The sequence below is a fragment of the Actinomadura craniellae genome (genome assembly GCF_003289645.1).
Taxonomy (GTDB): Bacteria; Actinomycetota; Actinomycetes; order Streptosporangiales; family Streptosporangiaceae; genus Actinomadura_D; species Actinomadura_D craniellae.
The window spans coordinates 171,441-222,141 of the sequence record NZ_QLYX01000014.1 but is presented as its reverse complement, the minus strand read 5'-3'; the positions used below and the strand labels follow the sequence as shown (position 1 = coordinate 222,141).

General features: G+C 69.5%; 49 protein-coding genes and 1 tRNA gene (1 of these 50 running past the window's edge). 27 read left to right on the top strand and 23 right to left on the bottom strand.

Annotated features, from left to right (window positions below):
* Positions 1 to 715: 715 nt before the first annotated feature.
* Positions 716 to 862: a hypothetical protein gene (locus tag DPM19_RS35440; RefSeq protein WP_158566904.1), complete on the top strand. Its 147-nt coding sequence runs from the start codon at positions 716 to 718 to the stop codon at positions 860 to 862.
* Between the two features lie 286 nt (positions 863 to 1,148).
* Here the strand turns inward: DPM19_RS35440 and DPM19_RS26720 are convergent, their stop codons facing one another.
* Positions 1,149 to 1,781, bottom strand: coding sequence for a DUF6338 family protein (locus tag DPM19_RS26720; protein WP_111870787.1), 633 nt, complete (start codon positions 1,779 to 1,781; stop codon positions 1,149 to 1,151).
* 481 nt (positions 1,782 to 2,262) lie between these two features.
* Here DPM19_RS26720 and DPM19_RS26715 point away from each other — a divergent pair, with 481 nt between their 5' ends.
* On the top strand, positions 2,263 to 4,797 hold the full coding sequence (locus DPM19_RS26715; protein WP_158566903.1) for a CHAT domain-containing protein: 2,535 nt from the start codon (positions 2,263 to 2,265) through the stop codon (positions 4,795 to 4,797).
* Between the two features lie 79 nt (positions 4,798 to 4,876).
* Here the strand turns inward: DPM19_RS26715 and DPM19_RS36840 are convergent, their stop codons facing one another.
* Complete coding sequence (locus tag DPM19_RS36840) at positions 4,877 to 6,241, bottom strand: tyrosine-type recombinase/integrase (RefSeq protein ID WP_111870786.1); 1,365 nt, start codon at positions 6,239 to 6,241, stop codon at positions 4,877 to 4,879.
* A 110-nt stretch (positions 6,242 to 6,351) separates the two neighbouring features.
* On the opposite strand from DPM19_RS36840, the gene DPM19_RS26705 reads away from it, so the two are divergent.
* Together DPM19_RS26705 and DPM19_RS26700 are read left to right on the top strand one after the other, a co-directional pair.
* Positions 6,352 to 6,447 (top strand) — tRNA-Leu (locus DPM19_RS26705).
* A gap of 205 nt (positions 6,448 to 6,652) precedes the next feature.
* Positions 6,653 to 7,282: a DUF6000 family protein gene (locus tag DPM19_RS26700; protein WP_146779004.1), complete on the top strand. Its 630-nt coding sequence runs from the start codon at positions 6,653 to 6,655 to the stop codon at positions 7,280 to 7,282.
* Positions 7,283 to 7,380: 98 nt separating this feature from the next.
* Here DPM19_RS26700 and DPM19_RS26695 read toward each other — a convergent pair whose 3' ends face one another.
* Together DPM19_RS26695 and DPM19_RS34955 are read right to left on the bottom strand one after the other, a co-directional pair.
* Positions 7,381 to 7,632, bottom strand: a complete 252-nt coding sequence (locus DPM19_RS26695) for a helix-turn-helix domain-containing protein (RefSeq protein WP_111870784.1) — start codon at positions 7,630 to 7,632, stop codon at positions 7,381 to 7,383.
* A gap of 265 nt (positions 7,633 to 7,897) precedes the next feature.
* A complete protein-coding gene (locus tag DPM19_RS34955; protein ID WP_146779003.1) occupies positions 7,898 to 8,152 on the bottom strand; it encodes a hypothetical protein in 255 nt (84 codons plus the stop codon).
* 209 nt (positions 8,153 to 8,361) lie between these two features.
* Here DPM19_RS34955 and DPM19_RS26690 point away from each other — a divergent pair, with 209 nt between their 5' ends.
* Entirely contained in the window at positions 8,362 to 9,624 is a 1,263-nt protein-coding gene (locus DPM19_RS26690; RefSeq protein ID WP_146779002.1) for a Twin-arginine translocation pathway signal, read from the top strand.
* A 20-nt stretch (positions 9,625 to 9,644) separates the two neighbouring features.
* The gene (locus tag DPM19_RS26685; protein WP_233510768.1) at positions 9,645 to 9,956 is read left to right on the top strand and encodes a 4a-hydroxytetrahydrobiopterin dehydratase; all 312 of its coding nucleotides are present in this window, start codon (positions 9,645 to 9,647) and stop codon (positions 9,954 to 9,956) included.
* Between the two features lie 229 nt (positions 9,957 to 10,185).
* Here DPM19_RS26685 and DPM19_RS26680 read toward each other — a convergent pair whose 3' ends face one another.
* The 7 genes from DPM19_RS26680 to DPM19_RS26645 form a co-directional block, all read right to left on the bottom strand.
* The gene (locus DPM19_RS26680; protein ID WP_111870782.1) at positions 10,186 to 10,809 is read right to left on the bottom strand and encodes an ABC transporter ATP-binding protein; all 624 of its coding nucleotides are present in this window, start codon (positions 10,807 to 10,809) and stop codon (positions 10,186 to 10,188) included.
* The gene (locus DPM19_RS26675; RefSeq protein ID WP_111870814.1) at positions 10,794 to 11,600 is read right to left on the bottom strand and encodes an ATP-binding cassette domain-containing protein; all 807 of its coding nucleotides are present in this window, start codon (positions 11,598 to 11,600) and stop codon (positions 10,794 to 10,796) included. The genes DPM19_RS26680 and DPM19_RS26675 overlap by 16 nt, the downstream gene beginning before the upstream one ends.
* An 8-nt stretch (positions 11,601 to 11,608) precedes the next feature.
* Positions 11,609 to 12,442: an ABC transporter permease gene (locus DPM19_RS26670; protein WP_111870781.1), complete on the bottom strand. Its 834-nt coding sequence runs from the start codon at positions 12,440 to 12,442 to the stop codon at positions 11,609 to 11,611.
* On the bottom strand, positions 12,439 to 13,443 hold the full coding sequence (locus DPM19_RS26665; RefSeq protein WP_111870780.1) for an ABC transporter permease: 1,005 nt from the start codon (positions 13,441 to 13,443) through the stop codon (positions 12,439 to 12,441). Before DPM19_RS26665 ends, DPM19_RS26670 begins: the two co-directional genes overlap by 4 nt.
* On the bottom strand, positions 13,431 to 15,074 hold the full coding sequence (locus DPM19_RS26660) for an ABC transporter substrate-binding protein (protein WP_146779001.1): 1,644 nt from the start codon (positions 15,072 to 15,074) through the stop codon (positions 13,431 to 13,433). The genes DPM19_RS26665 and DPM19_RS26660 overlap by 13 nt, the downstream gene beginning before the upstream one ends.
* Before the next feature lie 302 nt (positions 15,075 to 15,376).
* The gene (locus DPM19_RS26655) at positions 15,377 to 15,967 is read right to left on the bottom strand and encodes a hypothetical protein (RefSeq protein ID WP_146779000.1); all 591 of its coding nucleotides are present in this window, start codon (positions 15,965 to 15,967) and stop codon (positions 15,377 to 15,379) included.
* Positions 15,968 to 16,752: 785 nt separating this feature from the next.
* Positions 16,753 to 17,403, bottom strand: a complete 651-nt coding sequence (locus DPM19_RS26645; protein ID WP_111870777.1) for a TetR/AcrR family transcriptional regulator C-terminal domain-containing protein — start codon at positions 17,401 to 17,403, stop codon at positions 16,753 to 16,755.
* Positions 17,404 to 17,556: 153 nt separating this feature from the next.
* Here DPM19_RS26645 and DPM19_RS26640 point away from each other — a divergent pair, with 153 nt between their 5' ends.
* Positions 17,557 to 17,931, top strand: coding sequence for a nitroreductase family deazaflavin-dependent oxidoreductase (locus tag DPM19_RS26640; RefSeq protein WP_111870776.1), 375 nt, complete (start codon positions 17,557 to 17,559; stop codon positions 17,929 to 17,931).
* Positions 17,932 to 18,083: 152 nt separating this feature from the next.
* Positions 18,084 to 18,884: a GNAT family N-acetyltransferase gene (locus tag DPM19_RS26635; protein ID WP_233510767.1), complete on the top strand. Its 801-nt coding sequence runs from the start codon at positions 18,084 to 18,086 to the stop codon at positions 18,882 to 18,884.
* Here DPM19_RS26635 and DPM19_RS26630 read toward each other — a convergent pair.
* Positions 18,866 to 20,134: a cation:proton antiporter gene (locus DPM19_RS26630; protein WP_111870775.1), complete on the bottom strand. Its 1,269-nt coding sequence runs from the start codon at positions 20,132 to 20,134 to the stop codon at positions 18,866 to 18,868. The two genes, DPM19_RS26635 and DPM19_RS26630, sit on opposite strands and share 19 nt — an antisense overlap.
* A 193-nt stretch (positions 20,135 to 20,327) precedes the next feature.
* Here DPM19_RS26630 and DPM19_RS26625 point away from each other — a divergent pair, with 193 nt between their 5' ends.
* A complete protein-coding gene (locus DPM19_RS26625) occupies positions 20,328 to 20,690 on the top strand; it encodes an ArsR/SmtB family transcription factor (RefSeq protein WP_111870774.1) in 363 nt (120 codons plus the stop codon).
* A 4-nt stretch (positions 20,691 to 20,694) separates the two neighbouring features.
* Complete coding sequence (locus DPM19_RS26620) at positions 20,695 to 21,381, top strand: cation diffusion facilitator family transporter (RefSeq protein ID WP_111870773.1); 687 nt, start codon at positions 20,695 to 20,697, stop codon at positions 21,379 to 21,381.
* A 39-nt stretch (positions 21,382 to 21,420) separates the two neighbouring features.
* Here DPM19_RS26620 and DPM19_RS26615 read toward each other — a convergent pair whose 3' ends face one another.
* The 3 genes from DPM19_RS26615 to DPM19_RS26605 all read right to left on the bottom strand — a co-directional run bounded on the left by DPM19_RS26615 (position 21,421) and on the right by DPM19_RS26605 (position 24,171).
* Positions 21,421 to 22,143, bottom strand: coding sequence for a TetR family transcriptional regulator (locus DPM19_RS26615; protein WP_111870811.1), 723 nt, complete (start codon positions 22,141 to 22,143; stop codon positions 21,421 to 21,423).
* A gap of 77 nt (positions 22,144 to 22,220) precedes the next feature.
* Positions 22,221 to 23,051: an SDR family NAD(P)-dependent oxidoreductase gene (locus DPM19_RS26610; protein ID WP_111870772.1), complete on the bottom strand. Its 831-nt coding sequence runs from the start codon at positions 23,049 to 23,051 to the stop codon at positions 22,221 to 22,223.
* A gap of 94 nt (positions 23,052 to 23,145) precedes the next feature.
* Complete coding sequence (locus DPM19_RS26605; protein ID WP_111870771.1) at positions 23,146 to 24,171, bottom strand: aldo/keto reductase; 1,026 nt, start codon at positions 24,169 to 24,171, stop codon at positions 23,146 to 23,148.
* Between the two features lie 202 nt (positions 24,172 to 24,373).
* Here DPM19_RS26605 and DPM19_RS35435 point away from each other — a divergent pair, with 202 nt between their 5' ends.
* A complete protein-coding gene (locus tag DPM19_RS35435) occupies positions 24,374 to 24,529 on the top strand; it encodes a hypothetical protein (RefSeq protein ID WP_158566902.1) in 156 nt (51 codons plus the stop codon).
* A 24-nt stretch (positions 24,530 to 24,553) separates the two neighbouring features.
* Here the strand turns inward: DPM19_RS35435 and DPM19_RS26600 are convergent, their stop codons facing one another.
* Complete coding sequence (locus tag DPM19_RS26600) at positions 24,554 to 26,521, bottom strand: bifunctional copper resistance protein CopD/cytochrome c oxidase assembly protein (protein WP_111870770.1); 1,968 nt, start codon at positions 26,519 to 26,521, stop codon at positions 24,554 to 24,556.
* A gap of 270 nt (positions 26,522 to 26,791) precedes the next feature.
* Between DPM19_RS26600 and DPM19_RS26595 the strand changes: the two genes are divergently transcribed.
* Together DPM19_RS26595 and DPM19_RS26590 are read left to right on the top strand one after the other, a co-directional pair.
* Positions 26,792 to 27,208 carry a hypothetical protein gene (locus DPM19_RS26595; RefSeq protein WP_146778999.1) on the top strand — a complete coding sequence of 139 codons (417 nt, stop codon included), beginning with the start codon at positions 26,792 to 26,794 and terminating at the stop codon, positions 27,206 to 27,208.
* Between the two features lie 177 nt (positions 27,209 to 27,385).
* Positions 27,386 to 27,754, top strand: coding sequence for a PAS domain-containing protein (locus tag DPM19_RS26590; protein WP_158566901.1), 369 nt, complete (start codon positions 27,386 to 27,388; stop codon positions 27,752 to 27,754).
* Between the two features lie 9 nt (positions 27,755 to 27,763).
* Here DPM19_RS26590 and DPM19_RS26585 read toward each other — a convergent pair whose 3' ends face one another.
* Positions 27,764 to 31,204, bottom strand: a complete 3,441-nt coding sequence (locus DPM19_RS26585; protein WP_146778998.1) for a hypothetical protein — start codon at positions 31,202 to 31,204, stop codon at positions 27,764 to 27,766.
* Here DPM19_RS26585 and DPM19_RS34950 point away from each other — a divergent pair.
* On the top strand, positions 31,181 to 31,564 hold the full coding sequence (locus DPM19_RS34950) for a hypothetical protein (protein ID WP_146778997.1): 384 nt from the start codon (positions 31,181 to 31,183) through the stop codon (positions 31,562 to 31,564). The genes DPM19_RS26585 and DPM19_RS34950 overlap by 24 nt on opposite strands.
* Positions 31,565 to 31,731: 167 nt before the next feature.
* Here the strand turns inward: DPM19_RS34950 and DPM19_RS26580 are convergent, their stop codons facing one another.
* From DPM19_RS26580 to DPM19_RS26565, 4 genes are all read right to left on the bottom strand, one after another.
* Positions 31,732 to 32,253: a DUF6630 family protein gene (locus tag DPM19_RS26580; RefSeq protein WP_111870766.1), complete on the bottom strand. Its 522-nt coding sequence runs from the start codon at positions 32,251 to 32,253 to the stop codon at positions 31,732 to 31,734.
* 100 nt (positions 32,254 to 32,353) lie between these two features.
* A complete protein-coding gene (locus DPM19_RS26575; protein ID WP_199485297.1) occupies positions 32,354 to 33,502 on the bottom strand; it encodes a hypothetical protein in 1,149 nt (382 codons plus the stop codon).
* A gap of 24 nt (positions 33,503 to 33,526) precedes the next feature.
* On the bottom strand, positions 33,527 to 34,420 hold the full coding sequence (locus DPM19_RS26570; protein ID WP_111870765.1) for a universal stress protein: 894 nt from the start codon (positions 34,418 to 34,420) through the stop codon (positions 33,527 to 33,529).
* An 18-nt stretch (positions 34,421 to 34,438) separates the two neighbouring features.
* Positions 34,439 to 35,140 (bottom strand): hypothetical protein, encoded by a 702-nt coding sequence (locus DPM19_RS26565; RefSeq protein ID WP_111870764.1) that lies wholly within the window; start codon positions 35,138 to 35,140, stop codon positions 34,439 to 34,441.
* 213 nt (positions 35,141 to 35,353) lie between these two features.
* Between DPM19_RS26565 and DPM19_RS26560 the strand changes: the two genes are divergently transcribed.
* The 11 genes from DPM19_RS26560 to DPM19_RS26510 all read left to right on the top strand — a co-directional run bounded on the left by DPM19_RS26560 (position 35,354) and on the right by DPM19_RS26510 (position 45,828).
* The gene (locus DPM19_RS26560; RefSeq protein ID WP_233510766.1) at positions 35,354 to 36,778 is read left to right on the top strand and encodes an MFS transporter; all 1,425 of its coding nucleotides are present in this window, start codon (positions 35,354 to 35,356) and stop codon (positions 36,776 to 36,778) included.
* Positions 36,779 to 36,818: 40 nt separating this feature from the next.
* Positions 36,819 to 37,982: a thiolase family protein gene (locus DPM19_RS26555; protein ID WP_111870763.1), complete on the top strand. Its 1,164-nt coding sequence runs from the start codon at positions 36,819 to 36,821 to the stop codon at positions 37,980 to 37,982.
* A gap of 113 nt (positions 37,983 to 38,095) precedes the next feature.
* On the top strand, positions 38,096 to 38,545 hold the full coding sequence (locus tag DPM19_RS26550; protein ID WP_111870762.1) for a winged helix-turn-helix transcriptional regulator: 450 nt from the start codon (positions 38,096 to 38,098) through the stop codon (positions 38,543 to 38,545).
* Positions 38,546 to 38,841: 296 nt separating this feature from the next.
* Positions 38,842 to 39,600 (top strand): thioesterase family protein, encoded by a 759-nt coding sequence (locus DPM19_RS26545; protein ID WP_199485296.1) that lies wholly within the window; start codon positions 38,842 to 38,844, stop codon positions 39,598 to 39,600.
* 66 nt (positions 39,601 to 39,666) lie between these two features.
* Positions 39,667 to 41,460 carry a fatty acyl-AMP ligase gene (locus tag DPM19_RS26540; protein ID WP_325050287.1) on the top strand — a complete coding sequence of 598 codons (1,794 nt, stop codon included), beginning with the start codon at positions 39,667 to 39,669 and terminating at the stop codon, positions 41,458 to 41,460.
* 12 nt (positions 41,461 to 41,472) lie between these two features.
* A complete protein-coding gene (locus tag DPM19_RS26535; RefSeq protein ID WP_199485294.1) occupies positions 41,473 to 42,369 on the top strand; it encodes an acyl-CoA desaturase in 897 nt (298 codons plus the stop codon).
* A gap of 15 nt (positions 42,370 to 42,384) precedes the next feature.
* Positions 42,385 to 43,353: an acyl-CoA desaturase gene (locus DPM19_RS26530; protein WP_199485293.1), complete on the top strand. Its 969-nt coding sequence runs from the start codon at positions 42,385 to 42,387 to the stop codon at positions 43,351 to 43,353.
* 20 nt (positions 43,354 to 43,373) lie between these two features.
* Entirely contained in the window at positions 43,374 to 43,667 is a 294-nt protein-coding gene (locus DPM19_RS26525; RefSeq protein WP_111870761.1) for an acyl carrier protein, read from the top strand.
* A 15-nt stretch (positions 43,668 to 43,682) separates the two neighbouring features.
* On the top strand, positions 43,683 to 44,786 hold the full coding sequence (locus DPM19_RS26520; protein WP_111870760.1) for a fatty acid desaturase: 1,104 nt from the start codon (positions 43,683 to 43,685) through the stop codon (positions 44,784 to 44,786).
* Positions 44,783 to 45,643, top strand: a complete 861-nt coding sequence (locus DPM19_RS26515; protein ID WP_111870759.1) for an alpha/beta fold hydrolase — start codon at positions 44,783 to 44,785, stop codon at positions 45,641 to 45,643. The genes DPM19_RS26520 and DPM19_RS26515 overlap by 4 nt, the downstream gene beginning before the upstream one ends.
* A complete protein-coding gene (locus tag DPM19_RS26510; RefSeq protein ID WP_111870758.1) occupies positions 45,640 to 45,828 on the top strand; it encodes a rubredoxin in 189 nt (62 codons plus the stop codon). Before DPM19_RS26515 ends, DPM19_RS26510 begins: the two co-directional genes overlap by 4 nt.
* 47 nt (positions 45,829 to 45,875) lie before the next feature.
* Here the strand turns inward: DPM19_RS26510 and DPM19_RS26505 are convergent, their stop codons facing one another.
* Both DPM19_RS26505 and DPM19_RS26500 read right to left on the bottom strand, forming a co-directional pair.
* The gene (locus DPM19_RS26505) at positions 45,876 to 46,772 is read right to left on the bottom strand and encodes an alpha/beta fold hydrolase (RefSeq protein ID WP_111870757.1); all 897 of its coding nucleotides are present in this window, start codon (positions 46,770 to 46,772) and stop codon (positions 45,876 to 45,878) included.
* Between the two features lie 15 nt (positions 46,773 to 46,787).
* Entirely contained in the window at positions 46,788 to 48,020 is a 1,233-nt protein-coding gene (locus DPM19_RS26500) for a cytochrome P450 (RefSeq protein ID WP_111870756.1), read from the bottom strand.
* A gap of 331 nt (positions 48,021 to 48,351) precedes the next feature.
* Here DPM19_RS26500 and DPM19_RS26495 point away from each other — a divergent pair, with 331 nt between their 5' ends.
* Together DPM19_RS26495 and DPM19_RS26490 are read left to right on the top strand one after the other, a co-directional pair.
* Positions 48,352 to 50,520 carry a DEAD/DEAH box helicase gene (locus DPM19_RS26495; RefSeq protein ID WP_233510765.1) on the top strand — a complete coding sequence of 723 codons (2,169 nt, stop codon included), beginning with the start codon at positions 48,352 to 48,354 and terminating at the stop codon, positions 50,518 to 50,520.
* A gap of 88 nt (positions 50,521 to 50,608) precedes the next feature.
* Positions 50,609 to 50,701 carry the 5' portion of a Ppx/GppA phosphatase family protein gene (locus DPM19_RS26490; protein ID WP_111870755.1) on the top strand. It continues 921 nt past the right edge of the window, so the window shows 93 of its 1,014 coding nt (coding positions 1–93); it begins with the start codon at positions 50,609 to 50,611; its stop codon lies off the right edge, out of view.

Here is a 50,701-nt window from a genome sequence, read left to right as displayed (position 1 = left end):
TATAATCCCTACAGGCGTCATTCCAGTATCGGGATGCACAGCCCCGTCACGTTCGAAGGGCTCAACCTGCCCTCAGACACCGCCGAGTGACCTCACCGCAGGTGTCCGTGCAACGGGGGGAACCTCACCCTCCGTACTCGACCTCATGACTGCTGCTCGAGCTCTCGGTCTCGGTCGGACCAAGGCCTACCGACTCGCGCAGCTCAACCAGTTCCCCTGCCGCGTCATCAAGATCGACGGTACTTACAAAGTTCCTACTGCCGACCTCCTCCGCCTACTTGGGGTAACTCCTGACCCGCACTCATAGCCTTCAGCGGCGAGTTGACGCAGGTGAACACGGTGACCTCGCCCGCAACGAGGCGAGGTCACCGGTAGTGCAAGAAGGTCAAACCGCCATCAGAGGACATGTCCCTGTGGGTGCGAGATGGCCCTGGTCGGCTGAGCATGATCGTGTTGGTGCCGAACACCTTGCCCTGAGGCTCTCTGAGAGACCAGGCGGCGTTGGCGAGCACGCTGACCCACCGTAATTGCTTCTGGCTCTAGGGGATCTGACTCGTTTGCGCAAACTTGACATGTGCGGTAGGATCGCAGCGAGCGAGGAAGGAGCGATCACCTAGAGAAGTAATCAATAACTCACACCCCCGGCACTTCGTGCAGACAGCAGACGCCTGAAAGGGCGTCTTTTTTTGTGTTCTGGTAAGGAGAACAAGTCCCGATGCCCTCCACCGCCGTTCAGGAAGTTGGCAAGACGATCCGCTTCGCTATGAAGGACTGGGGGATGACCGCTCGCCTGTGCGTAATCATCCTCCTCGCCACGGTTCTTTTCATTGCGATCTCCCGGTTGCCGCTGATCGCTTGGTAACTTGACCTGAACTTCACCATTGCAATACTTCGCCGTTCCCCGAAGGTTATTCGGGGAACGGCGAAGTATTAATACCTATAGGAGGCCTCTGAAAATAATCGCAAGAGTGATCCAGTCCGCGGTTGCGGTCGCGGATTAATGCTCCTCTGAATCTTGGTCAGGCTCAGCTATGGGGGGCGCCGTCGGAGGGGCTTGAGTTGGCTCTGGGACTTGCCCTGTAGGGCGATACCCCTTCTTCTCGTCAGGGTCGAACAACGGACGGGACTTGCTCATTAACGCTGCCTCCTTATTCCTGATCTATTCGGATGAAGTCTAGAATTTCAACTTCATCAATGCGGATGTATATCCCGTCGGTTTGCTCAAGGCGGTTTGTGAACCGGCCGAATTTCGTCATGGCCCACGCTGTCTGCAAGTACAAGTCAGGAGGCTCAGGGTAGCTTGATGCATAGGATCTCTCGCCATACCAGCCGCCAACCCATTCGCCGCTTTTGAGTCGAGCCCGTACGAAGCAATGGGCGCGGTTGTTGAAAGTTTCGTCCCAGGCCGTCGGCGTGGCTTGATACGCCGATGAACTACCTCGTCTTCCCCACCATGCGAGTGTCCACGCAGCTCCTGCTGGAATCGCGACAAGAAGCAGGAGCGCAGTCAATGCGGCAGGTCGAGGGTTGTTGGCTGCTCCGCTCAGCCAACCTTGCTGACGATCGTAGATCAGCTTTACCAGCCAGTTGCCGGCAAGGAGAACATAGAACGTGTCGAGCACTATGCCTGCCACCAACGCTCGGAGGATCCGCTCACCGAGATCTTTGTGGTGAGGGGAGATGCCTTGGGAACGTTCGCGCACGAACTGGTAGGTCACACCAGGCAGTACAAGCAGCATCACGATGACGGCCTGCATGACTGTCGTCGGTGCCTGAGGCATCGCTGAGTCCTCCCTGGTGCATCGTCTTTGGGTCACAACATCCTTGGTGCCGAGCTAGTAATCTACTAGCTGCCGTCTCTTGAGGGGCGCGTGTCTACAGCCTTGCCAGACTAGTCATCATCCGAAAGGCGGACGATTCAAGATGTCCGATCACTTGCGGGAAGCTCGCGATAACTGGATAGATCACTTTGCCAAGCAAGTTTGTTTGGACTGGGCTCCCGGTACTCTTAAGTTCGGAGGTCGACTGCTCGCACCGTGGGTGATGAATGATGAACTCACACTTGCGACGGCGTTGAGTCGGATTGCAGTCGAGGACGTCAAGGCGCACTCTCCTCACGAGGTTGTTGAGCAGTTCCGGGCTGCTAACCTCCTCTCTCCATCCGCCTCATCAGATTCTGTTCTGCATGAACTCGTTTTGCCAGTCGTCCGGAGCGTGCGGAGACTCGGTGCTCCTTGGGATCGTTGGTGGGACGTAGGTGGCTTGCATGTTCTGCTGGTCGAGCTATGGGCTGGTCGCCGACTTGAGAAATACTCCATCGATACAGTACAAGAAGAGCTTGTGGTGTTTTGGCAAGTTCCGAAGGAGCAAATAGCTGCTATCCTCAAGAATACGGCTGACCCATTTGTCTATCTTCCGCCTGACCTTTTTCAAAAATCCAGGACTGGAATTGCGACACAGCTTCTGCGGGGACTTGTGAAGCTAGGGCGGATTCGCCTAGGGACTTATGAAGATATAACTTCCACTCGTCCAGGACTTGTTGACCGGCCAGAACTCGCTGAGATCGTGCAGCGAATTCATCGCCGTATCGATCTAGAAACATCGCTGCGGCAGTTTTTTCACGATATCCCGACTAGTGATGAAGCTGCTATACAGCTCGACCTTAATGCATGGGATGCACAGATTCGTGCTCTTCCGGAGGGCTTGAGTTCATATGAGATACAGCTTATGAAGGAGTTGCATCCGGATGAGATCTACCGAGATAGGTGCCTTAGAGCTGGGCGAGATGTCTTCCTTTCTTGGCTTCTGGAAGATGATTCTCTGCCTTCAGCAATAGGTGCCAGAAATCAAAATGCCACGGTGCCCAGATGGATCCATGACGAGATCATCACCAGTGGAGCACGCTCGTTCCATGTGAATGTGGGACCGCATCCGGTATGGCTTGCCACTGCAGAAACTGCAGTTCATCAAGCGGCTCTACAGGGGCTAATGATGCCCGGGGTGGAATATGGAATAAAGATTGATGTCAGAAGAGATGAGGTGATTATTAAGTTAGTGCTGCCGCTTCTTCTTGGAGATTCCGGACCAGCCCTAGAGCTCCCCTACTCCTATTCGCTGTGCACTGTGGATCCAGCATGGCAACTTCTGCATTTGGCGGCAGTGGGATATGTCAGGATAACCACTCTCCGTCTCACTACCGATGGCGAACCTCTCATGATCGGTACCATAGTTGTCATTCTTCCGTCAAAGGTCTGCGTCGAGCTCGAAAAGCAGGCTATTGTGGCACTCCGGCGCATGGTCGGAGAAGACACGAAACAAATTATGTGGCGTCGAGTAACCGACGGACATGATAGAGAAGCCGAGGCCGCCTTCCACGGCAATGAGACCGCTAAAAGTGAAGACCTTCATGATGAGCTCGTACCTACATCTTCACATGGGGCACCAGCGGTAGAGGCGTTCCGGTCGGCATCGCTCCGACTTGCCCGGGCCCGGGCCCGACACTCCACAGCCGTGCTCAACGGTAATTTGGACTCAACACTAAGTCACGCTGTTGAACAGGCCGTCGAAGAGCGACAAAGAGCGCTCGAAATCGCGCGCGCAGACTTTGATATACAACATCGCAGGGACGAGAGAGATCGGGCGATTGTCGAAGCCCTTCCTGATGGCCAAGCCGCGTTTGTGCATCTCTTTATCAAGAACGGTTGGCTTTCATCGGTCGTCCTCTGGCGTGATGAAGGTAATGCGCGCTTCGAATTGCTCCCTTATAGTGATATTGAGGTAGATCGATTCACTGCGATGACTGCGGTATGGTCACAGCAATCGCAGAGTCATATAGGTCAGGACTGGTACCGTTATCTGACCACGCTCCTAGCTGCTTCGACCAACTTGGTCGAATCATTTATGGAAGTTTTACTACAGCAAGGGATTCGGCGGTTGTTTTTAAGTCCAACGCCACCCCTGGACCTACTGCCTATCCACGCTGTGCCTATTAAAATTGATAGTACTATGGTCTTGCGTGACTCCTTCGACGGTGTCAGCTATATGCCGACGGCCCGCATGCTGACGGCGATTAAACGTTCCGATCGGCGCAGAGCAAAATGCCCTGCGCTTGTCGTCGCCCACACAGGCAATGGCATCCCAGGGCTGGATGCCATCCGCAGCCCACTCGTCGAAGCCGAGATAGTCGCAGCACTCCATACTGGAGCCCGTATCCTCAAGGAGGAGTCAGCGACGCCTGATGCGGTGTTGGACGCCATGACCGATGCGCGCATCGTCCACATCACTTCCCATAGCCTCATGCATCCGAATCGTTGGGCATCCGGACTCGCGCTACACGGATATTCCGCTGGGGAAGCGACGCTCACGACAAGCAAGATCTTGGCAGAAGCTGACCTCTCTAACGTTGACCTAGTAGTTCTCAACGCCTGCAGGACCGGCACGCATGATTCCACTGCCCGTACTGTGCAGACCCTCCGTGGGATCGAGTCGGCCTTCCTTGCCCGCGGCACCAGGGCGGTTATCTCTACATTGTGGGATATCACTGCCCTCAACGCTATGGCGTTCTCTGCACTGTTGCACGCCTACCTGAATGACGGTGCAACCGCTAGTACTGCTTACCGAGAATCGATTGCTTACCTTCGTCACCACCGGTGGCGTTCAAGCGCCCATTCAGAATCTGATCGTATAGCTGAGGCGCTGCTTGACGAAGTCCTCATAACGTGGCGAGATCATCTCGACCGCCAAGCCACGACAGACCCTCTCTTCTGGGCGGCGTTCAAGTTCACCGGAACTATGTGACCGGTGCCTGATATATCAGTCCGCAACGATCTCGTTTCCTAGGTAAGCTCAGACGAATCAGCTTTCTGGAACGTAGTCATTAGCCGGTGGCTTGTTGGTTGTCAGGCTTAGAGCGGTTGCGGATTTTGCTAAAGGCGTCGAGAGTGGAGTCGTTGTCGTCGGGGAGGGTGTGGAGGTATTTCTCGGTGGTGGAGATGCTGGCGTGACCGAGGCGGTCTCTGACTACCTGGAGGTCAGCGCCGCCAGCCAGTAGCCAGGAGGCGTGGGCGTGGCGGAGGTCGTGAGGGCGGACATAGACGCGTAGCTTGGCAGTCTTGATGGCGGGTTTCCAAACGTGGTCACGGAACCAGGCACGGGGGATATGGCCGTCGGAGTTGACGACCCGGCGACTGCGCGGGGAGTCTTTGCCGGTTGCTCGGCGCTGGGCGCGGTAGTGAGCGTAAGCGTTTTTGCAGTGCTGGCAGCGGCATTTTCCGGCGGAGTAGCCGCTGAGTGTGCCGTGGCGGTAGGTGCGGCCAGCCTCGTTTCGGGCGGTTAGACCTAGGGTGTCGGGGTCGGCGAGGACGCGCAGTCGTGGTGGCTGGGAGAGTTCCTGCGAACGGAGGAAGAACAGCAGTTCACCATCGTGGAGCTGTTCGGCTCGGGTGTAGGTGGCGAGCTTGTCGGTGATCTGCCGGCTGAGCTTAAGAACGCGGTGCTCGCGGTCCTTGGGATAGTCCTTGACCAGGAACCGGCCGCCCTCGGGGTGGTACTTGGAGGCGAGTTCGATCACTACACGGCTGACGGTCAGCGTTCGGGTGGTCAGGTCGAGGTCCTGGATACGGAGCTCGGTGAGCTCACCCCAGCGCAGGCCAGTCTCGACCTTGGTCTCGACGAGCAACTGCATGCGGGCGTTGGGCAGCGCCTCGTAGAGAACGTCGAACTGCTCGGGCGTGATGATGGTGCGCTTCTTCTTAGGGACGGGCGGCGTCCTCACTCCTTTGCAGGGGTGCAGCACGATGACCATGTCGTTGAGTGCGGTGGTGAAGATCGCGCTGAGGATGGTCATGCAATAGCGGATCGTCGGTGGGTTGACGCCCTCGTTGCGTAGGTGGGTGACCCACTCGCGGACGTCGATGGGCATGACGTCGATCATCCGCATGTTCGCGAACCACGGCATGATGTGCCGGTTGATCTCGTAGTCGTAGTTCTCCCGGGTGCGGAGCTCGATCACATGATTGGGGAACCAGACCTCTTCTACATACCGCCGGAAGCTCTGCCGTCCCTTCCCCGGATCGGGGAGTCTCTCTAATGTGAGCTTGGCAAGGGCCTTCTGCCACGCCTTGTCGGCTTGGGCCTGCGTGGCAAACGTCCCGGCGTGCCGGATGTTGCCTCGCAAATCGCGGTAGACGGCGGCGTAGCGGATCTTGCCGTCCTTGCCGGTGCGCGGGCGGGAGAACCCCATCTGTCGAACCTCCAGGCAGTGATCGTCTGCCACCGATTTGTCACCAGGACCACACGATCGATCTTGGTGCTCGATGGCATCGGCTGGCATGGCTCAGCGCCACTACCTGGGAAGATATCTCAAAGTTGATAGATCGGAGCACTCATTTTGTTTAGTCAACCTCGTTCGCATCGAGGGGGTCAGGGGTTCAAATCCCCTCATCTCCACTTCGGACCTGGGGCCAGTGTGGTCGCGGCTTGAGCCGCTTCCCGCTGGTCCTTCGTCGTTTTGCCCGGGGGGCGACCCCCGGACCCCCGGTGTGGGGGCTTCGCCCCCACGGCTCCGGCCGGTGGCATGGGTCCATGGGTTCTTTCTCAAGGTCAGGGGCGAAATGATGTCGCCGTGGCCGGGTCCTGCGGTCACACTACGTTTATGCGCCTTCCTGCGCCGGACAGTCCCGAGTTGCGCGTATTGGCCAAGCGCTATGTCTCTTGGAGTCGGGAAGGTCCGCTTCGCCTGCGTTATCTGAAGATCATGGGTGTCAACGCCCTGCGGGACGGCGAACCGCGACGGTCCTTGCTGGTGCGATCGCTGGGCGAAGACGCGAGTTTGATCACCGACGATGAACTCGACCTGTTGCTCACCAGTGAGTGGCGGGCCCGCCTCACCGCGGCGTGGCTGATCGGTCTTGACCTCCGCACCGGGTACCGGGACCGCCTCGGTGAGTTGCTGTACGACGGTTCCTTTGTGAAGGCCAATGCTGGTTACGCTCTGGCCTTCGCCCGCTTCGGGCAGCATCCCGACGCGATGTTCCTTGCCACGGCTCTTGCTCACAAGCTTTCGGAGCCGGAGCCGTTCTATGAACGGGACTTCGTGATCGGCGCGCTCCTCTATCTGGACGAACGGCTGGGGACGGATCACGCGGGGGGACTACTCAGCGGTTCCTGGCGACAGCCTGTACCCAGTCGGCCAGACCGGGAACGGTTCAAGGGCTACATGGGGCAGTTGTGCGCCTTTGCCGACGAATGCATGCGCCGAACGATCCGCAGTACACCCGAGTAGCCATACGGTCGCCATGGGCAACTGGGCCGCCCGCCGGCTCAAGCCACCAAACGGCAACACACAGTCCGAGTTCACCGCCTGTCATGTCTCTGTCCGGGTCAGCTGCCCGGACAGTTACGGCCTTGCTCCGCGGAAGGCTTTCCGGTGATGAGTTCGGCGGGCGGTACGCCCAGGGCTCGGGACAACTGGCCGATGATGATCAGCGAGATGGGCTTGCCGCGTTCGGCGTTCTGGATCGTGGTGACATGGCGCCGGAGCCGGGTGGCGAGTTCGGCTGCGCTCAAGCCGGTCTGCTCGCGGAGTTCCTTGAGGCGCTTGCCGTTGGGGATCACTGTGGGGGTCGGGGGCATGGGACGGTCCTGGGAGTTGCTTGCCGGGTCCTGGTGGTCTTGGCGGCCGGCCACGGCCAGGCCGCCGGGTTTTTCAGCGCTTGTTCCATCTCTCTCACAGTGATTGCCTCCAGCAGCCGCCAGCGGCCTCGTACCTGCACCATCGCCCACCACACGCCGGTCTGCCTTCCCCACCAGACCACCGCGCCCGCCCGTAGGCGCTCCAGGCGGGCGGCCACCGCGCGGGTGTCAGGTGCTTTCTGCGCCTGCCGGCTTACCGTTGCCGTCACGATTCGTTTTCCGGGCGCAGCGCCAGCACGGCCGTGATCTTGTCGGCCACCGCCGTCAGTTCATCAGCGGGACGCAGCGGCTCCAACTCGTCAGGGGCATCCCGGGTGGGTCCGGACCATACCCAGTGCCACCACAGCGACCCGTCTTCGTCAGCCGGACGGCAGGCCACCTCTTGGCGCAGGCCCGGATGCAACGCCCGTCCGGCATGGTTTCCTTCGGTGGGCAATGCTGTGCGGTTCTCCGCCAGCACTACTCCACCGCGTAGTGCACGGGCGGATAGGCCCCGTTCGGCCAGCGCCGTCACTAGCGCATCGACATACGCCCGTTCCTCACTTGTGATGACTCTTGTGGGCATTCGCACCAGAGAACCCCTTGTCTGTCTCGAAGTGATTCGGTCACATGAAGTACAGAGCCCAGGTGAGGGGGCCGGGCAGACGGCATCAAGGGGCAGGATCGAACATGACCGACCTCGGAACGTGTTCGGGCATGATGATGGAGTGCGTGATGACTGATGAGGAATTGCGCCGAATCTGGGCGGATCGGGTGCGCGCTGAGCGTAAGGCGCGTAACTGGGATATTCCCGAAATGGCCCGCCGGATCGCTCAGGCCGCCGGTGATGAGCGCGCCGAGTTGCCTGCCCTCGAACACCTGGTGATGTACGTTCGCCGCCGCTGGGAGAGCGGGAAGGTAGCGATCAGCGAGCGGTACCGGATGCTGTACGCGGCAGCGTTCGGCATGGACGAGGACGAGTTGTTCAGCGTGCCCGATCCGGTGCCGGACGTGCCGGCCATGCCCACCGTGCTGCCGAGCGTGCCGTCATGGGACCGCCGCGCGGCGGTTGCGCCGGAGCTGGTCGATTACTTCTGGTCGCAGTTGCCCGGGCACTACGGGGCAGACCTGTTCCTAGGGCCGCGTCACCTCATCCCGACCGTGTTCTCTCAGACGCGGCTCATCGGGCAACTCGTCATCGCGGCCGAGGAGACCGTACGCCGGGAACTGCTCAAGGTGGGAGTGGCCTACGCCGCCCTGCTCGGCTGGCTCTACCAGGACGCCGGAGACCTGGACCAGTCCGGATACTGGCGGGACGCCGCTCTGCACATGGCCCACCGATCCGGGAACCATGAACTCACCGCCTACGCGCTGGCCAACAAGGCCATGCACGACATCGACCGCGAAGACGGCACCGCTGTTCTGGACTTCGCACGGGCCGCCCTGGCCGGCGAACGTCGGTTGTCTCCGAAGGTGCGGGTCCTGGCTTTGCAGCACCAAGCCCACGGGTACTCGTTGCTCGGTGAGCGGGAACGGGTGGACCGCCTCATCGATCAAGCCGCCGCCCTGGTCGACCAGATCGACGATGACCGCCCGTGGGGCAACGCCTGCCGCCGCACCCCGTTCTACCTCGAAGTGCAGCGCGCCACCTGCTACGGACGACTTGGCCTTGCCCGCGAAGCCGCCGACCTGTGGGAGCAGATCATGGCCACCATGACCGAGGCCACCCGCCGCGACACCGGAGTGTTCCGCGCCCGCCACGCCGCCGCCCTGGCCGCCATCCCCGAACCCGAGCGGGTGACCGATATCGCCGCCGAGACCGCCACGCTCATCAAGGACACCGGATCGGCCAGGCTCAAACGAGAACTCCTCACCCTGCCACGCCACGCGACCGGCTGGACCGACACCGCGCCAGGCCGAGACCTGGCTGACATCCTGGCCGCCATCGCCTGACAACCCGAAAGGCCCCGAACGTGACCGTGCCCCCGCCCCTGTCCGACGAAGAGATCACCCGGAAACTCGCCGAGCTGGACGGCTGGACCCGCCACGGCGACGAGATCACCAAGACGTTCGCGCACACCTACCACGAGTGCGTGCACCTGGCGATGTACGTCGCCGCCAAGGCCCGCGAAGTCGGGCACCACCCCGACATCGACATCAGGTGGCAGCGCATCCGCTTCGCCATCACCACCCACGACGCCGGGCACAAGCTCACCCGCAAGGACTTCGACCTGGCCCGCCACATCGACGCCATCGCCGAAGGACACGGCGCAAAACCCGCCTGATGAGCGGGAACGGCACTGCTGGCGTACAGCAGGAAAGTACAGCTACGCACTCGCACGACCCGGGCGCGATCACCCGCCAGCGCACGCCTGACCTGGGGACCCCGGTCGCGTGGGTGGTTACTCGGGTGGTGAGTGAGTGGCGCCGGGTTCGCCCTCGGCTCCGCCGGCAGGGACGACCTCTTCCCGCGTGGGACATCGGCGTCCATGCCCACCGAGGTCTTGCGGCCTCTCAGGTGGCCGGGTGCGGGTTTCGTAGCCGGTCGATCGGGAGTTGTTCGTCGCAGATGCGGTCGAGCAGGGCCTGTTCGTGGCTGATGACGAGCAGGCCGAGGCCGCGGTCGCGGACGATGCCGAGGAGTGTGTGCCAGATCTGCGCCTGGGTGATCGCGTCGAACATGGTCGTCATCTCGTCGGCGACGAGGTAGCGGGTGTCGGGCCGCAGCGCCCTGGCGATGCAGAACCGCTGGAGTTCGCCGCCGGACAGTTCCTCGGGGAAGCGGTCGAGCCATTCCCGGCGGATCCCGACGCGTTCGAGTGTCTCCGGCGAGGGGCGGTGGGATTCGTTGAGGACCGACCGCATGCGCGACCGGGGGTTGACGGCGTGCTCGGGGTGCTGGTGGATGAGCTGGACCGGCCGGAAGCCCCGGCGCGGCAGCGGGCGGCCGTCGATGGTGATCTTTCCGGACCGGGGGCGGAGGTCGCCGGCGACGAGGGCGCCCAGGGTCGATTTCCCGGTGCCGCTCGCGCCGGTGAGGCCGACCACGGTCCCGGCCTCGACATGGAGGTTCGCGGCCCGGTAGAGCGGTTCCGCGCCGGGGTGGGCGAAGGCGAGGTCCGTCACGATGAGCGCCATGGTTCACTTCCGGGAGAGAACTGGTTCTGCGGCAGGGCGCGCCAGAGGGCGCGCGCGAACGGGTGCTCCAGGTCGTCGCCGTCGCCGGTGAAGGCGGACGCCGCCTCCACGGTGCGGAGTGCGCCTTCGTGCATGACGGCGACCCGGCGGGCGATGGCGGTCGCGGCGAAGATGTCGTGGGTGATGAGCAGGACCGAGGCGCCGCCTTCCGCCAGTTCGCGGAGGTGGCGCAGGACTTCGGCGACGGCGTCCGCGTGCAGCCCGGGTGTCGGCTCGTCGGCGATGACCAGGCGGACCGTGTCGCGGACGCTGGTGGCGAAGAGCACGCGCCGCAGCATCCCGCCGGACAGCTGGAACGGGTACCGCCGCGCCACGTCGTCGGCCAGCCCGTACCGGGAGAACAACGCCCGCTGCCACTCGCGGGCGGTCGGGGGGTCGAGCCCGATCCGGACCTGTTTGCCGACGGTCATCAGCGGGTCGAGGTTGTTCACGGACTGGGGGATGTAGGAGATCTCCCTGCCGCGCAGCTTCCGGAGCCTGCGTTCGTCGAGGGGCGTCCCGTCGAACGTGATGCGCCCGGAGACGGTCGCGTTGGCGGGGAGGATCCCGAGGATCGCCTGCGCGAGGAGGGTCTTGCCCGATCCGCTCGCGCCGATGACGGCGAGGATCTCGCCGGGGGCGATGTCGAGGCTCAGCGACGTCACGCCGGTCACGGTGCGGGTGCGTGCGACGCCCGTGTACCGGGTGAAGCCGACGGAGAGGTCGTCCAGGGACAGCAGGGGAGGTGTCATGTCGGTCGTCATCCGTTCGCGGTTCGCGGGTCGAACCGGGCGCGCAACTGGTCCCCGAGCCGGGCGAAGCAGAGGACGACGAGGAGTAGCGCGAGGCCGGGGAACACGGCGAGCCACCATTTCCCGCTGAGGATGTGGGGCATGCCTTCGGACAGGAGGATGCCGATCGCGGGTGTCTGCGGGGAGAACCCGAAGCCGAGGAAGGTGAGCGCAGCCTCGTGCAGCACCACGTGCGGGAACATGAGCACGAAGCCGACGACCAGCTGGGGTGACGCGAGCGGCAGGATGTGCCGGGACGCGATGAACCAGGGGGATCTGCCGAGGCCGCGGGACACCTTGACGAAGTCGGCGTCCCGGAGCTGTTTTGTGTCGGCCCGGACGAGCAGCGCGAGCGCCATCCAGTGCGTGGTGGCCACGCCCAGCATGATGCCGGGGATCCCGCCCCCGACGGTGAAGGCGATCAGGATCATGAAGATGAGGTGCGGGATGCCGATGAACAGGTCGATCAGCCACGAGACGGCGTTGTCGAACCACCGGGCCGACAGGGCCGCGGCGATGCCGAGCACCGTGGAGATCGCGGTGCTGATCAGCGCGGTCGCCACTCCGATGGCGAGCGAGAGGGCGAGGCCCTTGACGACGCGGGTGAACATGTCGCGTCCGAGGTGGTCGGTGCCGAAGGGGTGGTCGAGGCCGGGCGGGAGCAGCCGGGATTCGATGCTGGAGGTCAGCGCCGAGTCGTCCAGGAGCACGCTTCCCGCGAGGATGGCGCCGACGAGCACGCCCGTGAGGACCAGTGATCGGATCAGCGCGGCGCGCCGGCGTGGTTTTACGGTGGCACTCATATCCGGTTCCTGACACGTGGGTCGATCGCCGCGTTGACGAGGTCGGCGATCAGGTTGCCCGCGAACACGAACGCGGAGCTGATCAGGACGATCCCCAGCAGCAGCGGGACGTCTCCGCCGAGCGCCGCGGCCGTCAGCGTCGATCCGAGCCCGGGGTAGGAGAAGACGGTCTCGGCCAGGACGGAGCCGCCGAACAGCTCCGCGAAGTAGGCGAACTGCAACGTGACCGCCGGGACGATCGAGTTGCGCAGGCCGTGGTTCCGGAAGAGCGAGATGCCCCGCTCGCCCCGGGCCCGGGCGAAGACGACGTAGTCGCTGCGCAGGACGTCGGTCATCTTCTCCCGGGTGTGCATGGCGACGTTCGCGACACCGATCAGTGAGAGCGTGGCCGCGGGAAGCACGAAATGGTGCAGGCGCTGCGCGAGGGTCACCTCGTCGGCGGGGACGCCGGCGGGGCCGGCGAGTCCCACGGGGAACCAGCCGAGCTGGACGGCGAACACCGCGAGGAAGATGATGCCCAGCCAGAAGGCCGGCGTGGAGGAGAGCGCGTAGCTGTAGCCGGTGATGATCCGGTCGGCGAGCCGGCCCCGGTGGAACGCGGCGAGCACGCCGAGGAGGTAGCCGAGGACACCGGACAGCACCCACGCCGCGCCCATGAGCGCGAACGACGCCCAGAACCGTTCCCCGATCACGGCGGCGACCGGCGCCTTGTAGAGCGTCGACGTCCCGAGGTCGCCCTGGAGCATCGCGTGCGCCCAGGCGGAGTACTGCTCGATCGGGGACTCGTCGAGCCCCCAGTATTCGCGCAGCCGGGCGAGCTGTTCGTCGGTGACGTTCGCGTCGGCGCCGATGTACGCCTGGATCGGGTCGACCGGGGAGTTGAGGACGAGGACGAAGGCCAGCACCGACACTCCGATCAGGAGCGTCGCGAACCGCAGGACGCGAATCGCGACGATCCGGAGGGGTCCGGTGCCGGCCTTCCGCGTCTTCAGCGGCTCCATTTCCAGTTCGCGATCGTGTTGAACAGCGCCCACTCGTGGCCGTGGGCGTGGATCGGCTGGTCGCCGAGGTCGAGACCGTTCCGGACGAGGTACATGTGGTTGATCCGCACCAGCCACACGATCGGGGCGTCGCCCTTCTCACCGGCGAACCCGGACGTACCGTCCCACTGCGCCAGCTTCCAGGACCTGTTGGCCTCCTCCGGCGTCTTCGCCGAGAGCGCCGCGGAGAGGTGCTTGTCCACGGTCGCGTTCGAGTACTGCGCCATGTTGTTGTAGCCGGTGTCGATCACCTTGGACGAGTACATCCCGTAGAGCTGGTGGGCGTGGTGGCGGCCACCGCCCCAGGTGACCGCGTTGGCCTTGCCGTCCAGGTAGATCCCGTCCCAGGTCGTCCCCTTGGCGGTGACGCCGATTCCCAGGGCGCGGGCCTGCTCGGCCACGACGAGGGCCAGGTCGCTGCGCAGCTTGTCGTCGGAGGGGTAGAGCAGCGTGAACTGCGCCTTGACGCCGCCCTTCTCGACGATCCCGTCGCCGTTGGAGTCCGCCCAGCCGGCCTGCTGGAGGAGCTGTTTGGCCTCGGCCGTCCGCCCGTCGGTGAAGGCCGCCGCCTGGTTGAACCACGGCAGGCCGTCGACCAGGGTGTAGGCGGGCCGTCCGTGGCCCTGCAGGACGAGTTCGGCGATCTTCTTCCGGTCCAGGCCGATGTTCAGGGCCTGGCGAACGGCCCGGTCGGAGGTGACGTCGTTGCCGACCTTGACGTCCTTGCCGAGGATCTGGCCGGAGCCGCCCGCCGGAAGCGTCGGCAGGCTGAGGCCGCGCGAGTCCACCGTCTCGAAGCTCTTCATCGTCATGCCGGGGATCTTCTGGTCCGCGAACGCCGGCGGCACGTAGGCGATGTCGACGGAGCCGGACCTGGCGGCGGCGAGGGCGGCGTCCTCGGCCAGGAACAGGAAGGTCAGCTTGGTGAACTTCACCGCGGTCCCGTACCAGTGCGGGTTGGGCTCCAGGATCAGCTGCTGCCCGTCCTGGAAGTTCCTGACCCGGTACGGGCCGGAGCCGATCGGGTTGCTGGAGTAGTCCTTCCCGTAGTGGGCCTTGGGCAGGATCGGGATCTCCGAGAGCTGGCCGACGAAGGTCGACTGGGGCGTGCTCAGGCGGAACTCGACGCGCGAGTCGTCAACGGCGACGATCTTGTCGACGAAGCTGAGGTCGAACCGGGTGCCGTCCTTCTTCAGCAACTCGTAGGTGAACACCACGTCCTGCGCCTGCACCGGTTCGCCGTTCGACCAGCGCGCGTTGTTCCGCAGGGTGAAGCTCCACGTCAGCGCGTCCTTGCTGACCGAGTACTGCGAGGCGAGGTCGCCGACGAAAGTCACGTTGGAGTCGATCGTCAGGAGCGAGCTGTGGATCGGCCGGATCTGGGCCGGCCGGGTGCCCCAGCCCTTGATCGGGTCGAATTCGCCGCCGGCGATGTCGCCCACGGCGATCACGAGTTCGGTCTTGCGGGCGCCTGCCCCCTCGGTTCCGCCGCCTCCCGCGACACAGCCGGTGGCCGTCAGCGTCAGCGCGACGGCCGTCGCGACCACCGCTCGGCTGAACCCGCCGGATCCCGGAAGTCGTCTTTTGGGCATAGCGATACATCACCTCTCGGTGGTCGTGACCGGGGAATCGCCGCAATCAGACAGCGCGGGGCAAGCGTAATGAAAACGATTATCAATCGCAAACTGCCCACCGGAGGCTGGTTCGCATCGGCCGGGTCGAACAGCCACCGCCACCGTGTCGGCGCCGGAAGTTCAGCCACAGCGGTTGAGCCGGGCTTCGACGGTTCGCTGGAGCGGCGGTGGTACCGGGTGCGTCCTGGGTGAACTCCCAGATCATCCGGCGGGCGTAGCCGTGGTGAAGCACGGCCTGAAGATCCAGCCCGCCACGGTTCTCACGGCCGGTTCAGGACGGCCGGGTCGACGAACTCGGGGTCCCTGGGGGACAGGTGGGGGCCTTGGGTCTGTTCCTCGGCGTGGAGGCGTTCGATCAGGGAGAAGAAGGCGGCCTCGGCGGGCCGGAGGGCGGCGATCACCCCGGTGAGGTCGAGGCGGCCGGTGAAGCGGGCTCCGGTCCGGTTGATGGCGAGGCAGGCCAGGCGGCCGTTCCACTCCGGCGGGCACAGGCTGCCGGACGTCTCCGCCCAGAAGAGCGCGTGGTCGTTGGCGTCGTGCGCGCTGTGCGGCCCGGCCGCGGCGAGCGCGAGCAGGGCCATGTGGACCGACCAGCGGTCGAATCCCCAGTGGAACAGGTACGCCTCCAGCGCGTCGTCCCGATGCCGGAGGATCACGGCGCCCCGGCCCTCGTCGACCTGTTCGGCGAACAGCGTCCGCACGGTCTTGTCCGCACGTTCGAGATGCCAGTCGCCCTCGGGGCTCTTCCCGTCCCAGAACCATCCGGTGTACATCTGTTCGGGGTTCTCGATCGCTTCGGCGACGTCCGGCACCGGCGTGTCGAGCCACTGCTCGAACCCCTTCCGCGCCATCGGAATCCGTGCGGCCACCATGAAGCTGTCGGACACTGCTCTGCCCCCTCGGGTCGGTTGCGGCCACCCTGCCACGCGCACCCGACAGGACTTCGCGGCCCGGCAACGGGCGTGACCACTCGCGCCGAAACGGCTCCGGCAGGGCCGTTCCGCCGACCGCGGTAGGGTGCGGCTGGCTCAAGTTGACAGGGGCGGGGTTCATGCGGCCTGCGGGTGTTGTTCTGGATGACGAGGAGCGGTTGCAGTGGGACTCGGAACCCCTCGTCAAGGTGGGGCCGCTGCAGTTCGGGATGAGCCATGACGAGGTGCTTGCGGCCTTGGGAGCCGACCATGCGACCGCGATGCTCACTGGTCGCCGGGCATGTTTCCATCTGCCGACCTCCTACGGGCAGGCCCTGACGACGTACTACAGGGGGGCGTCCGGGCGCCTGTCCTGCGTCGCGATCGGTGCGCTGCACGGCCCTCAGGTCATCCTCCACGGTCTCAGGTTGGTGGGAGAGGTGCCTTCCAGGCTGAATGATCGGTTCGTCGACTGCGTTCGGGCTCGGGGGTTGGCGGAACACGTCGGATGTTCTCAGTACGGAGATCTCGGAGCCGACGAGATCGGGCTCGTGCTGCGTGCGCAACGGGCGGGGGACATCCTCCTCAGCCGACCGGTCTTCGTGGGGCACGAGTGGGCTGACCGCGTATGTGACGCCTGGGAGGGGTCCATCCCAGAAGAGGAATGGCGCGTCTACTGCTGAGACGTCGTGCCCGGGTCGGCTTCCAGAGCTGAAATACCGGGGCTACCTTCGGCGGGCTTCGAGGGCGTCCAGGATCAGGTCCAGGCCGTAGCCGAACTCGCCGGTGTGGTCGTAGCCCGGCTGCAGGGCGTGGTCGACGATCAGCTCGGTGAGGTAGGGCAGCTCGTCCGCCGGGAGGTGTTCGAGGATGTCGGCGGCCACGTCCTTGACCTCGTCCGGTGCCGTTATCGGCAGGTTCGCCTCGTAGAGGACGAATCCACTGATGTAGCTGTCGATGAGGGAGATGGCGTGTGCGGCCATCGGCAGGGTGAATCCCGCGTTCCGGAGGACGCCGAGGACGGCGTCGTGGTGGCGCAGCGTCGTCAGGCCGGGGTTGCGGCGGGAGTCCATGAGGCTGAGGGCCCAGCTGTGCTGCGACAGGACCGCGCGTGCGGAGGAGGCGCGCGCGCGGATCGCGTCGCGCCAGTCGTCGTGCCCGGCGCCGGGCAGTTCGATGGCCGCGAACACGGTGTCGACCACGCCGTCGAGGATCGCGTCCTTGTTCGGGACGTGGTGGTAGAGCGACATCGCCTCCACGCCCAGTTCCTGCGCCACCCGCCGCATCGTGATCGCTTCCACGCCGCCGCGGTCCGCGACCCGGATCGCGGCTTCCAGCACGAGATCCCTGCTGAGCGGGTGCGGTGGTCGTGGCATGGACGGCTCCGGGTGTGAGCGGGTTGACAATCTTACGAGCGTAAGTCAATCTTACGGGCGTAAGTTGCCTTACTGGTGTAAGTCCGTCCGGGCCGGCATCAGCCAGGGCGCTGCGGACGTCCACCCCACGCCGGGCGAGAGAAGGAGATCCCGATGCCGATGCCGAGATGGTGGGGGCACATCAACAAGAGGGTGTTCAACCCCCTCTCGATCGCGGGCGGGAAGCGGCCGGTGCTGGTCCACGTCGGTCGCGTTTCCGGAGCGACGTACCGCACGCCGCTCGACGCGCATCCCGTCGACGGCGGTTACCTGTTCATCCTGGTGTACGGATCGCGCTCGGACTGGGTGCAGAACATCCTGGCGGCCGACGGCGCGCGGCTCCGGGTCGACGGGAAGGAGATGGAACTCGCCGCCCCCCGCCTCGTCGGGAAGGACGAGGCGTTCCAGGCCCTCTCCGACGAAGTGGCACGCCCACCGAGGCTGCTCCGCATCACCGAGTTCCTCCGGATGGACCTGGCCACGGGCTGACGACCGGGAGCGGGAAGCGGAACCGTGCCCCCGGCGTCAGGTTGCTGACTCCCGGTGGGGAGGCGGGGCTCGTCCACTGGCCCACCGGGTGGTGATAACGGAGAGAATGGGGGTCGATACTCACGGCGACCGGCCGGATCGAAGGAGTTCTGGTGGCGAACCTCGCGGACTCGATCGAGTCGATGGAACAGCTCACCGTGGTCTGGCGGGCCATGGTGCTCGACCGGGATCCGGGCGCGGATGTGCGGGACCTGCCGGGCATCGCCGTTCGCTGGGCCGACTGCCGGTTCGCGTTCTGGAACTGCGTCACGTTGACCGAGGTCGGCGCGGACGCGGGGCTCGTCGGGCGCCGGCTGGTCCAGGCGGCGGACATCATGCGCTCGAAGCGGCATCCGGGCTTCCTGTGGATCTTCGAGGACCTCCTTGGGGAGGAGGCCCGCGCGGCGCTGGAGGCGGCGGCCGAGCAGGCGGGTCTCGAGTACGCCTTCCCCGGCACCGGCATGGCCGGGGACCTGCTGCCCGTCCCCGAGCCGGCCCACCCCGACCTGACGTTCGTGCGCGTGACCACTGACGAGCACCTGCGCACCTACGCGGACCTCAACTCGCGCGCCTACGGGTTCCCGCTGGAGGACGGCCGCGACGGGCTCGCCGGTTCCAGGCTGTGGAAGGGCCGGGTGCACGCCTACCTGGGCATGCGGGGCGACGTCCCGGTGGCGTGTGCCGCGACGGTGGAGGCGGAGGGCCGCCTCTTCGTCATCCTCGTCGCCACGGACCCGGACTGGCAGCGCAGGGGCTACGGCGAGGCGGTGACGCGGAAGGCGCTGTACGAGGGCGCCCGGGCCACCGGGCTGACCCGTGCCACGTTGCACGCGACCGTCGCCGGGGCGCCCGTGTACCCGCGGATCGGCTTCGAGGCGAACTCGCCGATGCGCTTCTACGGCTTGACGGGCTGATCACCGGCGTCATCGCCGGGGGTCCGGCGGTCGGTGCGGTGGATGCGCCGGTGCACCTTGCGGGCGGTGCCGTACCAGGCGGGGACCTCGCGTTCGTCGTCGAACCAGCGGGCGACGACGATGTCGGTGGAGGAGTGGGCCAGGATCGAGACGGCGATGGTGACGGCGACCAGGTGGAAGATCTCGTCCGAGGCGGGGATGGCGGCGTTCAGGACGAGCAGCCCGTAGACGACCGAGGCGAACCCCTTGGGGCCGAACCACATCGCGGCGGCCTGTTCGCGGGTGCCGAGCCCGGAGCGCAGGAACGAGATCCAGATCGCGATCGGCCGGGCGGCGACCAGGGCGAGGACGGCGAAGACCCAGCCGTTCCAGCCGATGTCGCCGAGCAGGGCGGGCGAGATGAGTGCGCCGAACACCAGCAGCGCGGCGAGCTTGAGGATTTCGGCGATGAGCTCGCCGAAGTGCTCGAAGGACTCGCGTTGCCGCTCGCCGCAGGTGGCCACGGTGATGCCGGCGGCGAACGCGGCCAGGAACAGGTTGCCGTGCGTGGCCTTGCCCAGGGCCAGCACCAGCAGGCCGATCGCGACCGCGTTCAGCGCCTCGTACTGGGCGGAGACGGCGAACAGGCGGGTGCGCTCCAGCCGCAGCGCGGCCCACGGCACCACGATCCCGATGGCGATCCCGAGCGCCAGTTCCAGCCCCAGTTCGGTCACGTGCAGGTCGTCGGACCCGGCGGCGATCGCCAGGAACACCACGACGAAGGGCAGGGCCAGCCCGTCGTTGACCCCGGACTCGACGTTGAGCAGGTGCCGCAGCCGGGGCGGGACCCGGTCGTTGCCGACCAGGGCGGCGGCGAACACCGGGTCGGTGGGGGCCAGGATCGCGCCGATGAGCAGCGCCTCGGGCCAGGGCAGCCCGGCCACGTAGTGGGCCAGCAGCGCGGTGATCGCCAGGGTGAGCGGCAACCCCCAGCCCAGGGCGCGGCCGGGCAGCCGCCACGCGCTGCGCAGGTCGGCCCAGCCGACCCGCATGCCGTCGGTGAACAGCACGGCGAACAGGGCGAGTTCGGCCAGCGTCGCCACGACCGGGTCGTCGGGCCGCAGTGGCACCAGGCCGGTCACCCCGTCGCCGATCACGAACCCGGCGGCCAGGAACAGCACGGCGGTCGACAGGATCGTGCGGTGGGCGAGGCTGGACAGCAGGACCGCCAGCAGCAGGACGGCGGCGAACACCAGCAGCAGCGTCGTCATGTGCGCAGTGGCCCCTCTCGTCGGCGCAATGCGAAGAACATGCCGACCAGACTTCCCGGCGCACCAACCGCAGACCCTAGCCCGTCACCCGTTGTTCTGGCCACCCGGTTTCGGCCGGTCTGTACCGGGCCGCCCTTGACGTCCCGCCCTCGCGGAATATCATCCCGATATGGGAATTGATTCTGATTGTGGAATGACTTCGCTGGACGGGCTGGTGCCCGCCGCGGCGCTGTTCCACTCCCTGGCCGACCCGGTACGGCTGTCGATCGTGCAGCGGCTGGCGTGCGGGGAGGCGCGGGTAGTGGACCTGACGCGCGAGCTGGGGCTGGCGCAGTCCACGGTGTCCAAGCACCTGGGATGCCTGCGCGGCTGCAAGCTGGTGGACTTCCGGGCCGAGGGGCGCCAGTCGTTCTACTTCATCGCCGCCCCCGAACTGCTGGACCTGCTGCGCTCGGCCGAACGGTTGCTGGCCGCCACCGATCGCGCGGTCGCGCTGTGCCCGACCTACGGCACGGCCGCGCGGCAGGCCACGACCTCGCCCGGACCGGAGGGATGACCCTATGACCGAGGTCGTGCTCGGCCCCTCCCCGCGGCGCCGCGGCGTCCTGGCCCGGCGGGTGCGGTGGCTGGTGGCCGCCACCATCGCCTACAACCTCGTCGAGGCGGTCGTGGCGATCACCGCCGGAACCCTGGCGTCCTCCGGGGCGCTGGTGGCGTTCGGGCTGGACTCGATCATCGAGGTGGCCTCCGCGGCCGCGGTCGCCTGGCAGTTCTCCGCCCGCGATCCGGAGATGATCGAACGCCGCGAGCGCACGGCGCTGCGGATCATCGCGATCTCGTTCTTCGCGCTCGCCGCCTACGTCACCCTCGACGCCCTGCGGGCGCTGGCCGGCGGCGGGGAGGCCGAGCACTCCACACCGGGGCTGGTCCTGGCCGCGCTGTCGCTGGCGATCATGCCGGGTCTGTCCTACGCCCAGCGCCGCGCCGGCCGGGAACTCGGCTCCGCCAGCGCGGTCGCCGACTCCAAGCAGACCCTGCTGTGCACCTACCTGTCGGCGGTGCTCCTGATCGGCCTGGCCCTCAACAGCCTGCTCGGCTGGGCCTGGGCCGACCCCATCGCGGCCCTGGTCATCGCCACCGTGGCCGGCTACGAGGGCCGCAACGCCTGGCGTGGAGACGCCTGCTGCGCGCCGCTCGCCCCCACCGCCCGCGGGACGTCCGGTCCCGGCTGCGACTGCTGCTCCTGAGACCTGTCCCAGGCGCGGTTCGAGCGCCCGGCCATGGGGTCACTCCGCAGGGCGGGACGCACTGCCTGCGGGTGCCGGGGACGCGCCGTCCGGGTGGGGGGAGACGTTCATGAGGCCCGTGACCGTGAGGGTGAGGGCGCGGCCGAGCCGGTCGGCGAAGTCGATCCGGGAGTGGGCCAGCGCGGGGTCCTTGACGGCCTCCGCGACGGACGGGGAGGGGTTGGCGAACGGCCAGAGCCCGGCCGTCAGCACGATCGAGAGGGCCACCAGTTCCCGGGCCGCGGGCTCCGTCAGCGCCGGGACGCGTTCCCGCACCAGCTCCGCCAGCCTGATCTGCAGCTCGTGGTGGGCGAGCTTGAAACCGCGCACGGCCTCCGTCGAGATGTTGCGTTCGAGTTCGGTTCCGAGCGAGCTCCACAGCTCGCACAGCAGCGGGCGGCGGGCTGCCGACCGGGCCCACGCGTCCATCACGGACGCGGGGGAGGCCCGGCCGGCGGGGGGCAGCTCGTCGGGGAGCTCGTCCAGCCACTCGTCCAGCGCCTGGTTGAGCAGCGCGAAGAAGACCGCTTCCCGCGTCTCGAAGTAGCGGACGACGTTCGTCTTCGACAGCCCGACCCGCCGGCTGAGTTCCCGCAGGCTGATGTCGCTCACGGGCATCTCGCCCAGGAGTTCCGCCGCCGCCGCGAGGATGGCGCGCCGGCGGGCCGCGCGCTGCGCCGTGGTGCGCGCGCGCTGGAAATCAACCTGCTGACCGCTGGTCATGACCGCCACTTCGAGGAGTTCCCGCGACCCGTGTTCCGGGCAACCCTACGCCGCCGGGCAGGTGCGGGATCCTGCCGTCACGCGTCGAAGGCGATTGATTCGCTCACCGTCCGCCACCTGGCGTCCGACGCGGCGAGATCCGCCGCCGCGGCCTGCGCCGTGGCCACCGCGTCACTGCCGAGCAGCAGCCGGACGGGCGGGTCCGGGACCTGGGTGATGTCCAGGATGACCTGGGCCACCCGGGCCGGGTCGCCCGGCTGGGTGCCGTTCGCCCGCTCCATCCGCGCCACCGTCGGCTCGATGACCGGCTTGTAGGGGTCGCTGATGGGCGGTGTGCTCATCGAGGAACCGGCCCAGTCCGTGCGCATGCCGCCCGGCTCGGCGACCGTGACCTTGATCCCGAAGGACGCCACCTCCTTGGCGAGCACTTCCGAGAACCCGCCCACCGCCCACTTGGCCGACTGGTAGGCGCCCAGGCCGGGGCCGCCCACGCGCCCTCCGACGGAGGAGATCTGGATGATGTGGCCGGACTTCTGCTCGCGCAGGACCGGAAGGGCGGCCCGGGTGACGTTGACCACCCCGTAGAAGTTCGCGTCGATCTGGTCGCGGAACACCTTTTCCGGCATGTCCTCGATCGAGGCCACGTCCGCGTAACCGGCGTTGTTCACCACGACGTCCAGGTGCCCGAACGCCTCGACCGCCGTGCGGACGGCCGCGCGCGCCGCGGCGGGGTCGGTGACGTCCAGCGCGACGGTGCGGACCCGGTCCCCGTACGCGGCGGCGAGGTCGTCGAGCCGGTCGGTGTTCCGGGAGGCGGCCACCAGCCGGTCGCCCGCCTCCAGCACGGCTTCGGCGAGCCGGCGTCCCAGTCCGCCGGACGTTCCCGTGATCAGCCAGGTCTTGCTCATGATGGAACCTCTTTCGTCGTGTCCGGCCGGAACCGCGCGCCGCGGGACGGGAAACCGCCGGCGGCGCGGCGCGCTCCGGTGATGGAGGTGTTTTTCAGCGCGGCAGGGTGTTGAGGGCGCCGTAACGCCCGCCCTGGACCTGGGCGGGGTCGAAGAGCCCGGCCAGGTACGCCACGTCGTCGGCGCTGAGCGGCACCGAGGTGGCCCGGAAGTTCTCCCGGACGTACTCCATGCGCTTGGCGCCGGGGATCGGCACGATGTCGTGCGGCTGGGCCAGCAGCCAGGCGAGGGCCAGTTGGCCCGGAGTGCACCGCCTGGTGGTGGCGAACTCGGCGAGCGCGTCGACCAGCCGCCTGTTGTGCTCGAAGTTCTCGCCCTGGAACTTGGGCAGGGTGGAGCGGAAGTCCTCGATGCCGAACGTGGCGCCGCGTCCGAAACCGCCGGCCAGCATGCCTCGCCCCAGCGGGCTGTACGGCACGAGCGTGATGCCCAGCCGGCGGCATTCCGGCAGGATCTCGGCCTCCACCCCGCGTTCCCACAGCGAGTACTCGCTCTGCAGCGCCGAGATCGGGTGGATCGCGGCGGCCCGGCGCAGGATCTCCGGGCCGACCTCGCTCAGCCCGAGCGCCCGGACCTTGCCCGCCGCGACGAGTTCGGCCATGGCCCCGACGGTGTCCTCGATGGGGACGGCCGGGTCCAGCCGGTGGTAGTAGTACAGGTCGATCCGGTCCGTGCCGAGCCGCCGCAGGCTGGCCTCGCAGGCGGCCTTCACGTACTCGGGGCGCCCGTCGAAGACGCTCCTGCCCTCCGGCGTGGGGCGCGCGGAGAACTTGGTCCCCACGACGACCCGCTCGCGCAGGCCTGCCAGCGCGCGCCCGAGCAGGCCCTCGTTGTGGCCGAATCCCGGCACGGGACGGCCCGGTGCCGCGCTGCCCGCCCCGTAGTAGTCCGAGGTGTCGAAGAAGTCCACCCCCAGTTCGACGGCGCTCCGGATGGTGGCGATCGACGTCTCGGGGTCCGCCGTGCCGTAGAACTGCGACATCCCCATGAGCCCCAGCCCGATCGGGCGCACCGTCAGGTCGGAGTGCCCGAGCCGCACGCGTGCCGTGCCTTCGTTCATCTCAGCCCCCTTCGTTCCGCTGCGGCCGTTAAAAGGCCACTGGAACTTTACGGCTTCACGATAACAGGCCATTGGCCTCTTATCAAGTTTCCGCAGGTGGCGGCCATTCTGGAGGGGGTCGCGGTGGTTCCGGGCGCGGTCAGCCCGCCACCCGTTTCCACCCCTTGGCCGACCCTGCTCTACAGTGCGTGAAAAGGAGGGGATGGAAGTGAAAGACGTCGCCGCGGTGATCCAGATCGTCGTGCTGGCCGGACTCTTCTACGTGGGGATCCGGGCCCTGCTGCGCGCCGAACGCAGGGAGCGCGCCCGCGAACGGCGCATCGAACGGGGCGACTCCGGCCCCGCCTCGTCGGCGTGAACGGGCCGGCCGGCCGACCCGTGGTCAGGGAGCGCCGCCGGCCGTGACCCGCCCGCGTCCGGCCGGGTCGGTGCCGGGTGCGGCCGGTTCCCTGCCAGGCCGTCGTGCTTCGCGGACCCACCGGTGGGTCAGGGCGATCACGATCAGCGCGGTGGTGGTCCCGGCGATGACCAGGGCGAGCCCGCCGGCGGCCCGCTGGTCGTCCAGGGGCGCGGCACCCCAGGCCCGGCCGAGGGCGTTGTACCAGCCGGCGGCGAGCACGCCCTCGGACGTCATGAGGCCGATCCCGAAGAAGGCGTGGCAGGGCAGGACGGCCAGCACCGGCAGGAACCGTGCCCCCGGCCGCAGCCGGTGCGGGCCGGAGCCGACGGTGGTCCACAGGTAGAGGAGCCCCGCGAGGACGAAGCAGGCCATGGCGAGCGAGTGCAGGGCGTGGTCGCGCAGGGAGGCCTCGAACAGCGGGGTGCGGTAGAAGCCGTACAGGCTGGTGACGAACAGGGTCGAGGCCAGCAGCGGGTGGGACAGCACCCACAGCGCCCGGCTGTGCAGCACGGCGAGCAGGATCTGGCGGGGGGTCCGTCCCGCCCGTGCCGGCTCGGCCCGCAGCGCGCGCAGCGCGAGCGTGCGGGGGGCGCCCAGCAGCAGCATCGCCGGGGCGAGCATGCTCAACGCCAGGTGCTGCACGACATGCACGCTGAACAGGACCATGCTGTAACGCGCCGGCCCGCCACAGGTCGCGACCAGGACGACGGCCAGGCCGGCGAACCAGGCCAGGGTGCGCGGCAGCGGCCAGGCGGTCCCGCGGCGGCGCAGCCGCAGCACCCCCGCCAGGTACAGGGCCCCACCGGCCAGGACCACGGCCAGGAACGGCGGGTCGAACCACCAGCCCAGCGCGTAGGCGCGCAGGTCGGGCGGCCCGGGCAGCGGGAATCCCAGCATCATCTCCGGGGTGCTGGCCGGCGGCGCCTCCTGGACGGGGGCGGCGGTGCGGGACAAACCGACGGCCACCGCCATGGTCACCGCCATCACGACGATCTCGACCGCGGCGACGCGCGCGAAGACCATGGCGCGCCGCGACGTGCGCAGCGCGGGGATGCTCGACCTCCGGTGCCACCAGCCCAGCGCGGCCAGGGCCGCCAGCGCGAGGGTCTTCACCGCGACGAGCGCCCCGTAACGGGAGGTGAGGTCGAAGCCGCCCAGCCTGGTCCACGCGCTGATCAGCCCGCTGGCCGCGACCGCAGCCCAGCACACCAGGGCCAGCCCGCTGTACCGGGAGACGACGTCGGCCAGGTGGTCGGTCACGTCCCGGTACATCAGGGTCAGCGCCACCAGGCCGCCGACCCAGACGGCCGCACCGATCACGTGCACGGCCATGCCGTAGACGGCCAGCGAGTGGCTGCCCGACGATGCCGCGTGCCCGGTGAAGACCGGCGGCACCAGCCCGGCCAGCGCCGCGACCAGGAGGTATCCCGCACCATCGACCGTCCGGGGCAGCCGCGCACCGGCCGAGACGGCGACGGCGATCACCGCCACCGCCAGCAGCGCGCGGCCCAGCGTCAGGTCGGTGAGGAACCCGACCAGCAACGACCCCTTCAGGACGTCGGTCACCGGCACCCCGGCCAGGTCCGAGATGGTCAGCACCGCGGTGCCCAGCGCGGCCAGGGCCCAGGCGGCGGCGCCCAGCGAGGCCGCGCGCAGGCACCGGCGGGCGGGCGCGGACAGCGTGCCGCCCTCCCCGGCGGGCAGGAACACCACCGCCAGCAGCAGCCAGCCGACAGTGATCGTCCCCGCCGCGTTCGTGAGGAACTCGGCGACCGGCAGCCCGCCTTCGGTCAGCGGCCCCGCCTGCGACAGCGTCGGGACCTCCGCCACCGGCGGCGCACCCCAGCGCAGCGCCGCGGCCAGCGCGACGAGCGCCGCGGGGAACGCGGCGCAGGCCAGCCACAGCGGCCGCGGCGACCAGGACCGGTGGTGCGGCGCCTCAGCGGTCACGGCGGGCCACCGGATCGTGGCCGGGAGCGGTTCCGTCCCGGCGGAGAAGACTGCCGTGCGTCAACATCGACCTCCCGGTCCTGGAACGGCGAGCGTCACCGGGACGCGGCGCACCCGCCTCACCTGCGGTACGGGGGTGGGTGGGCGGGAGGTTCAGCGCGGGCCGGCCGGTCGCGGGATGCCGGATGTGGCCAGGCCGTGCGGCCGGTCGCCGGCGGCGGGGGCGCGGGGTTACGGTCGGGAGGGTTGCCTAGGGGTGTGGAGGCGGGCGTGGATCCGTTGCTGATGACGTCGGGGACGGCGCTGGTGGCGGCGATGGCCACCGACGGATGGCAGGGCGCGCGGGCGGGGGCGGTCAAGCTGTGGCGGCGGGTGTATCCCGACCGCGCGGAGGCGGTCGAGGCCGAACTCGAAGAGGTCCGCGGCGAGGTCCTGGCCGCCCGCAGGGACGGCGACGAGGACGCGGAGCAGGAACTCGTGGCCGACTGGCGGCGCCGGCTGGCGCGCCTGGTGGCCGCGGACCCCGCCGTGGGCGCCGAGATCCAGCAGGTGCTGGACCAGGTGTGGAAACCGCTGCTGCCGGCGAATGAACAGCCCGGAACGCAGAACGTCTCGATGAATGCGACGGCGAAAGACCGCGGGCGCGTCTACATGGCCGGGCGCGACCAGACCATCAACGAGAAGTAAACCTCGCCCGCCCGGCGGGCGACCATGCCTGATCTGGCCGGGCCGTCGTCACCGGCGCGAAATTCTGGTATATCTCGCGAGGGATTGTCGGCGGTTTTTCGCGACGGCCGGCGGCCATTCGGGGATTTCGTATTTCGGTCGGCCCTTTTCGAATGGCCGGCTCGATCAAGGGGGTCGATGACGTTGTTCGCGCTTGTGGCCGCCGACGCCGATGGGGTGATCCGTTCCTGGGACGCGGGGGCCGAGCGGCTGTTCGGCCATCCGGCGGGAGACGCCGTGGGCAGCACGCTGGACATCCTCGTCCCGGACACCCATCGGGAGCAGCACTGGAACGGGTACCGGGCGCTGATGGCCGAAGGCACGGGAGCCGAACTCGACCGTGGCGCCGTGCTCGTCCCCGTCCTGCACCATGACGGTTCGGTGCGTACCTGCGCGGTCCAGCTGATCCTGCTGCGCGACCCGTGGAGCCGCCCCGTCGGCGCCATGGCCGTCTTCACGTCGGCGCAGCCGGACGAGGAGGGCCTGCCCGAACTGCCCGCGCTGTGACGCCTGGTCTCACCGGCCGTACGAGTCCAGGCTCGTCCACTTCCCCAGGGTGTCGTAGAGCTCTTCGATGACCGTTTCGATCCGCTCGGTGTAGGCGCTGCGCGGCTGCTCCAGGTCGGCCTCCGCGGGCGGCGGCGGGAAAAGGTCGCCGGCCGGGGTGAGGCCGGGCCGCTCCTCGATGCCGGCCGCCCGCCGGTAGGGCGCGAAGAAGGCCCGGATCCACTCGACCCCCTCGGCCCACCGCCGCGGGTCCCGCCGGTGGATCAGGGCGAGACCGTCGCCGGCGCGCGCGAGGGTCTCCCGGTGCAGTTCGCGGGTGTAGGCGTTCGCCGACTGCTTCTCCGTCTCCTGCCAGACGTGGTAGGTGTACGCGAGCATGACCGCCCGCCCGTAGGCTTCGGCGGCGGCGCGGTGATCGCCCCGGGCGAGCCGGACGTCGCCGTGCAGCCGGACGGCCCGGCACATCAGGTCGCGGTCGATCACCTCCATGTCCACGTCCTGTTCGGCGATGGCGTCCAGTTCGCGTAGCAGCCCGGCGGAGCGGTCGAGGTCGCCCAGCTCGCACCACATGTCGGCCCGTTCGAAGATCAGCCACGGCTCGTGCCAGGCGTGCTCGGAGTAGCCCGCGGCGACATGCCGCCGCACCGACTCCCGCGCCTGGGCGTACCGGTCGTCCGCCTTCTCGGGGTCGCCTCCCGGCCGGCGGAACCGGTAGGCCTGGGCGAGGAAGAGCAGGGTGAGGACGTTCAGCGCGTGGCCGGTCCTGTCGTCGGCCCGGGGCGGGCGCCGGTGCAGGCCGGCCCCGTGCCGGATGGCCCGGAGGGCGCCGGCGACCTCGTCCCAGCGTTCGGGGTCCGCCTGGTCCTGCTGCCAGCCCCGCGGGTAGTTGAGGTAGAAGCGGACGAGGACGGCCAGCCGCTCCTCGTCCGCCCCGGTCCGGTCGCCGACGACCTCGTCGAAGACCCGGAGCAGCTCGTCGCACAGTTCGAAGCGGACGTAGCATCCCCACCACCAGAACGCCTCCAGGAAGACCTTGGTGATGCCGAGCGCCGTCCGCCGGTCCAGGGAGGCGCCCTGTCCCCGGACGGCGTGGTAGACCCATTCGCGCAGCAGCCGCCGGTACTCGGGGAGCTCGAACCGGGACCACGCGCAGTAGGCGGTGCTCTCCTCCCACTCGTCGAAGTCCGGCGAGAAGTCCTCGACCCTGGCGTGGTAGATGGCCTCCAGATGCAGGTGCAGTTCGCGGAGCCGCGCGGGGGCGAGCTCGCCGCGGCGCTGCTCCCGGACGGCCTCGTGCAGCCGGAGGCCCTCCTCCTCGTCGTCGTCGTACCCGCCGATGAAGCTGTGCTGCTCTTCGAGCCAGCCCAGCAGCTCGCCCGCCTGCGCCTCGCCGAACCCGTACTTGCCGAGGACCGTGGCGAGCAGTGGCGCGTCGATGTTGTTCATCACGGCCAGGTAGTCGAAGAGCGGCAGCTCCGCCTCGGTCCGGCCCAGGACGAGCTCGCACCTGTGGGTCACCATCTGCCGCGCGACCAGGCAGATCCGCTGGATGAGCGGCGCGCCCACCGCCGTCGCCCGCAGGTCGCCGAGGACGTCGGTCAGCGTCCGCTCTCCCCGGCCGAGCAGGGCCGAGCAGATCAGGGCGACGGCCTGGGGGCTGCCCTCGGTGTGCCGGGAGATCCGGCCGCACAGCTCGTCGTTCATGACGCCTTCGCCCAGGTACAGCCGGAAGTATTCGCTGATCTCCGGGGTGGTGAGGTTCCGCGGCCGGTAGGTGATCGCCCCGGGCCACGCCGGCGCGGTGCCGGGGCGCCGGCTGATGACGGCGAGGCAGTGCACCTGGCGGGTCAGGATGTCCAGCAGCCAGGTGCGGCAGGCGGGGTCCGTCACCCGGTGCAGGTTGTCGGCGAGGACGACGAGCCGTCGATCGTCCGCGGCCGTCAGCTCCGCCAGGAGGGTGGCGATCTGGGTGCCGAAGCCCTGCAGCTTCTCGCGGACCCGGTCGGCGTACCAGTGGCTCACCCGCTCGTCCAGGACGGGCGGGGCCGCGACCGCCGGCGCGTGCGGCAGCAGGGCGTCCTTGACGTCCAGGTCCGGGCGGTGCGGCGGGGGCTCGTCCAGCAGGCTCTCGACTTCGAGCCGGGTGACGCGTATCTGGTTGACCAGCGCGGCCTGCTGCGGCTCCGCGTCGGCCAGGTCGTCGGCGGCGCGCTGGACGGTCTCGTAACAGAACTCGGCCCTGGCCAGCTCGACCACCAGCGGGTCGTCCGACGAGGAGCGGCGGCGGTCGTAGGCCAGCGCGCCCCATTCGGCGGAGATGAACACGACGCTCGTACCGGGGCCGGCGAACGTCTCGCCCATGACCTGGAGCAACGAGCTCTTGCCGGTTCCGGGCCTGGCGACGATGTCCCACAGCGCCGCCCGCCCAGCCTCGTGGTCGGCTCTGGTCCAGCCGAGCAGGGCGCGCCGCCCCACCAGGTGCTTGCCCGCCGCGGTGCCCGGCACGGCCGGGGAGAGCCCCCAGCCGTGCCCGGCGAGCCGGATGATCGCGTGCACCGAGGGGTCGCGGTCCGCCGTCGGGCCGCTGCCGGGCTCGGCGCGGGCGTCGTACTCGTCGGCCAGCTCCTGGACCAGGTCGCAGACGGACGCCGGGGAACGGCCGGGAGAGGTGAGGTACTCGACCGCCCGCCGCAGCGCCTCGGGCAGCCCGTCGCACAGCCACGCCAGCCGCTGCAGATGCGGCCGGGGAGCGGTGTTCGTGCTCCCGCGGACCAGCGCCCGGTCCAGGAACTCCACGGCCTCGTGCTCCGGCAGCCCCCCGACGGGAACGGTCGACGCGCCCCGTACCCGTTCCACGGCGGGACACGCCGTCACGAGCAGGCGGTGCGGGCTTCCGGCGGCCAGCGTCTCCAGCAGGTCGGCATCGGCCTCGGTGACGTCGTCCACCACGAGCAGTACCCGCTCGCCCTGCTCGGCCAGCTCGGCCAGTTCCGTCCGGTACCTGATCTGGAGATCGTGCGGCGAACCGCTCGCCGGAGGGCGGCCGAGCGCGTCCAGCAGCACCGGGAGCAGCCTTTCCGCCCGTACCCGGTCGGTGTTCCCGTGCGGTGCGGGCAGGCCGACGTACACCACGCGGTACCAGCCGCGCCGGGCCGCCGTGGCCGCCACCTGGACGGCCAGCGCGGTCATGCCGGTGCCCGGCCGCCGGGCCGACAACTGCACCGGTCCAGTCACGGCGGAGTCCGGGTCGAGCATGTGCAACAGATGATCGGTTTCGGCCTGGCGGCCGATGAATTCCGGGTTCAGGTCGCGGGCCGAAAGCGGCCTGACCCGGAAAGCGGCCTGACCGGACGCGTCCCCGTAGTTGTAGGTCACGCCCCCGTAGTCATGGATCGTCTGGTCGCGGGCGGCCTGGTAGGTGCGGCCGTGCTCCGAAGCCTGGGCGTCCATTCGGATGTCGGAGCCCACCGCATCGGTCGTGCTGCCGGGCCTTTCCGGCAGGGAGTTCAGTTTCCGGGCGAGTTCCGGATTCCGTTGGGCGGCTTCGACGATGGCGTCCGCGACCCGCCGTATGGTCTGCTCGCGTACGGCGCCGGCCTGCGCCTGCTCTTCCAGCGATGTCAGCGTGTCGTCATCGCTCAACTCCGCGTGTACGAAATCGGACAGAATTGCGAAGTCGGCGCCGAAATCCTGAAGGGATTCGGCGTCCACGTCACCGTGGGCCAGGCGGGCCCTGAGCGCCAGATAATCGGCTATCGCACCGGCTGCCGAAACTACCCCCGCCATCCCTACCTCCGGCTGTTCGGCTGAAGTCAATCCCCATAGGAGTCATATCATCCGACCGGTAGATTTTTGTGAGAAAGTAGACGGGGCCGCTTCGCCTGGTTGGAGATATATGTATTCCGGCAGGTGAATCAAGATCTCGCGAGAGGCCGGGTGCCGGCTTGGCGCGGTGGACGTGTCGCCGCGGGCGCGTTTCAGTCCGGATCCGGGCGGCCGAGGATTTCGACGCGGTACCCGGCGGTGTCGGCCAGCGCGACGAGTTCCTCGGCGCGGGCCGCCGCGACGAAGGTCAAGGGGTAACAGTCGGACATGATGTCGAGGACGACGAGGGCCGTCCCGGATTCCAGGAGGCGCTCGCCCGCCAGGGTGAGGAACGCGTAGGTGTCCAGGCCGTGTTCGTCGCCGAGCGCGTCGTACCAGTCCCACGAGGCCCCCGCGGGATGGCAGTGCAGCTCGGTGAGCTGGTCGCGGATGTCCCCGGGGTACTCGCGCCAGTCGATCTCGGCGAGCAGGCCGTGCTCGGTGAGTTCGTCGATCAGAGCGATCCAGGCGAGGTCGTCCTGCGGCTCGTCGATGGCGCGGAGCGCGAGGCGGGTGGCGCGTTCGCGGACGTAGCCGGCGGGATCATCGAGGGCGAAGGACGCCTCGGACGCCACGCGCTCCTGCCCGGGAGCCAGTAGTTCGGCGATGGCGTCGAGGCGTGCGGGCCGGGTCATGGGTCCCTTTCAGGGTCGAGGGGAGTGGAGTCCCCGTGTGGCGAACAAGGTACGGGCGGGCACCGTCAATCCGGCCGTGCCGGAGACCGCCGGGCGGCCGTCAGCGGCGGAGGGTCGCGCCGGTGAGCGCGGGGCGGCCCGCGCCGAGGTAGAAGATGCCGGGCAGCCCCGCGGTCTCGAAGCCGGCGCTGGGGTTGCCGCGCAGGCGGGACCGGTCGATGGCCAGGGTGCCGGTGCGGTCGTTGCTGACGAAGAAGAGGGCGCCGCCGCCCTCGTTGGCCCGGTTCCGCTCGATGATCGAGCCCGCGATCCTGATGGTGAAGCGGTTGCCGTCGGCGTAGATGGCACCGCCGCTGCCGCCGCCGGGGGTGCCGCCGCGGGCGGGGTTGGCGCCGCGCCCGATCGCCCGGTTGCCGGTCAGGACGCTGTTGAGCACCGCCCAGGAGACGCCGATGCTGCTCAGCGCGCCGCCGTTGGAGCAGACGCCGTCCTGGAAGGTGCTGCTGACGATGTGGACGGGCAGGTCCCGCGACTGGTCCAGGACGCGGATGGCGGCGCCGCCCAGGTCGGGGCCGGTGGGGTCGCACCGGTTGCGCACGAACCGCGAGTTGACCACGTTGAACCGGCCGCCGCGGACGAAGACGGCGCCCCCGCCGCCGCCCTCGGCGCGCTGGCCGGTGGCGTTCCCGTCGGTGAAGGTGAGGTTCTGCACCGTGAGCCGCGGGGTGGGCTGGTCGTCGCAGTGGGACGTCGTCCAGCCCTGGGCCTGGTCGCAGGTGTTCATGTAGAGGATCCGGCGGGCGCCGCCGCCGCTGAGGGTCACCAGCCCGCCGCCGTCCAGGACGATCCGGGGGCTGGCGTTGCGGACCTTCGCGGTGGCGGTCATCTTGATGGTGACCGGGCGGGGGCCGCAGTCGAACGTGATGATCCCGCCCTTGGCGACGGCCGCCACGACCGCCGCGGAGGTGCAGCCGCGCGGGTTGCCGCGGCCGATGACCCGGGTGGGGCGCGAGGTGTTGACCGCTCGTGCCTCCGCTGGCACGGGGGCGCGGCCGGCGGGGTTGCCGGCCCGGAACGGGCGCGGCTTGGGCTTGGGCTTGGCGGTCTTCGTCGGCGTGGGTGTCGCCGGTGCGGGGGTGGTGGGCGGTGGGGGCTGCGCCGCCGGGCGGGGCGGCCGCGGCTTGTCCTCGGCACAGCCGGCCAGCACGAGGCACCCCACGACCGCGATCATCGGCACTGAGCGACGCACGGGCCGACAATAGCGGCGAACCGGTCAGCCGGTCCGGCTCTCCCCGGGAATTCCGCCGGCCACCGGGCGGACGACGGCGACCGGGCAGTGGGCGTGGTGGACGAGCCCGTGGCTGACCGAGCCGAGCCGCACGGCGTGCAGGCCGGTGCGCCGGCGGGCGCCCACCACGACCAGGTCGGCCTGCGAAGACGCCTCGGTCAGCACCCGGACCGGGTGGTCGTGGGCGATCTCCTCGACGACTTCGACCCCGGGGTGGCGCTCGCGCCAGGGCACGCAGACCTTGCCGAGTTCGCGGCGCACGGTCGCTTCGACGTCCTCGACGTCGATCGTGTACCCGGACTGCAGCAGCGTGGGCGGCAGCCGCCACGCGTACACGACCCGCAGCGCCGCGCCCCGGCCGGCGGCGGTCTCGAAGGCGTAGGCCAGGGCGGCGGCGGAGTCGTCGGACAGGTCGACGCCGGCCACGATCCGGCCCTGGGGCGGCGGCTGCTCGTCGCGGACGATCACCACGGGGCCGCCGCAGTGCCCGGCGACGCCCAGCCCGACCGAGCCCAGCAGCAGGCTGGTGAACCCGCCCAGGCCGCGGTGGCCCAGCACGATCTCGAACGCCCGCTCCGAGTACGCGCGCAGCGCCGCCACGGGCGCCTCGAACACCAGCTCGGTGGTCACCGGCACGCCGGGCCGCCGGGCCGTGGCCAGGTCCCGGGCGTTGGCCAGGATCCGGCGCCCCTCGCGCTCCAGCGCCTCCGCGGTCTCGGGCAGGGCGAGTCCCGCGGCGCCGTAGGTCCACTGCTCCACGGCGTACACGATCACCAGGGGGCGGTTCCGCAGCGCGGCGTCGTCGGCGGCCCACTCCACGGCCCGGCGGGACGTCTCGGAGCCGTCGGTGCCCACCACGATCGGACGGTCATCGGTCATGCTCGCCTCCACGGCCGGTCAGGCGCCCTGCGCCGCGGCCGGCTCGGCGATTTCCCTGGCACGCCCGGCGGGGCGTTCCAGCCGCCGGCGCAGGTTCTGGAACTGGCGGAGTTGCATGACGAGGTGGGCGGGCTCGCCGATCAGGATGTTCGACACCCGCGCGGCCCACCGGGGGCGGCCCCGGCCCAAGGTGCGGACGACGAGCCGGGTCCGCCCGTCCGGCAGCGGGTGCAGGTGGAAGCCCCACACGTCGGCGGTGTAGTCGTGCGGCCACGGGCCGCGCGGATCGAAGACCCGGCCGGACGGCAGCTCCAGGTCGGTCCGCAGCACCAGGGTCCGGGAGGGATCCAGCAGCGCGACGGTGAACCAGGTGGCGCCGCTGGGCACCGAGTCCAGCCGGTCGCCCACCGCCAGGTCCTGCCATTCGGGGACGATCCGCTCGGCGCTGGGCCGCCCTCCGTTGTCGAGCCGGTCCCAGCTGTACCATCCGGCCCGCCCGCAGCCCAGTTGCACCAGCCAGGGCCACACCGCCTCGGGCGGCGCGGGCAGGGTCGCGGCCATGGTCGACCGGCCGTCGGGCGGACCCAGCAGGTCGTCCCCGGGGTAGCGGCGCGCCGCCTCCGCGCGGGTCGCGCCCCAGCGCAGCAGGCGGGGGCGCACCAGCAGCGCCCAGCCCGCCGCCCCGGCGAGGGCGGGCAAGAACCATCGACGGCCGACCACGAGACGATCACCTCCTGCGACGTTAGGCACATCACTCCTCCCCGGCCGCCCGGGGGAAATCACCCCGCGGCGTGGTTGATCAGGGAGTTCGGTGCCCGCTTCGTCCCGGCTGGTGCCTGTTCGGCGCCGGACAGGTGGTTGTCGAACCGGATTCGGGATTGCTAGGGTCGCCGCAACATGTCAGTTGGATAGTCCAACTTACTGGAGGGAAGCGTGAGCAGTCCCCAGGCCCAGGCCACCGCCGAGACCGGGTCCACCGCGGCCCGGCCACGGCTCGGCGTCGTCTTCGCTGTCGTCGCCGCCGGGGTGTCGATGTCCAACCTCGACGTCTTCATCGTCAACGTGGCCCTGCCCGAGATCGGCCGGTACTTCCCCGACGCCTCGCTCGCGTCGCTGTCATGGGTGCTCAACGCCTACGCGGTGGTGTTCGCCGCGCTGCTGGTGCCCGCGGGCAACTTCGCCGACCGGGTCGGCGCGCGCGGCGTGTACCTGTCCGGCATCGTGGTCTTCACGGCGGCCTCCGCGGCGTGCGCGCTCGCACCGGACGTCTGGTCGCTGGTCGCGGCCCGGGTCGTGCAGGCGTTCGGCGCGGCCCTGCTGCTCCCCTCGTCGTTGGGCCTGCTGCTGGCCGCGTCCCCGCCCGAGCGCCGGATGTCCATGGTGCGCGCCTGGACGGCGATCAGCGGCCTGGCCGTCGCGCTCGGCCCGGTGTTCGGCGGGCTGCTCACCGGGATCGACTGGCACTGGGCCTTCCTGGTCAACGTGCCGATCGGGATCGCCGCGCTGGTGGTCGGCTGGCGGGTGCTGCCCCGGGTGCCGGCCCGGGACCTGCCCCGGCCGGACCTGTTCGGCGCGGCCATGCTCACCGTCGCGATCGCCGCGCTGGCCCTCGGGCTGGTCCGCAGCGAGGACTGGGGTTGGCTGTCGGCCGGGACGCTGGGCTCGCTGGCGGTCGCCCTGGTGCTGCTGGCCGGGTTCGTCCTGCGGTCGGCGCGGCACGAGGCTCCGGTGCTGCCGCTGTCGATGCTGCGGCTGCCGGCCTTCGCCCCGGCGACGCTCGCCAACATCCTGTTCTCGGTGGCGTTCGCCGGGATGCTGCTGTCGGTCGCGCTCTGGTGCCAGCAGGTCTGGGACTGGTCCCCGCTGCAGACCGGGCTGGCGATCGCGCCCGGCCCGCTCATGGTGCCCGCGCTGGCCATGACCTCCGGCTCCTACATCCGGCGGTGGGGCGCGGGGCCGATCGCCTTTGTCGGCAGCCTGACGTTCGCCGCCGGCATCGCCTGGTGGTACGCGCTGATGGAGCCCGGCGGCGGCTACGTCACGGGGATGCTGCCCGGCATGCTGCTCACCGGCGTCGGGGTGGGGCTGACCCTCCCCACGCTGATCGGCGCGGCCGTCTCTGCGGTGCCGCCGCAGAGCTTCTCGACCGGCTCGGGCGTGGTCACCATGGCCCGGCAGATCGGCATGGTGCTCGGTGTCGCGCTGCTCGTCGTCGCCATGGGCGGCTCGGACGAGCTGGCGTCCGCCTTTGACGCCGGCTGGCTGGCCACCCTCGCGGCCGCCGTCGCCGCCGCCGCGCTCTGTGTCTTCGTCGGCCGCGCCGGACGGGCGCCGCAGCCCGAACGGTCCGACCAGTGAGTTGCCTTTTCCCATCAAGTTCCCATTCAAGGAGGACGCCATGCGGGAAGCAGTGATCGTTGAAGCGGTGCGCACACCGGTCGGCAAGGGCAAGCCGACGGGGGCGCTGCACGAGGAGCACCCCGTGGACCTGCTGGCCCGGACGCTCCGCGCACTGGTGGACCGGACCGGGATCGACCCCGCGCTGGTGGACGACGTCATCGGCGGCTGCGTGACCCAGGTGGGGGAGCAGGCGATCAACATCACCCGCAACGCGGTGCTGGCCGCGGGATTCCCCGAGAGCGTCCCGGCCATGACCGTCGACCGGCAGTGCGGCTCGTCCCAGCAGGCCGTGCACATCGCGGCGCAGGGCGTGATCAGCGGGGCCTACGACGTGGCGATCGCCTGCGGCGTGGAGTCGATGTCGCGGGTGCCGATGGGGTCGAGCGTGCTGCCGGGCAGCGACCCGTTCGGGTCGCTGCTGGCCGCGCGCTACCCGGAGGGGCTGGTCGGCCAGGGGATCAGCGCCGAGCTGATCGCGGCCCGCTGGAAGATCGACCGGGAGGAACAGGACGCGTTCGCCCTGGAGTCGCACCGGCGCGCCGCCACCGCCTGGGACCGCGGCGAGTTCGACCGGGAGGTCGCCTGGGCCGGGCAGCGGGACGAGACCGTGCGCGCCGGCACCTCGGCCGAGGCCCTGGCGGGGCTCCGGCCGGCCTTCCACGACCCGCGGGTGGCGGAGCGGTTCCCCGAGATCGGCTGGCATGTCACGGCGGGCAACTCCTCGCCGATCAACGACGGCGCCGCGGCGCTGCTGATCATGGGCATCGACACCGCCGCACGGCTGGGACTGCGCCCGCGGGCCAGGTTCCACGCGTTCGCGGTGGCCGGGGACGACCCGCTGCTGATGCTCACCGCCGTCGTGCCCGCCACCCAGAAGGTGCTGGCCAAGGGCGGGCTGAGCCTCGGCGACATCGACCTGTTCGAGGTCAACGAGGCGTTCGCCTCGGTGGTGCTGGCCTGGCAGCGGGAGACCGGCGCCGATCTCGACAGGGTCAACGTGCGGGGTGGCGCGATCTCCATCGGCCACCCGCTGGGCGGCAGCGGGGCCCGCCTCATGACCACCCTGCTGCACAACCTGGAGGACCGCGGCGCCCGGTACGGGCTGCAGACCATGTGCGAGGCGGGTGGTCTGGCCAACGCCACCATCATCGAGCGCCTCTGAGGAGTTCCCGGCGAGCCCGCCCTCGCCGGGAACCGGCTCCGGCGGGGGTGCGGCCGCCCCCGCACCCCCGCCAGAGCGTTTGAAATCACAACTAACTTGCCTAGGATGGGCCCATGCCTGACACCGTGGCGCCCCGGGAGTGTTCCATCGCCGATGTGCTCGACCTGGTGGGCGAGCGGTGGACGCTGCTCGTCGTCCGCGAGCTGAGTCACGGGGTCCGCCGGTTCGAACGGCTGGTCCGCAACATCGGGGCGTCCCGTGACATCCTCACCAACCGGCTGCGGAAGCTGGAGACCGCGGGCATCATCCGGCGCGAGCGCTACAGCCACCACGCGCTGCGGTACGAGTACCACCTGACCGCCGCGGGCTGGGAGTTGTGCGACGTGCTGCTGACCCTGATGAAGTGGGGTGACCGGCACCTCAACCCCGACGACCCGCCGCTGCGGCTGCGGCACTCCTGCGACGAGGTCCTGGAGCCGGCGCTCATCTGCCGGCACTGCGGCGAGCCCGCGCGCAAGGGCCTGCACTCGCCCACCGGCCGGGGCGCCCTGCCCGCCGACTGAAAGTCACGGGACGCGACGCGAAGATGCCGTTTCGTATTTCCTGTGGCTGGTGTCACAACGATTCATGATCCTGCTTGTTCAGCGATACAGCGAACTGCCGGGTTGTGTCTGGGGAACCGCAATCACACCCGCTTTTCCGTTGCTCGACACCTAGCGGTCTTGCGCATCTGAATTGCTCTCCTTATAGTCAGTCGCATGTTCCAACCCACTCGGCCGAGTGGTATTTACGAGATCGTCCGGCAGGGGGTAAGTGTCTCGTGACGGCAGTCGAAGGGTCGGTTTCGCCGGCCGCCCTTTTGGACACTCCGATCGACGGTCCCCTTGATCCGGGGCCGCACCTCGGGGGCTTCGGCGGGCTGCACGGCGGCCTGCTCCTCGCGCTGATGGTCGCGGCGATGTCGGAGCGGGCGCCCGGCGCCCGGCTGCACAGCGTCACCGGCAGGTTCCATCGCCCGGTCGGCGGCGCGTTCGCCGTCGAGGCGGCCGTCGCCCGCACCGGGCGCACGATCACCGGCCTGTCCGCCCAGGCCACGACGGAGAAGGGGGTGCACGCCGAGGCGACCGCGATCTACGGCACCGCCCCGTCCGGGGGCTGGCCGGTCTTCGCGCCCGAACCCCCGGCGGCCCCGCCGCCGGAGGAGTGCGAGCTCTTCGCCATCCCCCCGGAGTTCGTGCCCATCTCCGTGTACATGCAGATCAGGCCGGTCGGGCCGAACCGCCCCTACGCAGGCGGCAAGGAGCCGGAACTGACCGCCTGGATCCGCCTGGTCGAGGACGACCGGCCACCGGACCTGCTCAGGTTCATCCTGCTGATGGACGCGCTGGCGCCCGCCTACGCGGCGGTCCTCTCGGATCTGGTGCTGGTCCCGACCGTCGAGTTCACCGTGCGGCCGGGCGACGCACTGGCGACGGCGGCATCACCCTGGGTGCTGCTGCGGGCTCGCACCCGGGCCGCCGGGCCGGACGGCTGGAACGAGGAGGAGATCGACGCCTGGGGGCCGGACGGCGCGCACCTGGGATCCGCCCGGCAGTTGCGGGTGGCCCGTTCAGCGTGAGGCCGAAATAGGCTCGAAGTACACCTGAAGCATAAGGTTAACAATTTCAAAAAGGGGACCTGTGTAGTGTCCGTGGAACACCACAGCAAATGGCCCACGACCTCGTTGCCCGAGATTCTGCATGAGCGGGCACGGCAGCCACGACGGCTCGCATTCCGTTTCCTCGAAGGTTTTTCACCTGACGGTTCGGCCACCGAAATCGTGGACTGGACCTACCACGACGTGGCCGAACACGCCGCCACCGTCGGTGCCGAATTAAGAGATCGCGGGCTCACCGGACGGCGGGTGGTCCTCGCCCTCGACCCCGGCCCGTATTACGTCGCGGCGCTGTTCGGCATCTTCCTGGCGGGCGCCACCGCCGTACCGTCTTTCCCGCCCTTCGGCCGCCGGGCCAAGGCCCGCTTCGCCTCGATCATCGAGGACTGCCGGCCGGACGCGGTCATCGCGCACCCGCGCTTCGCGGGCACCGGCGCGGCACCGGCCGCCGAACCACCGCCCGGGATGCGGGCCCCGGACTGGCTGTCGCTCGACGAGGAGTTCTTCCGGCGGGCGGGCACGGCACCCGGCATCCTCCCGGAACCGGCGGACCCGGCTCTGCTGCAGTACACCTCGGGCTCCACCGGCGACCCCAAGGGCATCGTGCTCACCCACGCCAACCTGGTCAGCAACTGCCATGTCCTGGAACACAACATGGGCGTCGAGGCGGACCGCGTCGGCTGCTCGTGGCTACCGCCCTACCACGACATGGGCCTGATGGGCACGATCATGCTCGCCCTGCACAGCGGCTGGCCGCTGGTGCTGATGTCGCCGGTGGACTTCGTCCAGCAGCCGTACCGCTGGCTCAGAGCGATCACCGACAACCGGGTCACCATCTCGGTCGGTCCCAACTTCGCGTTCGACCTGTGCGTCGACACCGTCACCGACGAGGAACTGGCGACCCTGGACCTGGGCTCGCTGCGGCAGGTGTACTGCGGCGCCGAACCGGTGTTCCCCGCCACCGTCGAGCGCTTCGCCGAGCGGTTCGCCCCCCGCGGGTACGACCCGGCGGCGCTCGTCCCCTGCTACGGCCTCGCCGAGGCGACGCTGTTCGTGTCCGGCAAGGCCGCCGGCGCCCCGGTCCGGACCATGTGGCTGGACCGGCCGGCGCTGGAGAAGGGGGTCGTCCGGGACGCCGAGCCCGGCGGCGAGGACGCCGTCGAGATCGTGAGCTGCGGTGCGGTGGCCGCGGGACACGAGGTCGCCATCGCCGACCCGGACGCGCGGCGCCGGGTGCCGCCCGACGGGGTGGGCGAGATCTGGGTGGGCGGCCCGAACGTCGCCGCCGGCTACCTCGGCCGGCCGGAGCCGAGCGCCGAGACGTTCACCGCCCTGCTCTCCACCGGCGCCTGCTCCGCACCCGTCGCGGGCGAGCGCCCCCCGACCTACCTGCGCACCGGGGACCTGGGTTTCCTGCGGGACGGGGAACTGTTCGTCACCGGCCGGATCAAGGACCTGATCGTCATCGCCGGCCGCAACCTCTACCCGCAGGACATCGAGCGGTCGGTGCTGGCGGCGGGCGCCGAACTGCGCCAGGCGGCGGCGTTCTCGCTGCGCGACGCCACCACCGAGTCGCTGGTCGTCGTCGCCGAGTTCCACGGGATCAGGCGGCGCACCGCGGCCGAGGTGGCCGCGGCCCGCGACCTCGTGCTGGCCGCGGTGACCGCCGACCACGGCGTCCGGCCGGCCGCGGTCCACCTCGGCCCGGTCGGCACGATCTTCACCACCACCAGCGGGAAGGTGCGCCGGGACGCCACCCGGCAGGCGTTCGTCCAGGGAACGCTCAAACGGTTCGCCCCGGCCACTGACGAGAACACGCCGTGACCGGAGGCCACGATGACCCGACCCCTTGAGGCCGCACCGGTACACGGCGGCGACACCGACGTCCTGGCCCGCCGGATGGCCTACGTCACCGTGGGACTGCCCGCGCTCGGCTTCGTGGCCGCGCTGGCGTTCTCCCTCCGCTACGGGTTCACCCTCCGCGACCTGGCCCTGCTCGCCGGCATGTACCTGGTGACGGCGCTCGGGGTGGAGGGCGGGCTGCACCGCTTCTTCTCGCACCGCTCGTTCACCGCGGGCCCGGCGGTGACCGCGTTCCTGGGGGTCACCGGGAGCATGGCGGCGCAGGGACCGATCCTGTTCTGGGTGGCCGTCCACCGCCAGCACCACGCCTGCACCGACCGGGACGGCGACCCGCACTCGCCCCGCCCGCTCGGCCCCGGGCTGCGGGGCAGGCTGCGCGGCCTCTGGCACGGGCACGCCGGCTGGCTGTTCACCATCCGCCGCGCCGGGTGGACCAGGCACGTGTCGGACCTGGTCCGGGACCGCCTGGTCATGAAGGTCAACCAGTACTACTTCGGCTGGGTCCTGCTGGGCCTGGCGATCCCCGCCGCGATCGGCGGGCTGCTGGGCGGTGCCGAAGGTGCGGCCGGCGGGTTCCTGTGGGGCGGGCTGGCCCGGATCTTCCTGCTCGACCAGGTCACCTGGAGCGTCAACTCGATCGGCCACACGCTGGGCAACCGGCCCTACCGGACCCGCGACAACAGCCGCAACGTCGCCCCGCTCGCGCCGCTGTCCGTGGGCGGCTCCTGGCACAACAACCACCACTCGCAGCCCGCGCTCGCCACCAACCGGCACTCCTTCTGGCAGATCGACGTCACCGGAATGTTCATCCGCACCCTCGACCTTGTCGGGCTGGCGTCCGACGTGCGCTATCGCCGAGCGAAGAAGTAGGGAGGCCAGTCCACCGTGTCCACGGCAACGATTTCCGCGCCGCCGGAAGGATCGATCGTCAAGCTCGACCCGGCGAGCGCCCGGATCAAATGGATCACCGCGTTCGCGACCATGACGCTGCCCGGTCTGGGCACCGTCGCGGCCGCGATCTTCCTCTGGAACGGCTGGTACACCGCGACCGACCTGTGGCTCTTCGCGGGGATGTACTTCGTCCACATGGCCGGCATCACCATCGGCTTCCACCGCTATCTCGCGCACAAGTCGTTCCGCACCTCGCGGTTCTTCGAGGGCGCCCTCATGATCAGCGGCTCGATGGGCGGCCAGGGCCCGATCATGTACTGGGTCACCACGCACCGCCGGCACCACCGCTTCAGCGACCGGGAGGGCGACCCGCACTCGCCTAACCTCTCCGGCGACGGCCTGGGCGCCAGGCTGCGCGGCCTGTGGTGGGCGCACATGCCGTGGATGCTCAGCGACGAGAGTTCGAGCTGGCGCTTCTGGGCGCCGGACGTGCTGCGCGACCGCCGGCTGTTCTTCTACCACCGCACCTACCAGCTGTGGCTGCTGCTCGGCCTGGCGCTGCCCGCGCTGATCGGCTTCGCGGTGGAGCGGACGCCCATGGCGCTGCTCACCGGCTTCCTGTTCGGCGGGCTGGCCCGGATGTTCCTGGCCAACCAGGCGGCTTGGTGCGTCGGCTCGCTCAGCCACATGATCGGCGGCCGGCCCTTCGACAACGGCGACCGCAGCGCCAACAACTGGCCGGTGGCGATCTTCACTTTCGGCGAGGGCCTGCAGAACAACCACCACGCCTTCCCCGGCTCCTACCGGCACGCCGTCCGCCCGTGGGAGCCCGACCTCAGCGGCTGGGTGCTGACCGGGCTCGGCCGGCTGCGGGTGGTGTGGAACCTGCGCCAGCCGGACGCCGCCGCCATCGCCGCCCGCCGGGCCCGCAAACGCCCCGCGGCCGAACCCGGAACCAACTGACCGACGAGAACGGGAACCCGATGTTCAGACGCAAGAAGAAAGTCGAATTCGAGGGGCCGCGCACCGCGGAGTCGATCCGCCGCTGGCTGATCGAGCACCTGGCGGAACGGGTCGGCGAATCTCCCGAGAACATCGACACCAAGAAGACGTTCGAGGCGTACGGCCTCGATTCCCGGGTCGCCGTCCAGGTCTCCGGATCGCTGGAGAAAATCGTGGAGCGGCGCCTTTCCCCCGGGCTGCTGTACGAGTACCAGACGGTGGACGACCTGAGCGGATACCTGGCCAAAGAACTCGGTCTCGCCGGCCATTCATAACCGAGGACGGAAACCATGGCGACCTACCGTTTTCCCGCCGCTCCAGACGAGAATTTCGCCGAGTTCATGCGCAAGTCCGAGGAGATCAAGGGGGAGCGGCTGGCGCAGGCGATCCCCCGCGAGTACTTCACGCCGCGGGTGTGGCGCGGGCTGCTCGGTTTCGCCGTGAGCTGGGCCCTGTACCTGGGGGCGCTGGCCGGCATCGCCGCCGCCCCGCACTGGGCGCTGTACCTGCCGCTGTGGGTGGTGGCGGGCCTGGGCGGCTGGGGCCTGCACTGCATCGCGCACGACTGCGGGCACGGCTCGTTCTCGCGGTCGCGGAAGTTCAACTCCCTCGTCGGGCACGTGTCACTGCTGCCGCTGATCTATCCGTTCCATGCCTGGCGGCACGTGCACAACCTGCACCACACCCACACCAACAATCTGGAGCTGGACACCGACTGGCGACCGATCCCGGCGGCGCTGTACGACCGCATGCCGTGGTGGGACAAGGTGATCTATGCCGGTACCCGGACCGTCGCGTTCTGGGCGGGCACGATCAACTACTGGCGGGTGTCGGGTTTCCGGCCGGGGTTCTTCCCGAAGCGGGAGATGCGGCGCGACGTGCGGCGCTCGATCGTGTTCGTGCTGGTGGCGTCCGCGCTGTACTTCCCGCCGCTGATCTACTTCACCGGGTTCACCGGGCTGCTGCTGTACTTCGTGGCACCCTGGTTCGCCATCCACGCGTGGTTCAGCGCCACCACGCTGATGCACCACAGCGCCTCCGACGTCCCCTACCTGACGTCCGAGCACTGGACGAAGAACGCCGGCCGGCTGCTGCTGACCACCGACTACCGCTACCCCCGGTGGCTGCTGTTCCTCACCCACAACATCTCGGTGCACACCGCGCACCACGTCGCGCCGCCCGTCCCGTTCTACAACCTGCCCAAGGCCCAGGAGGCGCTGAAGGCCGCCTACCCGGGCATGGTGCGGGAGCAGGACCTGAAGGCGCGGCACCTGTGGCGGATCGTCCGCCGGCTGCACTTCTACGACACCGAGTCCGGCTTCTACGCCGACTTCGGCCGGCAGCAGGTCGCCCCCGAGCAGCGGGAACGGCAGGCCGTGGGGACCGCTCCGTGACGCCGGTCGCGCTGCGGCGGTCCGGCTACGCCGCGCTCGGCCGCCTGGCGCCCGGATTCGCCGGGCGGCGCGCGACCGACGCCTTCAGCACCACCCGCGCCCTCGGCGTGTACCCCGACGACCTGCCCCCGCTGGGCTCGCGCGGGTTCCCGGTCGAGGGCGACCCGGACGTGCGCGGCGGGTACCTGTGGGGCGAGGGCGGGCCGACCGCCCTGCTGGTGCACGGCTGGGGCACCGACAGCAGCAGCATGCACAGCCTGATCCCGCCGCTGCGCGCGCTCGGCTACCGGGTGGCCGCCTTCGACGCTCCCGGGCACGGGGTGGCCGAGGGTTCCCAGGCGACGATGACCCAGTTCACCCGGGCGGTGGGCGCGGTCCTCGACACGCTCGGCGACGTCCGGGTGATCGTGGCGCACTCGCTCGGTTCGATCGCGTCCGTCGGGGCGGTCGCCGCCCGCCCCGCCGCGCCGATCGACTGCCTCGCCCTGGTCGCGCCGGCCTGCACTCTCACCGGGGTGCTCGAACGCTGGTCGCGCGGCGAGCTGCGGCTGGCCCGGCCGACCGTGCGGCGGATCTACCGCGAGCTGCACCGGCGTAACGGGGTGCCGGTGAGCCACTGGGACGTGGTGGGGCTGGGCGGTGACCTCGACTGCCCGGTGCTGGCCGTCCACGACCCGGGCGACGACGTGGTGCCGTTCGCCGAGGCGGAGGCGGTGGCGGCCGGGCTGCGCGACGTGCGGCTGGAGCGGGCGCCGGGCACCGGCCATATCGGGATCCTGATGGCGCCCGAGGTCAAGGAGCTGATCTCGGCGTTCGTCAGCGGGCACGGCATCAAGGACGAGGAGAAGGCGCGATGACCGCCGAGACCGCCGTCAAGGGACGGGCCTGGATGTGCCTGGTCTGCGGTTTCGTCTACTACGAGGACCAGGGGCTGCCGGAGGAGGGCATCGCGCCCGGCACCTCCTGGGACGAGATCCCCGACGACTGGGCCTGCCCCGAGTGCGGCGTCAGCAAGGAGGACTTCGTGATGTCGCCGCTGTGAGGTAAAGGGCAGGGGCCGCCCCGCGGGGCGGCCCCTGCTCCGTTCGCTCAGGTGAAGAACGCGAAGAACTCCCGGACGACGGCCTCGGGTTGCTCCTCGACCAGGTAGTTGCGGGTGCCCTCGATCTCGGCCATCCGCACGTCGGTGCCCTGGCCGGGCAGCACCTGCTTCATGTAGTCGAAGAAGGGGCCGTAGGCCAGCCCCAGCATCGGCACGGAGATCTTGTCGTAGCCGAGGAAGTCCTCGATGTCCTGCTGGTAGGCCTGGAACCAGCCCTGGCTGGCCCGGATCGCCTCGGCGGGGGAGTACGCCCGGGCGTAGACGTCCCGGTCGAAGGGGGTGATCGCGTCCGGGTCCACCAGGCTGAGGCCGAACATGTAGTCGATGATGAGCCTGGCCCGCCCGGTGAGGAGCTGCACGGGCAGCTCCTGGACCTGCTGGAAGGCCAGCCACCAGCGGTGCGGGGGCGGGTCGCCGGGGCGCGGCAGCATGGGGAACTCGTAGTAGCTCTCGTCGATGTGCGTGGTGTTCAGCACCGCGAGCCGCCGGGTCGCCTCCGGGTGGACGGCGGCGTAGCTGAACGCGATCATGGCGCCGATGCCGTGCCCGGCGATGTCGACCTTCTCGTACCCGAGCCGGCGGACCAGCTCGCGGACGTCCCCGGCCATCGACTTCTTCTCGAAGCCCGAGTCGGGCTTGTCCGAGCCGCCCATCCCGCGGATGTCGACGACGATCACCCGGTACCGGGTCGCCAGGGCCGGCATGACCTTGCGGTACTCCCACCAGGTCTCGGGCCAGCCGGGCAGCAGGACCAGCGGCTCGCCCGCCCCGCCGATCACGTAGTGCAGCCGGATCCCGTTGACCTCGGCGTACCGGCTGTGGAAGTCGCCGTCCAGGGAGGCTGCGAGCCGGGCGTCGCTGAGCTCATCGGTGGAGTCGGACATAGGGGCTTTCTCCTTTCAACCCGTGGTGACCGGCAGCCGGTCGTGGCCGCGCTGGACGAGCTGGTCGCGGAAGGTGGGCGGCTCGGCGAGCGCCAGCCCGGGCAGCCGGCGCAGCAGCTTCGGCACGACGGTCTCGGCGGACATCCGGGCCAGCGCGGCGCCCAGGCAGTAGTGCGCCCCGGCGCTCAGCGTGAGCGGCTGGTTGTCGGTCCGGGCCGGGTCGAAGCGGCCGGGGTCGGCGAACCGGCGCGGGTCGCGGTTGCCCGCGGCGATGAGCAGCGTCACCGGGACACCGGCGCGCACGGTGGCGCCGAAGAACTCCAGGTCCCGCGCCGCCACCCGGTTCAGCGCCTGCACCGCCGGGTCGTAGCGCAGGGTCTCGTCGACGAAGCCCGGGGCCGTCCCCTGGTCCGCCCGGAGCCGGGCCGCGTGCTCGGGGTGTTCGATGGCCAGCCGCACCGTGTTGCTCAGCAGGTCCTGCGGTGCCTCGGCGGCGGCGACGAGCAGCAGCATCAGGTTGGCGACGAGATCCTCGTCGGTGATGTCGTCGCTCTCGTCGCGGGCGCGGATGAAGGAGCTGGTCAGGTCCGGCCCGGGGTCCGCCCGGCGGCGGGCGACGAGCTCGTAGAAGTACTCGGCTAGCCGGTCCATGGCGGCGTCGCCCGGTTCGAGCTGGCGGAGGTCGCCGATCGGGTCGAGGGCGGTGGTGATGTCGCCGATGATCCCGCGCAGCCCCGGCTGCCGCTCCGGCGGGATGCCGAGCAGTTCCCCGATGACGGACGTCGCGAAGCGGTAGGAGAATTCCGGGACCAGGTCGACGACCGCGCCGTCCGCGCCGAGCCCGGCGACGTGCTCCACGGCGTCGTCGGCGAGCCGTTCCACCATGGGCCGCAGCCCGGCGACGCTGCGGGCGGAGAACGCGGTGCCGAAGAAGCGGCGCAGCCGCTCGTGGTCGGGGTCGTTGGAGAACAGCATGTTCTTGGTGAGCCAGCGCCAGGAGGAGTGCTCGCGCCAGCCGGGCAGCCTGAGGTCCTGGACGGCGGCGTCGGTGGACAGCAGGTCCGGTTCGCGCAGCGCCCGCGCGCATTCGGTGTAACCGGTGACGAAGAAGTGGGCGCCGTCCAGGTCGGCCAGCGGGCCGTGCGCGCGCATCTCCTCGTACAGCGGATAGGGGTTCTGTTTCCCGTCGAAGGCCAGCAGACGCCCCAATATGTCCAGGGGGTCGGCCAGAGTCCCGATCTGACTCATTTTCACTTCCGATCGCTCGGTTTTCGGCTGCCCACGACACATTCCGAAAAGGGATGACGGCGTTCCGGGGGTTGGACATTCCTAGTGGGTTGGAATATCCAACTCGATGGCTATGGTGACGATAACAACACCTAGTTGGAGATAACAACCCTATGGCGTCCACGAAAAGGCGTGCCAGAAACCGGTGACGGGATCGCTGCTCATGGTGTCCACAAGGAGCGGTCCCGGTGGCCGGCCGGTCGCGCACGGTCACCTTGGAGAAATGACCGTTTCCACGGGATGGTGATGGAATCATGTCCCCGGAACCGCCGCGGAAAGAGTGCAGCGCTTGGTGGAGACGACACGGAACGACCTGCCGCCCAGAGCGGTCAGGTCCCTGCTCGCGGACGGGGAACGCCTGCTCGGCGCGGCCCGCACGCTGCTGTCCGACCACGCCCGGGCGCGGTCCGCGGTCGGAGAGGTCATCTCCCGGCTGCGGGCCGGGGAGGCGCGCGGCGCGCTCGGCGACGTACCGCTGGAGCGGCTCAAGGACGTGACCGGTGGCCGGCTGCGGCTGGGGCTGTTGGAGCAGGCCGGCTACTCCACGGTGGGCCAGATCCTGGAGACCACCCCTTACCAGCTGCAACTGCTCCCCGGGATCGGCGCGCAGACCGCCCGGCAGGTGCACGCCGCCGCCGCACAGCTCACCCGGGCGGTGGCCGAGACCATCTCGGTGCGGATCGACGTCGAGCAGCGCGACCCCGACACCACGGCCCTGCTGATCGCGCTGCACCGGCTGGTGGACGCCGGCCCCGAACTGCCCCGGTCGATCACCGCCGCGGCGGCGATCGACCGGGAACTGGCCGCGGCGCTACCCGCCGCGCGCCCGGCGAGCGGGCGGCTGCGGATGCTGATCGCCGGCGCGGCACGCCGGCGGCACGCCCAGGACGCCGCCGCCCAGGTCGAGCGGGTCCTCGCCGACGCCGAGACGCAGCAGACACCGCTGCTGGTCGCCCAGGCCACCGCGGACCTGCTGCGCCCGCCCGTCTCGGAGATCGAGGCGTGGGTCGACTTCGAACTGCGCTCGGCCGAGTACCACAACCTGCTCACCGAGATCGCCGGCCTGGAACCCGACCGCGCCGCCGCCGAGGGCTTCCTCCCCGGCGACCTGGCCGACCAGGTCAACGCCCAGCCGCTGGACGACGCCCACCGCCGGGTCTCGCTACGCGGCTACCAGTCGTTCGGCGCCCGCTTCGCCCTCGCCCGGCACCGGGTGATCCTCGGCGACGAGATGGGGCTGGGCAAAACCGTCCAGGCCATCGCCGCCCTGGCGCACCTCAAGGCCGAGGGGCGCACGCACTTCCTGGTGGCCTGCCCGGCCAGCGTGCTGATCAACTGGACCCGGGAGATCGCCCGGCACAGCACGCTCGCGGTCTACCCCGTGCACGGCCGGGACCGGGCGGAGGCGCTCGCCGAGTGGATCCGCGCCGGCGACGTCGCGGTGACGACCATCGACTCCCTGTACCGGATGACCATCCCCGGCGACGTCCGGCTCGGGATGCTCGTGGTGGACGAGGCCCACTACGTCAAGAACCCCACGACCCGCCGGTCCCAGGCCGTCGCCGCCTGGTGCGCGCGCACCGACCGGGTGCTGTTCCTCACCGGGACGCCGATGGAGAACCGGGTCGAGGAGTTCAACAACCTCGTCGCCCACCTCCAGCCCGGCCTGGTCCCGCAGCTGCGGCAGGCCGGCCTCGCCGCCGGCCCCCAGGTGTTCCGCAAGGCCGTCGCCCCCGTCTACCTGCGCCGCAACCAGCAGGACGTGCTCACCGAACTACCCGACCTGGTCCAGGTGGACGAGTGGGAGGAGTTCGGCCGGACCGACCTCGCCGCCTACCGCGCGGCGGTGGCCGAGGGGAACTTCATGGCCATGCGCCGCGCCGCCTACGCCGACCCCGCCCGGTCGGCCAAGCTCAAGCGGCTGCGGGAACTCGTCGCCGAGGCCGCCGACAACGACCTCAAGGTCGTGGTCTTCTCCTACTTCCGCGACGTGCTGGCCGCCGTCCACGGCGCCCTCGGCCCGCGCGCCTTCGGGCCGATCTCCGGTGACGTGGCCGCCGAACGCCGCCAGGAAGTGGTGGACGAGTTCGCCGCCGCCCCGGGCCACGCGGTCCTGCTCGCCCAGATCCAGGCGGGCGGGGTCGGCCTCAACCTCCAGGCCGCCTCGGTGGTGATCCTGTGCGAGCCGCAGATCAAGCCGACCATGGAGAGCCAGGCCGTCGCCCGCGCCCACCGGATGGGCCAGGTCCGCAAGGTCCAGGTACACCGGCTGCTGGCGGCCGACAGCGTGGACCAGCGGATGCTGGAGATCCTGCACACCAAGGCTCGGCTCTTCGACGACTACGCCCGGCGCAGCGACCTCGCCGACTCCACGCCCGACGCCGTGGACATCTCCGAGCAGTCCCTGGCCCGCCAGATCGTCGAGTTGGAGCAGCGCCGGCTGGCCCCGGCGGCGTCCTGACCGGCAGGGCCGGCCGGCGCTGTTCTGAGCGGCCGCAGGCCAGGGGCCCGGGTGTGTGGTGGGAGTCAAGCCGGGGTAAAGCGGCGCCATGCGCGCAGGGGTGTTGGACGTCGGATCCCGTTCGACGCAGCTTCTTGTCACCGACCTGCTGCCGGGGCGCCCGCCCACCCCGGTGCACCGG

Bases quoted from the DNA above. Each gene is read 5' to 3' on its own strand.
- DPM19_RS35440 (WP_158566904.1), top strand. From the start codon at position 716: ATGCCCTCCACCGCCGTTCAGGAAGTTGGCAAGACGATCCGCTTCGCT.
- DPM19_RS26720 (WP_111870787.1), bottom strand. From the start codon at position 1,781: ATGCCTCAGGCACCGACGACAGTCATGCAGGCCGTCATCGTGATGCTG.
- DPM19_RS36840 (WP_111870786.1), bottom strand. From the start codon at position 6,241: ATGGGGTTCTCCCGCCCGCGCACCGGCAAGGACGGCAAGATCCGCTAC.
- DPM19_RS26700 (WP_146779004.1), top strand. From the start codon at position 6,653: ATGCGCCTTCCTGCGCCGGACAGTCCCGAGTTGCGCGTATTGGCCAAG.
- DPM19_RS26695 (WP_111870784.1), bottom strand. From the start codon at position 7,632: ATGCCCCCGACCCCCACAGTGATCCCCAACGGCAAGCGCCTCAAGGAA.
- DPM19_RS26690 (WP_146779002.1), top strand. From the start codon at position 8,362: ATGACCGACCTCGGAACGTGTTCGGGCATGATGATGGAGTGCGTGATG.
- DPM19_RS26680 (WP_111870782.1), bottom strand. From the start codon at position 10,809: ATGGCGCTCATCGTGACGGACCTCGCCTTCGCCCACCCCGGCGCGGAA.
- DPM19_RS26675 (WP_111870814.1), bottom strand. From the start codon at position 11,600: ATGACACCTCCCCTGCTGTCCCTGGACGACCTCTCCGTCGGCTTCACC.
- DPM19_RS26670 (WP_111870781.1), bottom strand. From the start codon at position 12,442: ATGAGTGCCACCGTAAAACCACGCCGGCGCGCCGCGCTGATCCGATCA.
- DPM19_RS26665 (WP_111870780.1), bottom strand. From the start codon at position 13,443: ATGGAGCCGCTGAAGACGCGGAAGGCCGGCACCGGACCCCTCCGGATC.
- DPM19_RS26660 (WP_146779001.1), bottom strand. From the start codon at position 15,074: ATGCCCAAAAGACGACTTCCGGGATCCGGCGGGTTCAGCCGAGCGGTG.
- DPM19_RS26655 (WP_146779000.1), bottom strand. From the start codon at position 15,967: ATGGCGCGGAAGGGGTTCGAGCAGTGGCTCGACACGCCGGTGCCGGAC.
- DPM19_RS26645 (WP_111870777.1), bottom strand. From the start codon at position 17,403: ATGCCACGACCACCGCACCCGCTCAGCAGGGATCTCGTGCTGGAAGCC.
- DPM19_RS26640 (WP_111870776.1), top strand. From the start codon at position 17,557: ATGCCGATGCCGAGATGGTGGGGGCACATCAACAAGAGGGTGTTCAAC.
- DPM19_RS26630 (WP_111870775.1), bottom strand. From the start codon at position 20,134: ATGACGACGCTGCTGCTGGTGTTCGCCGCCGTCCTGCTGCTGGCGGTC.
- DPM19_RS26625 (WP_111870774.1), top strand. From the start codon at position 20,328: ATGACTTCGCTGGACGGGCTGGTGCCCGCCGCGGCGCTGTTCCACTCC.
- DPM19_RS26620 (WP_111870773.1), top strand. From the start codon at position 20,695: ATGACCGAGGTCGTGCTCGGCCCCTCCCCGCGGCGCCGCGGCGTCCTG.
- DPM19_RS26615 (WP_111870811.1), bottom strand. From the start codon at position 22,143: ATGACCAGCGGTCAGCAGGTTGATTTCCAGCGCGCGCGCACCACGGCG.
- DPM19_RS26610 (WP_111870772.1), bottom strand. From the start codon at position 23,051: ATGAGCAAGACCTGGCTGATCACGGGAACGTCCGGCGGACTGGGACGC.
- DPM19_RS26605 (WP_111870771.1), bottom strand. From the start codon at position 24,171: ATGAACGAAGGCACGGCACGCGTGCGGCTCGGGCACTCCGACCTGACG.
- DPM19_RS35435 (WP_158566902.1), top strand. From the start codon at position 24,374: ATGGAAGTGAAAGACGTCGCCGCGGTGATCCAGATCGTCGTGCTGGCC.
- DPM19_RS26590 (WP_158566901.1), top strand. From the start codon at position 27,386: ATGACGTTGTTCGCGCTTGTGGCCGCCGACGCCGATGGGGTGATCCGT.
- DPM19_RS26585 (WP_146778998.1), bottom strand. From the start codon at position 31,204: ATGGACGCCCAGGCTTCGGAGCACGGCCGCACCTACCAGGCCGCCCGC.
- DPM19_RS26580 (WP_111870766.1), bottom strand. From the start codon at position 32,253: ATGACCCGGCCCGCACGCCTCGACGCCATCGCCGAACTACTGGCTCCC.
- DPM19_RS26570 (WP_111870765.1), bottom strand. From the start codon at position 34,420: ATGACCGATGACCGTCCGATCGTGGTGGGCACCGACGGCTCCGAGACG.
- DPM19_RS26555 (WP_111870763.1), top strand. From the start codon at position 36,819: ATGCGGGAAGCAGTGATCGTTGAAGCGGTGCGCACACCGGTCGGCAAG.
- DPM19_RS26550 (WP_111870762.1), top strand. From the start codon at position 38,096: ATGCCTGACACCGTGGCGCCCCGGGAGTGTTCCATCGCCGATGTGCTC.
- DPM19_RS26535 (WP_199485294.1), top strand. From the start codon at position 41,473: ATGACCCGACCCCTTGAGGCCGCACCGGTACACGGCGGCGACACCGAC.
- DPM19_RS26525 (WP_111870761.1), top strand. From the start codon at position 43,374: ATGTTCAGACGCAAGAAGAAAGTCGAATTCGAGGGGCCGCGCACCGCG.
- DPM19_RS26520 (WP_111870760.1), top strand. From the start codon at position 43,683: ATGGCGACCTACCGTTTTCCCGCCGCTCCAGACGAGAATTTCGCCGAG.
- DPM19_RS26510 (WP_111870758.1), top strand. From the start codon at position 45,640: ATGACCGCCGAGACCGCCGTCAAGGGACGGGCCTGGATGTGCCTGGTC.
- DPM19_RS26505 (WP_111870757.1), bottom strand. From the start codon at position 46,772: ATGTCCGACTCCACCGATGAGCTCAGCGACGCCCGGCTCGCAGCCTCC.
- DPM19_RS26500 (WP_111870756.1), bottom strand. From the start codon at position 48,020: ATGAGTCAGATCGGGACTCTGGCCGACCCCCTGGACATATTGGGGCGT.